This is a genomic window from Rhodobium gokarnense (genome assembly GCF_025961475.1).
Taxonomy (GTDB): domain Bacteria; phylum Pseudomonadota; class Alphaproteobacteria; order Rhizobiales; family Rhodobiaceae; genus Rhodobium; species Rhodobium gokarnense.
Window position 1 is genome coordinate 57,672 of record NZ_JAOQNS010000002.1, and the last position, 57,671, is coordinate 115,342.

At 64.8% G+C, this 57,671-nt stretch carries 47 protein-coding genes (2 of these 47 cut by a window edge); 22 read left to right on the plus strand and 25 right to left on the minus strand.

Translation table 11 applies throughout. The features are described from left to right. Together M2319_RS03130 and M2319_RS03135 are read left to right on the plus strand one after the other, a co-directional pair. Nucleotides 1–685 carry the 3' portion of a 2-hydroxyacid dehydrogenase gene (locus M2319_RS03130; RefSeq protein WP_264599982.1) on the plus strand. It extends 344 nt beyond the left edge of the window, so only the last 685 of its 1,029 coding nucleotides appear in the window; the start codon falls outside the window, past its left edge; it ends in the stop codon at nt 683–685. Next, entirely contained in the window at nt 682–1,833 is a 1,152-nt protein-coding gene (locus M2319_RS03135; RefSeq protein WP_264599983.1) for a mandelate racemase/muconate lactonizing enzyme family protein, read from the plus strand. Before M2319_RS03130 ends, M2319_RS03135 begins: the two co-directional genes overlap by 4 nt. Here the strand turns inward: M2319_RS03135 and M2319_RS03140 are convergent. From M2319_RS03140 to M2319_RS03150, 3 genes are all read right to left on the minus strand, one after another. Next, a complete protein-coding gene (locus M2319_RS03140) occupies nt 1,789–2,709 on the minus strand; it encodes a LysR family transcriptional regulator (protein WP_264599984.1) in 921 nt (306 codons plus the stop codon). The genes M2319_RS03135 and M2319_RS03140 overlap by 45 nt on opposite strands. 63 nt (nt 2,710–2,772) lie before the next feature. After that, nucleotides 2,773–3,543 (minus strand): SDR family NAD(P)-dependent oxidoreductase, encoded by a 771-nt coding sequence (locus M2319_RS03145; RefSeq protein WP_264599985.1) that lies wholly within the window; start codon nt 3,541–3,543, stop codon nt 2,773–2,775. After that, nucleotides 3,540–4,577 (minus strand): zinc-dependent alcohol dehydrogenase, encoded by a 1,038-nt coding sequence (locus tag M2319_RS03150; RefSeq protein ID WP_264599986.1) that lies wholly within the window; start codon nt 4,575–4,577, stop codon nt 3,540–3,542. The genes M2319_RS03145 and M2319_RS03150 overlap by 4 nt, the downstream gene beginning before the upstream one ends. A gap of 148 nt (nt 4,578–4,725) precedes the next feature. Here M2319_RS03150 and M2319_RS03155 point away from each other — a divergent pair, with 148 nt between their 5' ends. Further along, nucleotides 4,726–5,544, plus strand: a complete 819-nt coding sequence (locus M2319_RS03155) for a 2-keto-4-pentenoate hydratase (protein ID WP_264599987.1) — start codon at nt 4,726–4,728, stop codon at nt 5,542–5,544. Nucleotides 5,545–5,600: 56 nt separating this feature from the next. On the opposite strand, the gene M2319_RS03160 is transcribed toward M2319_RS03155, so the two are convergent. From M2319_RS03160 to M2319_RS03175, 4 genes are all read right to left on the minus strand, one after another. Continuing rightward, nucleotides 5,601–6,875 (minus strand): TRAP transporter large permease, encoded by a 1,275-nt coding sequence (locus M2319_RS03160; RefSeq protein ID WP_264599988.1) that lies wholly within the window; start codon nt 6,873–6,875, stop codon nt 5,601–5,603. A gap of 21 nt (nt 6,876–6,896) precedes the next feature. Further along, nucleotides 6,897–7,454: a TRAP transporter small permease gene (locus M2319_RS03165; RefSeq protein WP_264599989.1), complete on the minus strand. Its 558-nt coding sequence runs from the start codon at nt 7,452–7,454 to the stop codon at nt 6,897–6,899. A 13-nt stretch (nt 7,455–7,467) separates the two neighbouring features. Next, entirely contained in the window at nt 7,468–8,466 is a 999-nt protein-coding gene (dctP, locus tag M2319_RS03170; RefSeq protein ID WP_264599990.1) for a TRAP transporter substrate-binding protein DctP, read from the minus strand. A gap of 143 nt (nt 8,467–8,609) precedes the next feature. Beyond that, on the minus strand, nt 8,610–9,341 hold the full coding sequence (locus M2319_RS03175) for a GntR family transcriptional regulator (protein ID WP_264599991.1): 732 nt from the start codon (nt 9,339–9,341) through the stop codon (nt 8,610–8,612). A 96-nt stretch (nt 9,342–9,437) separates the two neighbouring features. On the opposite strand from M2319_RS03175, the gene M2319_RS03180 reads away from it, so the two are divergent. Next, the gene (locus M2319_RS03180; protein ID WP_264599992.1) at nt 9,438–10,334 is read left to right on the plus strand and encodes an isocitrate lyase/PEP mutase family protein; all 897 of its coding nucleotides are present in this window, start codon (nt 9,438–9,440) and stop codon (nt 10,332–10,334) included. 195 nt (nt 10,335–10,529) lie between these two features. On the opposite strand, the gene M2319_RS03185 is transcribed toward M2319_RS03180, so the two are convergent. The 5 genes from M2319_RS03185 to M2319_RS03205 are packed head-to-tail and all read right to left on the minus strand — an operon-like array spanning nt 10,530 to nt 15,596. After that, nucleotides 10,530–11,315 (minus strand): SDR family oxidoreductase, encoded by a 786-nt coding sequence (locus tag M2319_RS03185; RefSeq protein WP_264599993.1) that lies wholly within the window; start codon nt 11,313–11,315, stop codon nt 10,530–10,532. Continuing rightward, nucleotides 11,312–12,298, minus strand: a complete 987-nt coding sequence (locus M2319_RS03190) for a sugar-binding transcriptional regulator (RefSeq protein WP_264599994.1) — start codon at nt 12,296–12,298, stop codon at nt 11,312–11,314. The genes M2319_RS03185 and M2319_RS03190 overlap by 4 nt, the downstream gene beginning before the upstream one ends. A gap of 57 nt (nt 12,299–12,355) precedes the next feature. Beyond that, complete coding sequence (locus tag M2319_RS03195; RefSeq protein ID WP_264599995.1) at nt 12,356–13,828, minus strand: FGGY family carbohydrate kinase; 1,473 nt, start codon at nt 13,826–13,828, stop codon at nt 12,356–12,358. Nucleotides 13,829–13,833: 5 nt separating this feature from the next. Next, complete coding sequence (locus M2319_RS03200; protein ID WP_264599996.1) at nt 13,834–14,784, minus strand: transketolase family protein; 951 nt, start codon at nt 14,782–14,784, stop codon at nt 13,834–13,836. After that, nucleotides 14,781–15,596, minus strand: coding sequence for a transketolase (locus tag M2319_RS03205; RefSeq protein ID WP_264599997.1), 816 nt, complete (start codon nt 15,594–15,596; stop codon nt 14,781–14,783). The genes M2319_RS03200 and M2319_RS03205 overlap by 4 nt, the downstream gene beginning before the upstream one ends. Nucleotides 15,597–15,781: 185 nt before the next feature. On the opposite strand from M2319_RS03205, the gene M2319_RS03210 reads away from it, so the two are divergent. The 16 genes from M2319_RS03210 to M2319_RS03285 all read left to right on the plus strand — a co-directional run bounded on the left by M2319_RS03210 (nt 15,782) and on the right by M2319_RS03285 (nt 37,341). Beyond that, nucleotides 15,782–16,756, plus strand: a complete 975-nt coding sequence (locus M2319_RS03210) for an ABC transporter permease (protein ID WP_406682068.1) — start codon at nt 15,782–15,784, stop codon at nt 16,754–16,756. A gap of 127 nt (nt 16,757–16,883) precedes the next feature. Continuing rightward, nucleotides 16,884–17,822: a sugar ABC transporter substrate-binding protein gene (locus tag M2319_RS03215; RefSeq protein WP_264599998.1), complete on the plus strand. Its 939-nt coding sequence runs from the start codon at nt 16,884–16,886 to the stop codon at nt 17,820–17,822. Nucleotides 17,823–17,842: 20 nt separating this feature from the next. Continuing rightward, nucleotides 17,843–19,336 (plus strand): sugar ABC transporter ATP-binding protein, encoded by a 1,494-nt coding sequence (locus M2319_RS03220; protein ID WP_264599999.1) that lies wholly within the window; start codon nt 17,843–17,845, stop codon nt 19,334–19,336. Nucleotides 19,337–19,398: 62 nt separating this feature from the next. After that, complete coding sequence (locus M2319_RS03225; RefSeq protein ID WP_264600000.1) at nt 19,399–20,187, plus strand: SDR family oxidoreductase; 789 nt, start codon at nt 19,399–19,401, stop codon at nt 20,185–20,187. Between the two features lie 627 nt (nt 20,188–20,814). Next, a complete protein-coding gene (locus tag M2319_RS03230; protein ID WP_264600001.1) occupies nt 20,815–22,248 on the plus strand; it encodes a 3-oxoacyl-[acyl-carrier-protein] synthase III C-terminal domain-containing protein in 1,434 nt (477 codons plus the stop codon). Beyond that, nucleotides 22,248–23,432, plus strand: coding sequence for an acetyl-CoA acetyltransferase (locus tag M2319_RS03235; RefSeq protein ID WP_264600002.1), 1,185 nt, complete (start codon nt 22,248–22,250; stop codon nt 23,430–23,432). The genes M2319_RS03230 and M2319_RS03235 overlap by 1 nt, the downstream gene beginning before the upstream one ends. A gap of 73 nt (nt 23,433–23,505) precedes the next feature. Continuing rightward, complete coding sequence (locus M2319_RS03240; protein WP_264600003.1) at nt 23,506–24,696, plus strand: CaiB/BaiF CoA transferase family protein; 1,191 nt, start codon at nt 23,506–23,508, stop codon at nt 24,694–24,696. A 288-nt stretch (nt 24,697–24,984) separates the two neighbouring features. Beyond that, nucleotides 24,985–26,214 (plus strand): MFS transporter, encoded by a 1,230-nt coding sequence (locus M2319_RS03245; protein ID WP_264600376.1) that lies wholly within the window; start codon nt 24,985–24,987, stop codon nt 26,212–26,214. Between the two features lie 31 nt (nt 26,215–26,245). After that, the gene (locus tag M2319_RS03250) at nt 26,246–27,352 is read left to right on the plus strand and encodes a muconate/chloromuconate family cycloisomerase (protein WP_264600004.1); all 1,107 of its coding nucleotides are present in this window, start codon (nt 26,246–26,248) and stop codon (nt 27,350–27,352) included. Between the two features lie 405 nt (nt 27,353–27,757). Then, the gene (locus M2319_RS03255) at nt 27,758–29,077 is read left to right on the plus strand and encodes an MFS transporter (protein ID WP_264600005.1); all 1,320 of its coding nucleotides are present in this window, start codon (nt 27,758–27,760) and stop codon (nt 29,075–29,077) included. Between the two features lie 181 nt (nt 29,078–29,258). Next, on the plus strand, nt 29,259–29,567 hold the full coding sequence (locus M2319_RS03260) for a hypothetical protein (protein ID WP_264600006.1): 309 nt from the start codon (nt 29,259–29,261) through the stop codon (nt 29,565–29,567). 2 nt (nt 29,568–29,569) lie between these two features. Further along, a complete protein-coding gene (locus M2319_RS03265) occupies nt 29,570–30,376 on the plus strand; it encodes an alpha/beta fold hydrolase (protein ID WP_264600007.1) in 807 nt (268 codons plus the stop codon). 337 nt (nt 30,377–30,713) lie between these two features. Next, nucleotides 30,714–31,811, plus strand: a complete 1,098-nt coding sequence (locus tag M2319_RS03270; RefSeq protein ID WP_264600008.1) for a mandelate racemase/muconate lactonizing enzyme family protein — start codon at nt 30,714–30,716, stop codon at nt 31,809–31,811. Nucleotides 31,812–32,269: 458 nt separating this feature from the next. Further along, on the plus strand, nt 32,270–34,204 hold the full coding sequence (locus M2319_RS03275; protein WP_264600009.1) for a sigma 54-interacting transcriptional regulator: 1,935 nt from the start codon (nt 32,270–32,272) through the stop codon (nt 34,202–34,204). A gap of 426 nt (nt 34,205–34,630) precedes the next feature. Next, complete coding sequence (locus M2319_RS03280; protein ID WP_264600010.1) at nt 34,631–36,040, plus strand: bifunctional enoyl-CoA hydratase/phosphate acetyltransferase; 1,410 nt, start codon at nt 34,631–34,633, stop codon at nt 36,038–36,040. Then, nucleotides 36,037–37,341 carry an acetate/propionate family kinase gene (locus M2319_RS03285; RefSeq protein WP_264600011.1) on the plus strand — a complete coding sequence of 435 codons (1,305 nt, stop codon included), beginning with the start codon at nt 36,037–36,039 and terminating at the stop codon, nt 37,339–37,341. Before M2319_RS03280 ends, M2319_RS03285 begins: the two co-directional genes overlap by 4 nt. A gap of 116 nt (nt 37,342–37,457) precedes the next feature. On the opposite strand, the gene M2319_RS03290 is transcribed toward M2319_RS03285, so the two are convergent. The 12 genes from M2319_RS03290 to M2319_RS03345 all read right to left on the minus strand — a co-directional run bounded on the left by M2319_RS03290 (nt 37,458) and on the right by M2319_RS03345 (nt 54,363). Then, nucleotides 37,458–39,035: a PucR family transcriptional regulator gene (locus M2319_RS03290; protein ID WP_264600012.1), complete on the minus strand. Its 1,578-nt coding sequence runs from the start codon at nt 39,033–39,035 to the stop codon at nt 37,458–37,460. A 303-nt stretch (nt 39,036–39,338) separates the two neighbouring features. Next, entirely contained in the window at nt 39,339–41,492 is a 2,154-nt protein-coding gene (gene pta / locus M2319_RS03295; protein ID WP_264600013.1) for a phosphate acetyltransferase, read from the minus strand. Next, nucleotides 41,489–42,727 carry an acetate/propionate family kinase gene (locus tag M2319_RS03300; RefSeq protein ID WP_264600014.1) on the minus strand — a complete coding sequence of 413 codons (1,239 nt, stop codon included), beginning with the start codon at nt 42,725–42,727 and terminating at the stop codon, nt 41,489–41,491. The genes pta and M2319_RS03300 overlap by 4 nt, the downstream gene beginning before the upstream one ends. A 295-nt stretch (nt 42,728–43,022) precedes the next feature. Next, complete coding sequence (locus M2319_RS03305; RefSeq protein WP_264600015.1) at nt 43,023–43,829, minus strand: alpha/beta fold hydrolase; 807 nt, start codon at nt 43,827–43,829, stop codon at nt 43,023–43,025. Nucleotides 43,830–43,841: 12 nt separating this feature from the next. After that, the gene (locus M2319_RS03310; RefSeq protein WP_264600016.1) at nt 43,842–44,222 is read right to left on the minus strand and encodes a hypothetical protein; all 381 of its coding nucleotides are present in this window, start codon (nt 44,220–44,222) and stop codon (nt 43,842–43,844) included. A gap of 126 nt (nt 44,223–44,348) precedes the next feature. Continuing rightward, nucleotides 44,349–45,659: an MFS transporter gene (locus M2319_RS03315; protein WP_264600017.1), complete on the minus strand. Its 1,311-nt coding sequence runs from the start codon at nt 45,657–45,659 to the stop codon at nt 44,349–44,351. Between the two features lie 18 nt (nt 45,660–45,677). After that, the gene (locus M2319_RS03320; protein ID WP_264600018.1) at nt 45,678–46,871 is read right to left on the minus strand and encodes a CaiB/BaiF CoA transferase family protein; all 1,194 of its coding nucleotides are present in this window, start codon (nt 46,869–46,871) and stop codon (nt 45,678–45,680) included. 20 nt (nt 46,872–46,891) lie between these two features. Continuing rightward, nucleotides 46,892–48,064, minus strand: coding sequence for an acetyl-CoA acetyltransferase (locus tag M2319_RS03325; RefSeq protein WP_264600019.1), 1,173 nt, complete (start codon nt 48,062–48,064; stop codon nt 46,892–46,894). Beyond that, on the minus strand, nt 48,054–49,502 hold the full coding sequence (locus M2319_RS03330) for a hydroxymethylglutaryl-CoA synthase family protein (protein ID WP_264600020.1): 1,449 nt from the start codon (nt 49,500–49,502) through the stop codon (nt 48,054–48,056). The genes M2319_RS03325 and M2319_RS03330 overlap by 11 nt, the downstream gene beginning before the upstream one ends. 423 nt (nt 49,503–49,925) lie before the next feature. Then, nucleotides 49,926–51,023 (minus strand): mandelate racemase/muconate lactonizing enzyme family protein, encoded by a 1,098-nt coding sequence (locus M2319_RS03335; protein ID WP_264600021.1) that lies wholly within the window; start codon nt 51,021–51,023, stop codon nt 49,926–49,928. 145 nt (nt 51,024–51,168) lie between these two features. Then, entirely contained in the window at nt 51,169–52,395 is a 1,227-nt protein-coding gene (locus M2319_RS03340) for an MFS transporter (protein ID WP_264600022.1), read from the minus strand. Between the two features lie 627 nt (nt 52,396–53,022). Beyond that, on the minus strand, nt 53,023–54,363 hold the full coding sequence (locus M2319_RS03345) for an aspartate aminotransferase family protein (protein ID WP_264600023.1): 1,341 nt from the start codon (nt 54,361–54,363) through the stop codon (nt 53,023–53,025). Nucleotides 54,364–54,500: 137 nt separating this feature from the next. Here M2319_RS03345 and pdxR point away from each other — a divergent pair, with 137 nt between their 5' ends. Both pdxR and M2319_RS03355 read left to right on the plus strand, forming a co-directional pair. Beyond that, nucleotides 54,501–55,973 (plus strand): MocR-like pyridoxine biosynthesis transcription factor PdxR, encoded by a 1,473-nt coding sequence (gene pdxR, locus M2319_RS03350; RefSeq protein ID WP_264600024.1) that lies wholly within the window; start codon nt 54,501–54,503, stop codon nt 55,971–55,973. A gap of 102 nt (nt 55,974–56,075) precedes the next feature. Further along, nucleotides 56,076–57,542, plus strand: a complete 1,467-nt coding sequence (locus M2319_RS03355; RefSeq protein ID WP_264600025.1) for an adenylate/guanylate cyclase domain-containing protein — start codon at nt 56,076–56,078, stop codon at nt 57,540–57,542. 55 nt (nt 57,543–57,597) lie between these two features. Here the strand turns inward: M2319_RS03355 and M2319_RS03360 are convergent, their stop codons facing one another. Further along, nucleotides 57,598–57,671 carry the 3' portion of an aldo/keto reductase gene (locus M2319_RS03360; protein ID WP_264600026.1) on the minus strand. Its footprint extends 970 nt past the window's final position, so 74 of the gene's 1,044 nt are visible here — the last part of the coding sequence; the start codon falls outside the window, past its right edge — the gene reads right to left on this strand; it ends in the stop codon at nt 57,598–57,600.

Consider the following 57,671-nt stretch of genomic DNA (forward strand, 5'->3'; position numbering starts at 1 on the left):
CGGGGTTCGCCGTCCGGTCGCCGGCAGCATCGTCGCGCTGGTGATGGCGCTTTCACATCGGTTGCGCGAGAAGGATCTGCTGATCCGTCGCGGCGACTGGCCGCAGGGTCGCGTCATGCTGGGCATGGGCCTTGAGGGCCGCGCATTTGCCTCGGTCGGCTTCGGCAATATCGCGCGCGAGGCTTTCCGCCTGATGCGTCCTTTCGGAATGCGCTATCTGGCCTCGGACCCGGCGCCGGATTTGGCGGCGGCAGATGACCTCGGGGTCGAGATCGTCGACTTCGACACGGTGCTCCGTGAAGCCGATTTCCTGGCCGTCAACTGCCCTTTGATGCCGTCGACGAAACATATCATCAACGCCGAGGCGCTGGCCCGCATGAAACCCGGCGCCTACCTGATCAACACCGCCCGTGGCCAGCTCGTGGACCAGCAGGCTCTCGTCGCGGCGCTGGCCTCGAACCGGCTGGCAGGTGCGGGACTCGACGTTTTCGAGAGCGAGCCGACGGGGGCCGACAATCCGCTGTTCGCCTTTGACCAGGTCATCGCCGCGCCCCATTCCCTGTGCTGGACCGACGAATGCGCGCGTCTGACCAGCGAATGCGTCTACAATGCCATCGCCGCCCATCTCGACGGCCGGCCGCTGCCCCATCTGGTCAACCGCTCTTTGTCCGACGTTGCGCAATGACGTCGCTTCGCAGGGTTTCATCGCTGACGCTGCACAGCCTGCGCGTCTCGGCCAGGACCGAATGGCTTTTCGTTGAACTGAAATACGACGACGGCATTTCCGGGTTCGGCGAGGCGACGATGGAAGGCCATGAGACCGCCGTGAAACACGCCATTGCGGACGTTGCGCGGCTGGTCGAGGGGGAGCACCGCGTGACCGGGCCCGTCATGGGCGCGGTGGGGCAGTTCGCCCTGGGAAATCGGGCAAGGTTCACCGCCGTTTCGGCGCTGGAACAGGCGCTTTGGGATGCCAGGGGCAAGCGCAAGGGGCTGCCGGTTGCCGAACTGCTTGGACCGGTCCTCGGGCATCCCCGTCTTTACGCCAACATCAACCGCAGCATCGACGTGCGCACGCCCGAAGGCTTCGCGGCCAAAGCCGCCGCCGCCGTTGCCGCCGGATTCGGCGCGATAAAGATTGCGCCTTTCGACGGGCTCGACTGGACAACGGGCTACAAGCCCGGGCAAGAGGCGCGCTACCGCGAAGGGCTGGCCCGCGTCGCCGCCACCCGCGCGGCTGTCGGGGACGACATCGACCTGATGGTCGACTGCCATTGGCGTTTTGATCCCGACACGTCCGAACGGCTGATCGGGGATGTTGCGCAATACCGGCTCTACTGGCTCGAATGTCCAGTTCCCGAACTGCCCGGCTCCATTCCGGCGATCGCTGCGCTGCGCGGGTCGTGCGCGGATCGGGGGATGCTGCTTGCCGGTCTTGAATCGCTCAACGGACTGGCGGAGTTTCTGCCCTGGCTTGAGGCCGGGGCGCTCGATGTCGTCATGCCGGATGTGAAATATGCCGGCGGGCTGGGCGAGTGCCGACTGATCGCCCAGGCTGCCGAACGTCACGGGATCATCTGTTCGCCGCACAATCCGACCGGGCCGGTCTGCCATGCCGCAAGCCTGCATCTCGCCGCCGGCCTCGCGAACTGCCCAATTCTCGAACATCAATACGCCGAGACGCCCCTGTTCCACGAGATCGTCGCAGGCGGCTTCCCTGCACTCGTCAATGGCCGGGCAAACCTGCCCCCGGGGCCCGGGTTCGGCATCGAGCTCGCGCTTCCGCAGTCAACCGAGGTCCTCGATCCGCTGGGCTGCGCGCTTCAGCATTGACAGAAGACGGCGGAACGGGTCGGTCAGCGTCAGCGTGTCGCGGTAGGCGATACCCGACTGGATCTCGTGCAGCTCGAGGTCCGTCTTCAGGATCTTCAAATCGGCGCTGCGGTATTTCTCGACGAACGGCCGTGTGAGGCACGTCACGAAGCGGCCCGTCGCGACCATGTCGAGCGCGGCGTGGGGCGAGCGGGTGCGCAGCGCGATCTTCGGCGGCGGCCCGGAGCCGAAAGCCATCGCCGTCAGGCCGGAATGCTGTTCGTCGATATCCGGCTCATAGGCGACGAAATCATGGTCCTGCAGGTCCTCCCGGCGCACGATGGGCAGGGACGCGAGCGGATGCCCGACAGCGCAGACCAGCACGAAGCGGATCTTCGCCAGCGGAATGAGGGCGATGCCTTTTTCCGGTTCGAACGGCGTTTCGGTCTTGCCGATGATCGCATCCACCTCGCCCGCGCAAAGCTGCGGATAGGCCTCGTCGGTATTGCCGATGTTGAACAGGATCTCGATGCTGGGAAATTCGCTTTGCAGGTCCGCGACGATCTGCGGAAGAAAGCAATGCCCCCAGGAGGAGCCGGCCCGAATATGGAACCGGCCCATCCGGCCGCCGGTCAGGTCGGAAATCTCGCGCATCGCCATCGACCCTTCGGCCAGGATCGCGCGCGTTCGGGCATAAAGGATGCGGCCGGCGTCGGTCAGTTCGACCCCACGCCGGCCACGTTCGAACAGCCTCGTGCCGAAGCCTTCCTCGATCTTCGATATCGCAAGCGTCAGCGAGGGTTGCGACAGATTCAGCCTGCGTGCGGCGCCCTGGATCGAGCCCTCCTCGACGACGGCAGCGAAACGTTCGGCAGAGCGCAGGAAGTCATTTTTCATACCCGGAGATTAGCCGGATTTCCCATTCGGGGAACCGAAAATTCGCCTCAGTGCCGGTCCGGGTCAGCGCCCCATCCAGCCGCCATCTACCAGCAGCGTCGTGCCATGCACATAGTCCGACGCAGCCGAGGCGAGGAACACGGCCGGGCCCTTGAAATCTTCGGGCGTGCCCCAGCGTCCGGCGGGAATCCGGCCGAGAATCGCGTCGTGTCGGGCCTTGTCCTTGCGCAGCGCCTCGGTGTTGTCGGTCGCGATGTAGCCGGGCGCAATGGCATTGACGTTGACGCCCTTTGAAGCCCATTCGTTCGAAAGCGCCATGGCAAGCTGCCCGATGCCGCCTTTCGAGGCCGCATAGCCCGGAACATTGATCCCGCCCTGGAACGTCAGCAGGGAGGCGGTGAAGACGATCTTGCCGCGTCCCCGCTCGATCATCCTCTTGCCGACCTCGCGGCTCAGCCGGAACTGGGCGTTGAGGTTCACCTCGATCACCTTGTCCCACATTTCGTCGGGATGTTCGGCGGCCGGGGCGCGCAGGATGGTTCCGGCATTGTTGAACAGGATATCGATCGGATGCCCGTCCCCGGCAAGCCTGCCGAGAAACTCCGAGAACTGAGCCCGGTCACCGAAATCGCAGCGATAGGCCGTGAAACGGCGGCCGAGCGCCTCGACGGCACGGGCACAGTCGGACCCTTCGGTTTCCAGAGTGGCGGAAACACCGAGGATATCGGCACCTGCCTCGGCGAGAGCCTCGGCGATCGCCCTGCCGATGCCGCGCTTGCAGCCGGTCACCAGTGCGGTCTTGCCCGACAGATCGAACGCTTGCAGGACCGTCATGCCAGCTCTCCCGAAACTTCAATCAGCGTTTTCATCGCGGCACCCGAACCGTCGAGCCCGGCGAACGCCGCACCGATATGGTCAAGCGGGTGGACGTCGGTGATCAGGGCCGCCGCATCCACCTTGCCGTCCGCGATCATGGCGATGGCGCGGTCATAGTCCTCGGCCTCATAGACGCGGGCGCCGATCAGCTCCAGTTCCTTCCAGAAATACTGGAACATCTCGATGCTCGGCGCCTCGGGATAGATCGCCACCACGACGATCCGTCCGCGCACCGCCGCCACGGCGGTCGTGGCATTCAACCCGGCCTGCGCGCCCGACACCTCGAACACGACATCGGCGCCCTTGCCCCCGGTCTTTTCCATCATCGTCGCGGCGACATCATCGCGGCTCGGGTTGATCGCGTCGAAGCCCAGCTTGCCGATCAGCGCAAGGCGGCTGTCGTTGATTTCCGATACCGTCACGCGGGCGCCCGCCTCGCGCGCTGCGATGGCGACGAGGATGCCGATGGGTCCGCCGCCGATGACGAGCACATCCTCGCCGGGCGCCACGCGCCCGCGCCGCACGTCATGGCAGGCCACCGCTGTCGGCTCGACCAAGGCGGCACTTTTCAGCGAGATGCCCTCAGGCAGGTGATGCACGGTTTCGGCAGGGACCGTCCAGGCTTCGGAAAAGCCGCCATCCGTATCGATCCCGAGGAATTTCAGGTTCTGGCAGACATGGGTGTGGCCTGCCTTGCAGGCCGGGCAGGTACCGCAGGACGACAGGGGACGCACCACCACGCGATCGCCGAGGCTGAAATCGTCGACGCCCTCGCCGATGGCCTGGATCACTCCGGATGCCTCATGACCCAGCACGCGCCGATCGCCAAGCCGGTGTGCCATCGCGCCGTGAAAGATATGCTGGTCCGTCCCGCAGATGCCGCAGAATCCGATCGCGATGCGGACCTCGCCGCGGCCTGGCGGTGAGAGCGGCACATCCTCGATCGTGAAGTCGCTTCCGGGTGTGAAGAAGGCTGAGCGCGCATGTTTCATCAGGGTGTTCCATTTCCGATTTTCAAAAATCGGTCGACGCTAGCAGCGAAGGCAGGCGCGCAAAAATAGCGTTTCCCTTTCAGGTATAGAGCTTTTCGATGTCACGACTGGTCGGCAGCGGTTGCTTCCAACGGCTGATCCGGAGAAGTTGCTGCCGTGGGAATCGCGGCATACCCAAGAAGTGCCGGCGATTGCATGCCGTCCCATCCGCAACAGCCAAGGGAGCTTCGACATGGATCAGCGCCGTATCGGCGACTGCGCAAACCTCCTGCGCCGGGCGCCCTCTTGCGGAAAGCTCGCGGCGCTGCCCGCCGATCTTGCCCCGCGGAACGAAGCCGAGGCCTATGCCGTCCAGTTGGCGGTGCTGGGCGATCGTCCGGTCGGCGGCTGGAAGGTGGGCGCCATCCACGCGCCGGGCCCCTTCGTCGCATCGGTGCTGCCGCCGGCGTTGCCCGACGCCAGGCTGCCGTCGACGCTCACGGCCCCCGAGGTGGAAGTGGAAGTGGCGGTGTTGCTGCGGGCCGACCTGCCGCTTGGAGACGAGCCCTGGACGGCCGACACTATCGGCGAGGCGTTGGGGCCGGCCTGCACGGCGATCGAAATCCTCGACTCCCGTTTTGAGAGCCGCACGGCAGCGGCGCCCCTGTCGGCGCTTGCCGATCTCGGCAGCAGCGGCGCGGTGCGCCTCGGCGCGCCCTTTGCCGGATGGCAGGAACTCGATCTGACGGCGCAGCCCGTGACGCTGGAGATCGACGGCGAGACGCACCGGGCGCAAGGAAACGCCACGCTGGAGCAAACGCGGATGGCGCTTGCCTGGCTCGCCAATCACGCCGCGTCGCGCGGCGTTGCCCTCAGCAAGGGGCAATTCGTTATCACCGGCGCGCGCCTGGGCCCGTTCCAGGTGACGCCCGGCCAAACGGTGACGGCGCGCTTCGGTCCAATGCCCGAAATCGATCTGATGTGCTGAACCCGGATGATTGTTCCTGAAGCATGATGTGCGTTTCAGGGAAAACGCAGCGTGCTTCAGAGCCGGTAGGGAATGTAGGTCACGATATCGGGGATCAGCCACAACAGGCCGAGCGCAAGGAACATCAGGCCGATGAAGGGCAGCACCCCGCGTGCGACGGCGCCGAGCGAACTTCGCGCGACCGCCTGGATCACGAAGAGGTTCAGCCCGACCGGCGGCGTGATCAGGGCGACTTCGATCAGGATCACGAAATACATCGCGAACCAGATCGGATCGATGCCGAGCGCGAGCACGGTCGGAAACAGCACCGGCATCATGATCAGGAGCATCGACAGGCTTTCCAGGAACAGCCCGATGAACAGCAGGATCATGCCGACGATCAGGAGGAAGCCGATCTCGGACTGGGCGTGGGTGTCGAACAGCATCGAGATCTGCGTCGGCACCTGGTAGATCGTCACGGCCTTGCCGAAGATCTTCGCCCCGATGACGATCAGGAAGAGCACGATGGTCGTCGAAACGGTCTGCCGCAGCGCCTCGACGAAGCCCTTCCAGGTCAGCGAGCGCAATACCAGGGCGGTGATGAGGAGGGCGGAAACGGCGCCGACGGCCGAGGCCTCGGTCGGCGTGAAGATGCCGGAATAGATGCCGCCGATCATCAGCGCGGCAAGGCCGCCGGTCGGGATGGCCCGGAGCGTCGCGTGCCAGCGCTGCTCGCGCCCGACCTTGGCGGAGGGCTGGTATTCCTTGGAGAAGTAGGAATAGGCGACGCAGTAAATGCCGAACAGCAGGACCAGCAGGATGCCGGGTCCGATGCCGGCGAGGAACAGCTTGCCGATGCTCTCCTCGGTGATGACGCCATAGACGATGAGCGGGATCGAGGGCGGAATGAGGATGCCGAGCGTCCCGCCGGCGGCCAGAAGGCCGAGCGTGAACGACTTGCCGTAGCCCCGGCTCGTCATTTCCGGCACGGCGACGGTCGCCACCGTGGCGGCCGTTGCGACCGAACTGCCCGAGATCGCCGAGAAGATGCCGCAGGAGGCCAGCGCCGCGATGCCGAGCCCGCCGGGCCAATGGCCGACCCAGCTTTGCAGCGCGTCGAACAGATCGCGGCCGACGCCGCCCTTCAGAAGGATGTTCGACATCAGCAGGAACAGCGGCACCGACAACAGCACGAAATTGTCGACCGCGCCGTGAAGGTTCTGCGCCACCATGACGAAGGGCAGCCCCTTCAGCGCCAGCATCACGGTTCCGAGCCCGGCCAGCGCAAACGCCACCGGTAGCCCGATGAAGAGCAGCAGCAGGAGCACAACGATGACGAGGACGAGCGTCATTCCATCAGGTCCGGCATTCGGCTAGGTCTGTTCCCCCGTGGGGGAGAATTCGGGCGGCGGCGCAAAGGGCAGGCGGACGAGGTCCGCCAGCGCCTGCAGCGCAAGCAGCGCGAACCCGACCACGACGGGGAGTTCGACGATCCAGTTGGGCAGTTCGAGCATGGTCGGCTGGCGTCGTCCGAGCCGGATCGATTCCGCGACGATGTCCCAGCCATAGATGACGGCGATCAGGCTGAAGGCGAGGATGACCAGCAGCGCAAAGCCGTCGGCCAGCCGCCGCAGCGAGGGGCTGGCCAGCGCCAGGAGCGCGGTGATCCGGATGAGCTGGCGCTGGCGCAGCACATAGGCCATGCCGAGATAGGTGAACCAGACCTGGAACGCGATGGCGATGTCCTGCGCCCAGATCGTCGGCGAATTGAAGAGATAGCGGGCGACCACCTCGAAACACAGCATCGCGGCGATCGCCGCCACCAGCACGTCGCCGAGCCGCGCACAGGCGGCGCCAGCGGCATCAATCAGCCGCAGGAAAGGAGAGCCGAACCCCGTGGGGTTCGGCCTGTTGTCGGTGCCGGGCGTCACGGAAGGGCCCGGATCATTCGAGGCCGCGAACCGCTTCGACGAGCTTGCGCCCTTCTTCCCCGGCCGCCGCGATATAGGCGTCGACGGCGGGGGCCGCGGCCTTCTGCCAGGCTGCGATCTGTTCGGGCGTCAGGTTCTGGACCTGCATCTCGGTCTCGTCGGCGATGAACTTTTCCGAGGCCAGGTTCTTTTCCTTGGTCTCGGCGCGCATCTTCTCTTCGGCGGCAACGGCCGCCCCGCGCATCCAGCCCTTTTCGTCGTCGCTCATCTCGTCCCAGGTCGCGTCATTCATGACGATCAGGAACTCGGTCTGGGCGTGGTTGGTGATCGTCACCCAGTCCATCACTTCATAGAGCTTGCGGGACTGGATCGCCGTGGTCCCGGTCATGCCGATATCGACCGTGCCGCGCTGATAGGCGAGGAACTGCTCCGAGCCGCCGATCTTGACCGGCACGCCGCCGACCGCCTCGATGAAATCGCCCGACGGCTTGCCGAGGACGCGAACCTTCTTGCCCTTCATGTCGTCTGGGCTAACGAGCGGAGCGTCCTTCGACAGAAGCTGCACCGGCCCGTAATCCTGCCACCACATCACGCGCGTGCCGGTCTGGCGGATCAACTCGTCGATCTGCTGACGCACGGGGCTGTCGGGATTGGCGGCCTTGCCGAGCGCCTCGTAGTCGGGGAACATGAAGGCGACGCTGAAGAGGCCGGTTGCCGGGATCGTGCCGGCATATTCGTCGATCAGCACCAGGCCCATGTCGATGGCGCCCGAGGCGACCGCCTGGGGAACTTCGCTGCCCTTATAGAGCTGCGCGGCGTCATAGACCTCGATCTTGATTTCGCCGCCCGAGGCCTCTTCCACCTTTTCCTTGAAAAAGAGGATGTTCTGTCCGACCGGATGATTGGTCGGCACCTGCACCGTCAGGCGCAGGGTGCGTTCCGCATGCGCGCCGCCGGCCGTCGCCGCGACGATAGCAAGGGCGGCCAGAGCGGCCCGTCCCCAAATCTTCATTCGTATCTCCTCCCAGATCGGGCTCTTCGACGATCCATTCGACCGCCCGTTCGTCCCTTCGATGGCGCTTTTTTAGCGCGCGGAGGCTAGTATACAATTTTCGGCGGGTCAATCGCCGCGCGGCGGTGCTGCGGAGTGGCCGGTTACCGCCCGCCCGGCCCGGTCGCGGCCTCGCCCGCGCCGCCACGCCGCATCGCGACATATCCGGCATGGATGTGCGAGCGCATCACCGCCGCGGCCCATTCGCCGTTGCCGGCGGCAAGGGCGGCGGCCATCTCGCGGTGGTGGTTCATGCTGCGGGCGATTTCATCGGCATCGTAGCGGCGGAAGGTCCTCAAGACGACGGGAGCCGCGGTAACGCTGGCAATCATCGGCGCGAGCAGCGGATTGGCCGCCGCGTCGGTGATCCTCATGTGGAAGGCATCGTTGAGCGGGGTCAGGTCGTCGCGCAGATTGGGCGCGTCGAGCGCCCTGGTTGCAATTGCTTCCATTTGATCGCAAAGCGTATTCAGCTCTGCAAGGCCCGCCGCGTCGATCCGCCCGGCGGCCCGCCGCGCGGCATAGGATTCAAGCTCGAGCCGCAGATCGAAGAGCGATGCGATCTCGTCCTCGCTCCAGCCGCGCACGCGGCAGCCGATATTGGCCGCGTATTCCAGGAAGCCCTCGTTGACGAGCCTGCGCAACGCGTCGCGCACCGGCGTCCGGCTGACCCCGATCTTTGCCGCGAGATCGGCCTCCAGCAGGCGCGTGCCGCTGGTCCAGGTATCACGCAGCAGCCCTTCGCGAATGACGGCATAGGCGCGGCTTGCCGCGTGCCCGTGCCTCACTTCTTCCTCGGGGCCGTCCGGTTCCCTGTGTACGCCCGGCCGGAGCATGGCTGCTCCTCCTGATTTGTCTGGATTGTGTACAATATGGCCCCGTGATAGGTCCTAGCAAGACGTTTCAGGACGCGTATCGGACGGAGGATCGCCATGACCGGGGAAGCAGCAATCAAGAATACTCGCGAGAAAAGGCGCCGCTTGCGCGAACGGCTCGGCGAGGACCAGCTGATCCCGGCCCCCGGCATCTTCGAGATGATTTCGGCCAAGATCGCCGACCGCATGGACTTCGATGTCCTCTACATGACCGGCTACGGCACCGTGGGCTCCTATCTGGGGCTCCCCGATGCCGGCCTCGCCACCTTCACCGACATGCTGGACCGCGCCTCGGCGATGGCGGGCGGCACGACGACGGCGCTGATCGCCGACGGCGATACCGGCTATGGCGGCCTTTTGAACGTCGCCCACACCGTGCGCGGCTACGAGGCGGCGGGGGTTGCCGGCATCCAGCTCGAGGACCAAGAATTCCCGAAGAAATGCGGCCATACGCCGAACCGCCCGGTGATCGCGGGGACCGAGATGGTGCGCAAGATCCGGGTCGCGGTCGATACAAGGACCGACCCCGATTTCCTGATCATCGCCCGCACCGACGCGCTGGCCTCAAAGGGCATCGACGAGGCGCTGCGCCGGGCCGAGGCCTACGCCGAGGCGGGGGCGGACCTGATCTTCGTGGAGGCGCCGGAATCCATCGAACAGATGGAGCGCATCGGCCAGGCGGTCGACAAGCCGCTGGTCGCCAACATGGTCGAGGGCGGCAAGACGCCGGTCCTGCCGCGGGCCGAGCTGGAACGGATCGGCTATCGCCTCGCCATCTACCCCGCGACCGGTTTCCTCGCCATGGCGAAGGCACTGGAGACGGTCTATGGCGCGATCCGCGATGACGGCTCGTCGGTGGCCGTGCAGGACCGGCTTGGCGATTTCAGGGCGTTCAGCGCGCTGATGGGGTTCCAGGAGGTCTGGGACTTCGAAGAGCGCTACCGGGAGGGCTGAGGACGAAACCGGCGCGGAGCCGTATCCGAACGCCGGCGAGGCGAGGAGGCATCTGGCCTGCCTCCAGTCGCGGCGAAAAAGGGCACGGCCGCGGGAATGTCCCTGGTCGTGCAGTCGGTTCTGAGAGGATCGTTGGCAGAGAGATCCTTCAGGCGATCGCCGATGCCGGCCTCCGGCGCCGGCGATCGCCGCGGTTCAGGACATGATCAGGCCGCCGTCGATGTTGATCGTCTGGCCGGTCAGGTATTCCGCGTCGTCGCTGGCAAGGAACGCAACGAGGCCGGCGACGTCCTTGCCGGTGCCGGCGCGCTTCATCGGGATGTTCTGGACCCATTCGGCCATCAGTTCGCCGGGGCCGTAGTCGCCGAGCATCTGGCCCCAGACCCGGTCGTTGTAGTCCCACATGTCGGACGAGATGATGCCCGGGCAGATGGCGTTGACGGTGATGCCTTCCTCGGCGACTTCCTTGGCAAGGCTCTGGGTGATGCCCATGACGCCGAATTTCGAGGCCGCGTAGTGGGGGGTGTAGATGAAGCCCTCGCGGGCCTGGCCGGAGGCGGTGTTGATGATCCGCCCCTTGGTGCCGTTCTTGCGCATGCGCCGGATCACCTCCTGGCAGCACAGGAACACGCCCTTGGTGTTGACGGCCATGACGTCGTCCCACTCCTTCTCCGTCATGTCCTCGATCTTGGCGATGGTGATGATGCCGGCATTCTGCATGGAGATGTCGACGGCGCCGAACTCGGCCTCTGCCGCGTCGTAGAGCGCCTTGACCGCGTCGATGTCGGTGACGTTGCAGACGACGGGCAGGATCTTGGCGCCGGTCGCGGCGCGCAGCTTGTCGGCCGCCTCGGTCACCTGCTCCTCGATTGAGGCGATCACCACATTGGCGCCTTCGCTGGCGAAGCGCTCGGCGACGGCGTAGCCGATGCCCCGGTTGCCACCGGTGACGACGACGGTTTTTCCTTCGAAACGTTTCATGCCACTTCCGCTCCTTCTTCAAACTCCTGCTCGCGGTCGAGCAAACGCGCGGCCGTGAATTTGTCGGTGATGAGCATGCTCAGAACACCGGTCTTCAATGCCCCGGCAATCGCCCTTGTCTTCGACTTTCCGCCGGCAAGGGCGATGACGCGTTCCACCTCGCCAAGCTGGACCATGTCCATGCCGATGACGCGGTCGTCGAGCGGCGTCTTCACCATCCGACCGTCCTTGTCGAAGAACCTGAGGCTCATGTCGCCGACGGCGCCGGCCTCGGCGACATCGGACAATTCGCCGGCGGAAAACACGTTGCCGCTGCTCGCCAGCATGCGCGAGGGCTCGACCGCGCCGATGCCCATGATCGCCAGCGTGATGCTGCTGAAGAGGTCTATCGTCTCGCGCACGTAAGGATCGCTCAGCATGACGAGCTTGGCCTCGCGCGACTGGGCGACGCCTTGCGCGCTCAGCAGTCGCGGCTCGGCGCCGGTCAGCTTGGCGAGCCGCGTGGTCAGTTGGGTGGCGTGGGTCTGGACGGCCGGACTGCCCATGCCGCCGAGCGTCTGGACGACGTATTTCGCCTTGCCGGTCTTCATCGGATGGATGTTGTCGACCATCTTCAGGATGGTCTCGCTCCAGCTCGACACGCCGATCACTTCGCCGGTCTGCAGCGTCACCTCAAGGAAATGGGCAGCCGCCTCGCCGATGCGCGCCATGATTGCGCCGTCCCGGTCCTCGGCGCATTCCACGACGATCGCCTCGGGCAGGTGGAAGCGTTCGCGAAGGCTGGTCTCCAGATCCGCATAGGTGCCGGACGGCGCGGCGATGGTGGTCCGGACGATGCCTTCGTCCTGGGCCCGTTTCAGCATCCGCGAGACCGTCGCCTGGGACAAGCGCAGGTGCTTGGCGATTTCCGCCTGGCGCTTGTTTTCGACGTGGTACATCTGTGCAACCCGTGCGATCAGGCGGAGTTCGTTGATCCGGGCCATCGCAATTCTCCGAATGGTTCAGCGAAACCCCCGAACTCCCCCGAACACCTCTCCAAGTCAAGTTTTCAACGTGGCGCGGGCGATCGCCCGGTGCCAGTCGTCGAGCGATTTCTGTCGCGCTCCCGGGTCCATCGGCTGCGACAGCGTCTCCGTGCCGACCGAAAGCGCCGAGATCGCCTCCAGCGACGGCCACATGCCGGTGGCAAGGCCGGCGAGATAGGCGGCGCCGAGGGCAGAGGCCTCGGTGCTCTCGCAGATGATCACCGGGTGGTCGAGATAGCCGGCGACGAGGCCCATCAGGAATTTGTTCGAGCTCGGCCCGCCGTCGACGAAAAGCCGGCCGACCTTGGCGCCGCCCTCGCGCTCCACGATGCGGAAGACGTCGGCGACCTGGAGCGGGATGCTTTCCGCGGCGGCGCGGGCGAGATGCGCCGGCCCGCTGTTGAAGCCGAGGCCGCAGATGAGGCCGCGCGCATCGGCGTTCCAGTGCGGCGCGCCGAGGCCGACGAAGGCAGGAACCAGCGCGACGCCGTCGGTCGCATCGACGCTCTGCGCAAGGTCGAGCAGTTCGGCGACGTCCTTCAGGCCGAGCAGGGTGACGACCCAGGGCAGAGCCGAGGCGCTGACCAGGATGTTGCCCTCGAAGGCGAAGGTGGAGGTGCCGTTCAGGGACCAGGCGATGGTGGTGGTGATGCCGCGCGGCGGGGCGACGAATTGCGGGATCGTCGTCATCACCGAGGAGCCGGTGCCGAAGGTCACCTTGCCGTCGCCGGTGCCGAACGCGCCGTGGCCGAAGAGGGCGCCGTGGGAGTCACCGATGGCGCCGCCGACCGGAATGCCGTTCGGCAGGGCGGCAACGTCAGCGGTGACCCCGAAGACGTGGGAGGAATCGAAGACCTCAGGCAGATGGGCGGCGGAGACGCCGAAGATGTCGCAGAGCTCGTCGTCCCAGGCGGCGGACGCCAGGTCGAAGAGCTGGGTGCGGGCGGCGTTGGAGCGGTCGCAGGCATGGACGGCGCCGCCGGTGAAATTCCAGATCAGCCAGGAATCGACGGTACCGACACAGACGCTGCCGGCGCCCTGGCCGTCCGGCAGATTGTCGAAGATCCAGCGGATCTTCGGCGCCGGAAACAGCGGGTCGAGGGGCAGGCCCGTGCGGGCGATGATTTTTTCCTCGTGGCCGGCCTCGCGCAGCGCGTCGCAAGCAGCCGCGGTGCGCCGGCACTGCCAGGTGAGCACCGGGCTGACCGGCTGGCCGGTGGTGCGGTCCCAGGCGAGCACCGACTCGCGCTGGTTGGAGATGCCGACGGCGGTGATCTCGACGTCGCCGGCGGCCTTCCGGCAGGCCGCGATGGCGTCCGTCACGCTGTTCCAGATGGCGACGCCGTCCTGCTGCACCCAGCCGGAGCGCGGGTGCTCGATCGGAACGGGGGCGGAGCCCCTGGCGAGAACGCGGCCATCCCCGGCGACGAGGATCGCCTTGCTGTTGGTGGTACCCTGGTCAACGGCGAGAATGGCACGCTCTGTCATGACAGCTACGCTTTCCGTTTCAGGAGAGCCTCCGCACTTTCGGCGATGCCTTCGGGCGACATGCCGAACTCATCGAGAAGGAAGTTGGCCGATCCGGTCGGTGCGAAGATACCGGGAACGCCGAGAATCTCCATCGGCACGGGCCGGCCGCGCACGACTACTTCGGCAACGGCGCTGCCGAGGCCGCCGAAAACGGTGTGTTCCTCACAGGTGAGGATCGCGCCGGTCTCGCTTGCTGCGGCGCCGATCGCCTCCTCGTCGATCGGGCGCACGGTCGCCATGTTGAGGACGCGGGCCTCGATGCCCCTGCCGGCAAGGAGGTCGGCGGCGGCAAGCGCCCGGTGGGTGAGGACGCCGTTGGCGATGATGGTGAGGTCCGACCCCTCGCGCAGGCGGTTGGCCTTGCCGAGGGTGAACTCGTGGTCGTCGGGCAGGATGTCCGGCACGCCGACGCGGCTGAGGCGCAGGAACAGCGGACCGTCATAGCTTGCGGCGAAGCGGGTCGCGGCGGCCGTCTCGGCGCGGTCGCACGGAGCGATCACCGGCAGGTTCGGCAGCGCCCGCAGCCAGGCGAAGTCCTCGATCGAATGGTGGGTCGGCCCCAGTTCGCCATAGGCCATGCCGGAGCTGATGCCGCACAGCTTCACATTGGCGTTGGAATAGGCGATGTCGGCCTTGATCTGCTCCAGGGCACGGCCCGTGAGGAAGCAGGCGGCGCCGCACACGAACGGCAGCTTGCCGCCATTGGCAAGCCCGGCGCCGACGCCGACCATGTTCTGCTCGGCGATGCCGACATTGACGAGACGGTCCGGCCATCTGTCGCGAAAGCCGCCGAGCTTGCTGGAGCCGACGGAATCGTTGCAGACGGCGACGATCTCGGGATTGGCTTCGGCGAGCGCCTCAAGGGTGCCGACGAAGGCGTCGCGGCAGTCATAGAGCTTGGTCTGGGCATTCATCGGGCGGCCGCCTCCAGTTCCTTCATCGCCTGTTCGTACTGCTCGCGGTTCGGCACCTTGTGGTGCCACTCCACCCGGTCGCGCATGAACGAGATGCCCTGGCCCTTGTTGGTGTGGGCGACGACGCATTTCGGTCTGCCGGCAAACCGGGCCTCGGGGGCGAGGGCGGCGACGATGGCGTCCATGTCGTTGCCGTCGATCTCGTCGACGGCCCAGCCGAAGGCCGCAAAGCGCGGCGCGATGGGCGCCAGATTGTTGGTGTCGGCGAGCCGCGCGCCCTGCTGCAGGCGATTGTGGTCGATGATCAGGGTGAGGTTGTCGAGCTTGAAATGGGCGGCGGCCATCGCCGCTTCCCAGTTGCTGCCTTCCTGCATCTCGCCGTCGCCGGTCAGGACGAAGGTGCGCCAGGAGGCGCCGCTCATCTGCGCCGCCTTGGCCATGCCGACGGCGACCGGCAGGCCGTGGCCGAGCGGCCCGGTGTTGGTCTCCACGCCAGGCACCTTGGTGCAGTTGGGGTGGCCGTTGAGGCGGGAGTAGGGTTTTAGGAAGGTCGCGACCTCTTCCTTGGGGATGAAGCCGGCCTCGGCGAGTGTCACGTAAAGGGCGTTTGCGGTATGTCCCTTGGACAGCACGAACCGGTCCCGGTCGGGCTTCTTGGGGGCCGTCGGGTCGACATCGAGGACATGGAAGTAGAGGGCCGTGAGGATGTCGATGGCCGACATTTCGCCGCCGATATGACCGGCACCGGCTTCGAACACGGCCTGAAGGTCACGCCGCCGGATGCGGTTTGCGATGGCCTTGAGATCTTGCATCGGGGTAGCTTCTTTCTGAATATTTATTCGCGTATAATTATCGATGCATTATTGCGTTCTGTCAAGCGCCGCGAGCCGACCGCCAATGGGACTATTGGGCGCATATCCACCCAATTGACAATCCGGCGACGACTTAGTATGAATATTTCTAACAGCGTGCATAAATATTCTATACGGGGAAACGCATGAGCGACTCTGCAATGGTCGGCCAGTCGGCACCAAGGCTGAAGGCGTTGCTCTCCCTTCGCGGAGCAACCGGCCCCTTGATCGGCCTCGTCCTGTTGTGCGCCTTTCTCGCGGTGGCGACCGACTCCTTCTTTACCGTCAGGAACCTGCTCAACGTCCTCGACCAGATCACCGTGCTCGGCATCATGGCGGTCGGCATGACGTTCGTGATCCTGATCGGCGGCATCGATCTCGCCGTCGGCTCCGTTCTCGCCCTCGGCATGATGGTGATGGGCTACCTCTCGAACTACATGGGCGTGCCGCTGCCGCTGGCGATCGTCTGCGCGCTCTTCGTTGCCGCCTTCACCGGCGTCATTTCGGGGGTGCTGATCACCGGCTTCGGGGTGCCGGCCTTCGTCGCCACGCTGGCGATGATGTCGATGGCCCGCGGCGTTGCCAACATGATCACCGACGGCCAGCAGATCGTCGGCTTCCCCGCCTGGTTCAACCTGATGGCCATCATCCGCCATGGCGGCTTTTTGACCGTCACCGTCGGGTTGATGATGGTGGTGTTCCTGCTCGGCTGGCTGTTCCTCAGGTTTACGACCGGCGGGCGCAGTCTCTATGCCATCGGCGGCAACGCGGAGGTCGCCCGGCTTGCCGGCATCAACGTCAAGCTGGCAACGATCGGCGTCTATGTCATCTCCGGCCTGCTCGCCGGGCTTGCCGGCGTCGTTCTGGCCGCACGCCTTGACTCGGTCCAGCCGAGCTCCGGCTTCACCTATGAGCTCGACACCATCGCCGCAGTGGTGATCGGCGGCACCAGCCTTTCCGGCGGCACCGGCGGCATCGCCGGAACCGTGGTCGGCGTCCTGATCATCGGCGTCCTGCGCAACGGCCTCAACCTGCTCGGCGTCTCGCCGTTCACCCAGCAGGTCGTCATCGGCGTCGTCATCGCACTCGCGGTCGCCGCCGAAGCATTCAGAAAGAAGTGAGGAATCTCGCCAGAGGCCGACTGACGACCAGTCCGCCCGCAATAACCTGCCCGCAAAGGGTCTGGCAGAACCGGGCCGCCGCCAATGGCGCGGGGGCCTCGACAAACCCCAACGGAGGAGACTTCGAATGACGTTCAAGAACAAGGTACTGGGATTTGCCCTTGCGGCAACCACGGCGCTCGGCACGATCGGCGCCGCATCGGCGGATGAACCGGACAAGATCGGCCTTGCCGTCGCCAACCTGCAGGCCAACTTCTTCAACCAGATCAAGCAGTCGGTGGAAGCCTACGCCGAGACCAAGGGCATCGAGGTGATCACCGTCGACGCCAAGGGCGACAGCGCCACCCAGGTCAGCCAGGTGCAGGACCTCCTGACCCAGAACATCGACGCGCTGATCTACATCCCGGCCGGCGCCGCCGCGGCGACCGTGCCGACCCGTCTCGCCCATGCCCAGGGCATCCCGGTCATCAATGTCGACCGCAACGCCGACGGCGAGCCGGGCGATACCTTCATCGCCTCCGACAGCGTCAAGTCGGCCTACAATGTCTGCAAGCACATCTTCGAGCAGGCCGGCGGCGAAGGAAAGATGCTGATCGTGCACGGACAGAAGGGCACCACGCCTGAGGTCGACCGGGCCAAGGGCTGTGCCCAGGCGCGCGAAGAGTTCCCGGGCATCGAGGTCGTCGGCGAACAGTGGAGCCAGATCTGGTCGCAGGACGAGGGCTTCCAGCTCACCCAGAACATGCTGCAGGCCCATCCTGATACCGTCATCGTCTGGGGCCAGGCCGATGCGCTGGCGCTCGGCGCCGCCCAGGCCGTCAAGGTCGCCAACCTGCCGCAGCGCATCTGGGTTGCCGGCTTCGACGGTGACACGGCTGCGCTCGAAGCCCTGCGCGACGGCGTCTTCGACGTCACCGCCACCCAGCAGACCCAGTATATGGGCCGCCTGGCGGTCGACAGCGCCATCGCCCTCGTCAAGGGTGAGGATGTGCCGAAGGAGCAGCTCTTGGAAGCGACGCTGACGACCCAGGACAACGTCGGACCGTTCATCGAAAACCATCCGTGATCCAACGGGACAGCGGCGCCATGACCTCACCCAGCCAACGGCCGATCCTTTCTCTTGAAGGCATCAGAAAAAGCTACGGCCAACTGGAGGTCCTCCACGGCATCGACTTCGATGTGCATGCGGGCGAGGTCGTGGCGCTGCTCGGCGAAAACGGTGCCGGGAAATCGACGGTTTCCGGCATCATCGCCGGCTCGATCCAGGCAACGGCAGGCCGGATGGAATGGCTCGGCGAGCCGTTCGAGCCGGCCTCGCCGCGCCAGGCGATCGACGCCGGTATCGGCCTCATTCACCAGGAACTGCGGCTGCTGCCGCACCTGTCGATCGCCGAAAACGTCTTCGTCGGCCGCTGGCCGACGAAGAACGGCGTCGTCGACCGCGCCAAGATGGTGCATGACGCCCAGGAGCAGCTTGACCGGCTCGGCCTCAAGATCCCGGCAACGCGCCTCGTCGACGGCCTGTCGACGGCGGCCCAGCAGCTCATCGAGATCGCCAAGCGGCTGGCGCTCAATGCCCGCCTCCTGATCCTCGACGAGCCGACCTCGGCGCTTGGCGGCGCGGAGACCGAAAAGCTGTTCGAGCAGATCCGGCGGCTGAAGGCGGAAGGCGTCGGCATCATCTACATTTCCCACCGGCTGGAAGAGATCGCCCGGGTCGCCGACCGCATCGTCGTGTTGCGCGACGGCGAGAAGGTCAACGAGTTCGACAGCGGCGACGTGCCGGTGCGCACGATCGTTGAAAGCATGGTCGGCCGCACGCTCGGCCGGATGTTCCCGCCGATCCCGGAGCCGCAGGACGAGATCGTCCTTGAGGTGGAAAACCTCAGCGCGCCAACCGGCGCCTTCAACGACGTCAATTTCGACGTCAGGAAGGGCGAGATCTTCGGAATTGCGGGGCTCGTCGGCGCCGGCCGCACGGAACTGGTGCGCGCCCTTGTCGGCGCCGATCCGATCGCCGAAGGCCGCGTCCGCCTCGACGGCGAGGACATCACGCCGCGCAAGCCCGCCGACGCGATCCGCCGCGGCATCGTGCTGGTGCCGGAGGACCGCAAGCTGCAGGGGCTGGTGCTCGACCACAGCCTGACGGAAAACCTCGGCTACGCCAACAAGCGGTCGATCTCTTCGGGCGGCATCGTCAGCAAGAAGCGGCTTATCGAATTTGCCCAGGACGCCATCAAGCGCTTCGGCGTCAAGGGCTACTGGCACCAGAACGCGGACGAGCTCTCCGGCGGCAACCAGCAGAAGCTCGTCATCGCCAAATGGCTGGCGCGCGGACCGGAGATTGTCGTCCTCGACGAGCCGACCCGGGGGATCGACGTCGGCGCCCGCTCCTCGATCTACGACATCATCGTGGAGCTGGCGGAACGGGGCGTCGGGGTCATCGTCGTCAGCTCCGACCTGGAAGAGGTGCTCGGCGTTTCCAACCGCATCCTCGTCATGTCGCACGGCCGCCAGACCGGCATTCTGGAGCGCAATGAGGCGAGCGAAGTCTCGGTGATGGAACTGGCCACCAGTTGACGGCGCGGGTCCCGCGGAAACGCGAGGCGATCCGGCGCCCTTGAGAGCCTGAGGGAAGAAACATGGAAGACATCACACTCAACGCGCCGAAGCTGTTCGATCTTTCCGGCAGGGTGGCGCTGGTGACCGGGGCCGGCAGTGGCATCGGCCAGCGCATCGCCATCGGCCTTGCCCAGTGCGGCGCTGACGTCGCCTGCCTTGATAGGCGCGAGGACGACGGCCTTGCCGACACCGCTTCCCACATCGACAAGGCCGGCCGCAAATCCCTCCTGATCACCGCCGACGTGACGAAGAAGGCCGCGCTTGCCGAGGCCGTCGCCCGGACCGAGGCGGACCTCGGGCCGCTCAAGATCGCCGTCAACGCCGCCGGCATCGCCAACGCCAATCCGGCCGAGGAGATGGAGGAGGAGCAGTTCGACACGCTGATGGAGATCAACCTGAAGGGCGTGTTCCTGTCCTGCCAGGCCGAGGCCCGGGCGATGCTGAAGACCGGCGGCGGCTCGATCATCAACATCGCCTCCATGTCCGGCGTCATCGTCAATCGCGGCCTGATGCAGGTGCACTACAACTCTTCCAAGGCCGGCGTCATCCACCTGTCGAAGAGCATGGCGATGGAGTGGGTCGATCGCGGCATCCGGGTCAATTCCATCAGCCCGGGCTACACCGCAACGCCGATGAACACGCGCCCGGAAATGGTCCACCAGACCAAGGAATTCGAGAGCCAGACGCCGATGGGCCGGATGGCGAGCGTCGACGAGATGGTCGGCCCGGCGGTGTTCCTCGCCAGCGACGCGTCGTCCTACTGCACCGGCGTCGATCTCCTGGTCGATGGCGGCTTCTGCTGCTGGTAATCGACCCGTCTTATGCGTCCTTGAATGATGTTGCGCCGCGGTTGGCCGGCCGGCCGCCGCACCAGTTCTGCGCCGTCAGAAATCCTCCACCCCTATCCTCCTCAGGCCTTCGTGCTTTCGGGGAGAAAAGCGTCGTCATATTTGGCGAGTGACGGGCCGGCGCCACCGGACGGGGCCTCCGGCTAAGCGCTTGCCGGCGATGCGGGAACGGTTCCCGATCGCGGCCGCCGACATTGGCAGCGCCATTGCGAAAGCCCCGGCCGCTCCGGTTCCGACGGGGCGCTATGGCCGATGCCGAAATCGATCCTTAGCTCCACATAGCGGTCCGGACCGGGTGCCGGTTTCACCAGCCCCGCCGGTCACCGGACGGCGCCGGAACCCCCGTCTTTCGTTGCAAAAACACGAGGGCTCGTTCCAAAAATGAAACAAAGCAACTGATTGTTGAAAAAGAATAATTTCTAAATAGTCGTTTCAATATTGAAATTGGCTGCCGGCGAATCCCGCAGAACTCCTGAAATTTTTGCTGGCACATTGCTTGCTAAGCCCGGGGTGTGCTGCGGCACGCCAGCAGGAAGCCAGCCTTTTCCGTTTCCTTGCTGTCGTAAACACGGCGAAGGAGACAGCTTAATGAATGTAGGAATTGCGAGGACCGGCGTCTATATCCCGTCCTATCGCATGAAGCGGGAGACGATCGCGAAAGCCTGGGAGCGCCCGGCTCTCAAGGGCGAGCGAAGCGTCGCGAACACCGATGAAGACAGCTTGACGCTGGCGGTCGCAGCCGCCGTCAGTTGCCTCAGGGGAACGCAGAGGGAAACGGTCGACGCCCTTCTGTTCGCCTCCACGACGCCCCCCTATGCGGAGAAGTCGAGTGCCGGCCTTGCGGCCGTCGCGGCCGATCTCAAGGATACCGTCCACACCGCCGATTTCGGCGCCAGCGCGCGCGCCGGAACCAGTGCCCTGAAAGCGGCGCTGGATGCCGTCGCGGCCGGGACCAACGACCGCGTCGTCGTAACGGCCGCCGATTGTCCGCTCGGCTATCCGAAATCTGACCAGGAACAGCTCGCCGGAGACGCCGGCGCCGCCGTCCTGGTCGCCGCCGAGGACCTCGTTGCGGTCTATCGGGCCGGCTACTCGGTCAACAACGAGATCCTCGACAGTTGGCGCAACGCCGACGATCGGTTCCCGCACACGGCTGAAGGCCGCTTTGCGAAGGACAAGGGCTACAGCCGCGCCATGTCGGACGTCATCGACGGCCTCCTGTCGCGGGCCGGGCTCGTACCCGAGCAGATCTCGAAGCTGGTTCTGGCGTCGCCGGGCCTGCGCGACGGCTCCCAGGTTGCCAAGCGCCTCGGATTTGCTCCCGAGCGGCTTGTCGACCCGCTCATGATGCAGGTCGGATACTGCGCCGCCGCGCAGCCCCTCCTGCTCTTGGCGAGCGCTTTGGAAACGGCCCGCCCCGGCGACCTCATCCTCCTTGCGTCCTACGGCTACGGTGCCGACGCCTTCCTGTTCGAGGTGACCGAAGCGGTGCTCGAACAGCAAAAGGACGCGGTCGTGGCGCGCAACCTGGCGCGCGGCCGGCCGCTGGACTCCTACAGCCGCTTCCTGTCCTTCCGCGGTCTTCTGGAAACCCAGCCGGGCGAACCGTTCCGCACCTTTCCCTCCACATCCGCCTATTGGCGCGACCAGGCATCGCTGCTGCGCCTGCACGGCAGCAAATGCTACCGGTGCGGCACGACCACGACGCCGACCAACCGCATCTGCCCGACCTGCCGCAGCAAGGACGATTTCGAGCTTGTCCGCCTGTCCGACAGGACGGCGCGCGTCTTCACCTACTCGATCGACAGGCTGGCCGGGCGCAGCGACGACCCGGTCGTCGTCCAGACCGTCTGCGAAGACGACGAGAAGACCCGCTACTACATGCTGATGACGGACTTCGACGCCGAAGACGTCAAGGTCGGGATGCCGGTCGAGTTCACCTTCCGCAAGATCTACGAAGGCGGGAACTACATCAATTACTACTGGAAATGCCGCCCGGCGGCGAGCGCGGAGGGCGAATGATGTCCTTGAAGGATAAAGTTGCCATCGTCGGCATGGGCTGCTCGAAGTTCGGCGAACGCTGGGACTGCGGCGTCGCCGACCTCGCCATCGAATCGGCTTATGAGGCCTATGAGGATGCCGGCGTCGGGCCCGAGGACATCGAAGCCGTTTTCGTCGGCCAGGCCTATGCCCCGGTCGGCGGTCTGGCCGCCTCCCAGGTCGTGGACGCGCTCAAGCTCGGCGGCATTCCGCTGCTCCGCAACGAGAACTACTGCACCTCCGGCCACATCGCCCTGTTCGAGGCCTGCATGGCGGTCGCCAGCGGCATGTTCGACGTGGTCATGGCCCTCGGCGTCGAGAAGCTGAAGGATACCGGCTTTCCCGGCCTCGGCGCCGGCCGCGGCATGAACCCGGTCACCGAAGCACGCCGCACCGCGCCGGGGTCGTTCGCCCTCATCGCGACGCGCTATTTCGAGCAATACGGCCTTTCCTACGAGGAAGGCCGGCAGACGATCGGCAAGATCGCCGTCAAGAACCACCGCAACGGCATGCTGGCGCCGAAGGCGCACTTCCATAAGGAACTGACGCTCGAACAGGTGCTGTCGGCCCCCATCGTGGCGACGCCGCTCGGCCTCTTGGACTGCTGCGGCAACAGCGACGGCTCCGCCTGCGCGATCATCACACGCGCCGACAACGCCAAGGCCCTGCGCGACGACCCGATCTACGTCAAGGGGCTCGGCGTGGCGATGGACGCGATGCTGCCCCACCATCGACCGGACTTCGACTGGACCAGCTTCAACGCGTTGCGCAAATCGTCGTCGAAGGCCTACGCGATGGCCGGCATCAAGGACCCCCGCCGCGAGCTGGATCTCGCCGAAGTCCATGACTGCTTCACGATCACGGAAATGCTGATCTACGAGGATTTCGGCTTCAGCGAGCGGGGCTGCGCGCGCCGGGACATCGACGCCGGTGCCTTCGAACTCTCCGGCGATCTGCCGGTCAATGTCGACGGCGGCCTGAAGTGCTTCGGCCATCCGATCGGCGCCAGCGGCCTGCGCATGACCTACGAGATCTACAAGCAGCTCCAGCACAAGGTCGACGATCCGCGCCGGCAGATCGCCAACGCCGCCCGGGGCCTGTCGCACACCTTCGGCGGCGGCCCGCAGATCAGCGCCGTGCTGATCGCCGGAAACGAAACGGGCTGAGGGACCAACCCTGAGGCGCGGCCAAGCGGCCGCGCTCCGGTCCCGAAGTCAAAATCCCAGGAGTTTCAAGAAAATGAATGAGAACCGTGCACTCGCCAACGTGCGGGTCCTTGACCTCACGCGCGTCCTGGCGGGCCCCCTTTGCGGAGCGCTCCTCGCCGATCTCGGCGCGGAGGTCATCAAGGTCGAGCAGCCGGGCTCCGGCGACGACGCGCGCCAGTTCAACCCCTTCGTCAACGGCGAGAGTTCCTACTTCATGAACCTCAACCGGTCGAAGAAGGGGGTCACGCTCAACCTCAAGACCGGCAAGGACATCTTCCTCAAGATGGTCGAGACGTCCGACGTCGTGATCGAGAACTTCAAGCCCGGCACGATGAAGAAGCTCGGCCTCGACTACGAGGTTCTGAAAGAGATCAATCCGAAGATCATCTATGTGGCCATCTCCGGTTTCGGACAGCACGGCCCCTACAGCCAGCTTCCCGGCTACGACCTCATCGGCCAGGCGATGAGCGGCCTGATGAGCGTGACGGGCGAGGCGGACGGCGAGCCGCTGCGTGCCGGCGGACCGGTCTGCGACGTCATGGGCGGCATGACCGGCGCGATGGGCGTCCTCGCCGCCCTCAACCATCGCCATTCCAGCGGCCGCGGCCAGATGATCGACATCTCCCTGCAGGACACGCTGGTGACGAGCATGATGACGCTCAACCAGCATTATCTGGTCGACAACCGCGTGCCGCAGCGCCGCGGCAACTCCTACGAGTCGGCCGCGCCGGCGGATTCCTTCCGCGCCGCCGACGGCTGGTTCGTCATCACCGTCGGCAACGACAAGCTGTGGCGCGTCCTGGTCGATCTCATGGAGATGCCGGAGCTGCTCGACATGCCGGAGTTCGAGACGAACTTCAAGCGCGTCCAGAACGGCAAGGAACTGAAGAAGCACATCGAGAAATGGTCGGCGACGCGCAAGGTCGCGGACCTCGTCGAGGCGCTGCTCGCCGCCAAGGTCCCGGCGGCGCCCATTCTCGACGTCAAGCAGGTCTGCACGGATCCGCATATCGCCGACGCGCGCGGCATGTTCGTCGAGACCGACCATCCCAAGGCCGGCCGGGTACGGATCACCAATTCCGCGCTCCGCCTGTCGGAAACCGACGCCGTCGTCAGGTCGCCGGCGCCGACCCTCGGCCAGCACAACGACGACGTCTATCAGTCGACGTTCGGGTTCGCGCCCGACGACGTCAGGGCGTGGAAGGCCGCAAAGATCATCTGACCGCGCGGCGCAGAAGACGCCTGCCGATGGATGTCCACCGAAATCCTCCCGAAACGGTCGTTGCCGGGAATGCAATGGAGGAGCGCCTGAACCGTCACAAGCACCAATCCGAACGGCAACAAGTCCGTTCTGAGATGGACTAAGTAAGCCGCCGACAACAAGAAGTAAAACAAACAACCAGCAAAAGGCGAATGTGTTATGTCTGAGATGGTAGCGACTGTGTCGCCTGACGGCGACGTCGACAAGAATCAATTATTCAAGAGAATTACCCTCAGGATCGTCCCTCTTATGGTCCTGATATACTTCATTGCATATGTGGATAGGGTGAACGTGGCTTTCGCAAAGCTGCAGTTTATCGAAGATCTTTCCTTTGGCGAATTCACATACGGCTTCGGCGCCGGCGTGTTCTACCTGGGATACGCGCTGTTCGAGATGCCCAGCAATCTCTATCTCGACAAGCATGGCGCGAAGATCACCCTGTCGCGGATCATGATCCTTTGGGGCGCCATTTCGGCCAGCACGGCCTTCATGCAGACGCCCACCCACTACTACATCCTGCGCTTCCTGCTGGGTGTGGCGGAAGCGGGCGCCTTCCCCGGCATCATTCTGTATCTGAGCTATTGGTTCCCCGCCGAACGTCGCGGCCGCATCACCTCCCTGTTTGCGATGGGCGCGCCGGTCTCCGGCATTTTCGGCAGCCTCATTTCCGGATGGCTGCTGACCCTCGATGGACTGCATGGCCTGCGCGGTTGGCAAATTCTGCTGATCTATGAAGGCATTCCGGCGATCTTAATCGGCATCTTCGTGTTCTTCTATATCGACAACAGGCCGGAAGACGCCAAGTGGCTGACCGCGAAAGAAAAGAAGTGTGTCGCCGACACGGTGGCGGCGTCGGAGAAAAAACCGGAGAAGGGCAAAGGTCACGTCTTGCAGGCCCTCCTGGACCCGCGCATCTACGTCCTCGGCGTTTCCTACCTGGCCGTGTTGGCTGGCTGCCAGGCCGTTGCGTTGTGGATTCCCACCATTCTGAAGGGTATCGGCACCGACGCATCCCTGTTCGGCGTGCTGACCGCTATTCCGTTCGTTATGGCCGTCGTCGCGATGAACGTCTGGGGCTGGCATTCCGACAAGAAGATGGAACGCAGATGGCACTTCGCAGCCGTCATGTGGGCAGCGGGCATCAGCCTGGCGGTCCTCAGCTATTTCGCGGACAGCGTCACCGTCACCATCCTTCTGCTCTGCATTGCCACAGGCGGCATCTGGGCCTCGGTCACGGTCTTCTGGACCATTCCCCCGACCTATCTGTCGTCCTCCTCCAAGGCAGGCGGCATCGGATTTGTCAGCAGCTGCGGCGCCGCGGGCGGTTTTCTCAGCCCGATCATCGTCGGCTGGTCGAACAATCTGGCCGGTAGCTTCTACGGCGGACTGGCAGCGATCGGCATCCTGTTGGTGATCTCCGGCGTCATCGTCCTCGTCGCCGTCCCCGCGGCCGCTTTGAGAACCTCGCAATCGGCCTGAACGGCTGCAGAAGGGCAACGGAGGAACTGAGATGAAGATTGCAGCTATTGAGACGGTCGTATTCGATCTTCCCACGAAGCATCCGCACAAGCTTGCGATGGTGACGATCACGACGCAAAGCATGCTTCTGGTCCGGGTCAAGGGCGACAACGGACTGGAAGGCCTCGGCGAAGCCAGTGTGGTGCTTCGCTATGGATCGGAAACGATCGAGGGCGTTCAGGCCGCTGTCGAACACTACCTGGCACCGCCTCTTATCGGCCGGGACCCGGCCAACATCGAGGAAATTCTCGCCGTCATGGACGGCATCCTCAAGGACAACTGGTGTGCCAAGGGCGTGATCGAAATGGCATGTGTCGATCTCGTCGCCCGAACGCTGAACGTCCCTGCGGCGGTGCTGTTCGGAGGCTCGGTCCGCGAGAGCATTCCCGTCTTGCGGGTCCTCGGCAATGGCGTCGCCGAAAAGGACATCGCCCTTGCCGAGGAGGCGATGGCGGCCGGCTCGAACAACCGCTTCCTCGTGAAACTCGGCCGCGCGGATCCCAAGGACGATGTCGAACGGGCGCTGGCCGTCAAGGCGGCGCTCGGCGACAGGGCCATTGTGCACGCCGATGCCAACCAGTGCTGGAACGAAGCGACGGCAAACTGGTGCATCGAACGGCTCGAAGCCGGAGGGATCGCGCTCATCGAGCAGCCCCTGCCGCGCTCCGACGTCGACGGCATGCGGCGCCTCACGGAACGCCACACGATCCCGATCATGGCCGACGAAGCGATCGACACCCTGGAAAGCGCAATGGCATTTGCGCGGAACCGGGCGGCCGATGCGTTCTCCATCAAGATAACCAAGCATGGCGGCCTGCATCGGACGAAAAAGGTGGCGGCCGTCGCCGAGGCCGCCGGAATAACGATGTTTGGCGGCACGATGCTGGAAAGCACACTGGGAACATTTGCGTGCATCCAGTTCTATTCGACGATCGTGCGTCTCGACTGGGGCTGCCAGATGTTCGGACCGCTTCTGTTCAAGGATTCGATCACGGTTGAACAGCCGGAATACCGGAACTTTGCGATCACGGTTCCGCGCAAGCCCGGCTTCGGCGCAACGATCGATGAGGACAAGTTGACGTTCTACCGGCGGAAATAGCCGTTCGCGGATGAGTGCGACGTGTCTTGGGCGCAAATCGCGACCAAGACACGTCCAACGAAAGAGAAAAAAGTCGTGGAAGTTGCTTGAGGAGTTCAGCCGCCAGCTGACTGGGGAACGCGCCGAAAAGGTCTCCGAACAGTAATTCGGCAAGTTCTTCGCTGGTGACATCACCGTCAAATACGACGCCGATGCCTTCACGCTGTCCTTCCATCGCGGCAAGGCTGCCGCCCTGCAGGCCGGCATCCCCAACACCGGTGTCGACCTCGGTGTCGCCAGCGCCAACCCTAGGCCAGCACAACCAGGAAGTGTCCGGACCGGTTTTCGGGTTCACCCCCGAAGAGGTCCTCGCACGGAAAGACCAGCAAATCATCTAAGGGGCGCTTTGCGTCCAGGAGAAAACGCATGGCTACGACACTGACTAACAACGATGCCGCCGTCGCGGCAGAACCTGCGAAAATCACCTATTCGACCAGGTATGTCGTGACGTCCTTCGTCATCGTCACGCTGGGCTGGTGCCTCGTGAATTTCAGCAACACCTTCCAGCTCGCCGTCCCCGGCATGATGGAGGAAATGCAATACACCTCCACCCAGATCGGCCTGGTTGCCAGCGTCTTTTCGTTCGGTGGGTTCTTCAGCGCCCTCTGGCTGCCGCTGGTGGCCGACCGGCACGGACGCAAGATCGGCATGGCGCTGAGTGTCGCCATGGCCGTTGTCTTCAACAGCATGATCGGTTTGACCCACAGCATCGTGGCTCTGCTGCCGCTGCGCTTCCTTTCCTCCCACGGGCAGACCTGCCAGTGGGGCATCGGCGCGTCGCATCTGTCGGAAATCGCTCCGGCAAGGATGCGCGGAACGCTTCTCGGCCTCATGCAGGCCGGCACGCCGCTGGGCTTCTTCATGTGCGCGGCGCTGTTCACCACCATGATGTCGATGGGCTTCACCTGGCGCGCATTCTCCATGACGGCGATCGTGGCGGTGCTCATCATCATCCCCATTCTCTTCGTCCTGCAGGAAAGCCAGCAGTGGAAGGCGGCCCGCGCAGAGGTCGAGCGTCTGAAGGCGCTTGGAAAGGAGACGGTTGAGGACCCGAACCAGAAGAAGGTCAACATTCGCGAGCTGTTCAAGCCGGCCTACCGCAAGAACACGTTCATTGCGATGACCCTCCATTCCCTCGGCGCCTTCTGGGCCTGGGGCAACGTGACCTGGTTCCTCGTCGCCCTTTCCCAGGACTTCGGCATGGACGCCGTCACGCGCGGTCGGATGAGCATGCTGATGTGGGGTATTGCGGTGTTCAGCTACGCCCTTGCCGGGCGGGTTGGCGATCTCATCGGCCGTCGTGCCGCCATGCTGGTGTTCTCGCTGTTGATCATGTGCGGTGCATCGACCATGTACTTCTCCAACTCGATGGAAGTCCCCAATGTGCAGCTCCTTTATGTTGCCACGGCCCTGATCGGCACCGGCGTCGGCCTCCACTCCATCCTGATCGCCTATTCCAGCGAAATCTTCCCCACGCATGTGCGCGCGACGGGAACCAGTATCGCCATCGGCATCGGTCGGTTGACGGCCGTCTTCTCGATGATGGGGCTCGGCATCGTCGCCCAGCAGTTCAGCCCGACGACCGCAGAGCTGACCGCCGCGATCGGCGCCCTGCTCATGGTCCCGACCATCTATATCTTCGGAATGGAAACCGCACGCAAGGAACTGACCGAGATCGTCAGGTAGAATTCAAGGAGATATCCCACCCTTTACCAAAAAACACGGGCTTCAACATCTTCGTTGATGCCGAATAAGAAGCGAGAGCAAGACCATGATGAAAGCAATAGAAGAGCTCGGTCGCAGAATTAATACCACCTGCGCTGACACATTCGCCAATCGGTATTTCGGGCGGTTCTTTACCGGAGACATGACCCTGAAATATGACGACGAGGCGTTCACCCTGTCGCTGCACCAGGGAAAGGTCATCGCCATCCAGGCCGGCGTGCCGAACACGGGCATCGACCTCGGCGTGGCCGGTGCGGCCAAGGACTGGCGGCAGTTTTCCGAGCGCAAGAGCCTGACCGTCTCGATCACCAAGATCAATCCCAACAATCTGACCCTGCTGGGTGCGCCGCTGCGCACCCGCCAGAACTTCAATTCCCTTGCCTATCTCTGCCGGGTCTTTTCGGAAGTTCTCGAAGAACAAGGCACTGCCGGTAAGAAAGTGGAGGCATAACAATGGCTATCACGGGTTTCTATAAAACCGTCAAAGGGATCAAGACCTACTTCGAGACCAATGACGGTCCCGCCGACGGCAAGCACACCATCATCTGCCTGCACACGGCAGGGCGTGAAAACCGCCAGTATCACGGCATGTTCGAGCTGCTCGAAGACAAGTACAAGATGTATTCCTTCGACATGCCGGCGCATGGCAAGAGCTGGCCGCTTCCCGGCAACAAGGTCGTCGACAACTATCGCGACTACGGCGATTTCGTCTGGGCGGTCGCCGAAGCGCTGGAGATCGAAAAGCCGATTATCGTTGGCTGCTCGATGGGCGGCAACATCGTCTACTACATCGCCCAGAACTATCCGGTCGGTGCGATCCTGTCGATGCAGGGCGCGGACTACACGCCGACGATCGATGCCTCGATCCTGGAACTGCTCAACCACCCCTATGTCAGCGCCCAGCACTCCCATGTGGAGTTTTCCGAGTGCCTGATCGGGCGTGCCTGCCCCCAGGAAGCGCGCGACTTCATCATGTGGGGCGTCGCCCAGGAGATCAGCGTCACCAAGCAGGGCGACCTCTCCCAGTACAACGGCTTCGACGTCCGCGGCACCATGGACAAGATCACCTGTCCCGTCCTCGTCGTCCACGGTGTCGACGATGCCATCGTCACGGAAAAGATGGTCGAGGAGACCATGTCGCGTTTGGTCAACGCGGAACGGGTCGTCTACAAGCCCATCGCCGATTACGGCCACTTCCTCGCCGTCGAGAACCCGCAGGTCGTCGCCGAGCACCTCGACGAGTTCCTGACGTCGATCTGATGCGTCTTGCCTTTCCGTGGCCGGGCAGCGGGCCGTTTCGGCGGTCCCGCTGGTTCCCGCCGGCCTCGGAAGTCCACCGGTCCCGGTACCTGCTGCGGACCGGAAACGACGCGCAAGGTCGTTGAGGAGATCGATGCCGTGCCTGCGGTCGCCGGTCCGGCCATGACGTGGCCGGAACGCACCTTAGTAACAGGCGCACCATGCAGTGCTCGCCCCTCGATCTTGTGCGCGTTCCCCCGCCGGAAAGCCCTTCCGCTTTCCGGCGGCACGGACCCGCCACGGGAGGCGCTCCCGGTTGCGGGCAAGCACAATGTTTCCCACGAAAGGACACAGAACCATGCGTATCGTCGACATGGAGGTCATCCCGTTCAAGCTGCCCAATAAGCGGGTGGTGGTCTGGGCCGCGGGGTCGCTGCCGGCGGCCGAACACCTGATCGTCAAGATCGTCGCCGAGGACGGCAGCTTCGGGCTGTCGGAGGCTATTCCCCGGCCGATGATCTACGGCGAGACCCAGGAGGGCATGTATTACGCCCTCACCAAACACCTGAAGCCGATGATCGTCGGGCAGGACTCGTTCAATTTCCAGGCGATCTGGGAGAAGTTCGAATACATGCCCTGGAACCTGGCGGCCAAGGGCGCCATCGACGTCGCTCTCTACGATCTGAACGCCAGGCTGCTCAACGTCTCGGTCGCCGAATTCCTCGGCGGGCCCTACCGCACCAAGGTGCCGCTCTGCTGGCAGATCGGCTTCGGTCCGGTCGACGAAATGATCGCGGAGATGAAGGCCAAGGTCGACGCAGGCTACCGCGCGTTCAAGGTCAAGGGCGGCCCGCATCCGGACGAGGACATCGCCGTCCTGCGGGAAATGCGGGCAAACAGCCCGGCCGGCACCCGCCTCTACATCGACGCCAACATGGCCTACGGGCGCCAGGATGCCATCCGCGTGATGCAGGCGCTGGAGGGCGTCATCGATTGCCTGGAAGAGCCGATGGCCGCCTCGGACGATGCCGGCCGCAAGGACCTCGCGGATCGGGTCGACGTGCCGATCCTCAGCGACGAAAGCAGCTTCACCGTCGCCGACGTCTATCGCCAGATCCGGCTCGGCGCGATCGGACAGGTCGGCATCAAGATCCCGCGCACCGGCTTTACCCTGTCGCGAAAGATCGTGCACCTGGCCGAATGCGCCAACATCCCGGTGCAGGTCAGCCTGCAGGCGGAGTGCGATTTCGGCACCGCCGCCGGCCTGCAGTTCGCAAGCGCCTTCCGCCAGATCAGCCTTCCTTGCGAGCTCACCTACTATGTCGACAACATGGGCGACACCCTGCTGAAGGCCCCGCTCGTCATCGAGGACGGGCACATGCACTTGCCCAAGGGGCCGGGCATGGGCGTCGATCTCGACTGGGAGAAGGTGGAGCAGTACGCCATTTCGATTTGATGCGGCAGAAGCGAAGAGGCCTGCCGCGCCGAACGATCGGCTCCCCGTCGCGGCGGGCCTCTTCGACAGATGACGCCCGCGCAAGTCTACGCCCCGCCGCCGGTCGCGGCGGGGCATCAAAAGAGACCACGTCCCCCGATGCTCCGTCGGGAATCAGGTCCGGCACGGGTCAGTACAAAAATTCGGTTGCAAGAAAAAGTAGAATGCATCGAAATGGTGTAAGGAGTTCTTGCTTCTGCGCAAGTTTCTTTTCGAAAAAAATGCATGGTTGCCTGTAGTAAATTGCCGCTGCCGGCGGAGGTGACTTGCTCCTTACTGCAGTGAAGAATAGGGTACGCCCGTCCGAACGCCCTGCATGACAATGCGCGCCAGCGGCGCCGGCGTCTCGAGACACCAGCCGTGCGGGCGGGACGAGGCCACATCGCATCGTGCCGGGACCCGCAGTACCGAGGGCGACAATGGAAAAAGTCCGCCATGAATCGCTTGGCGATGCGATAGACATCGCGCTCATTCAGACCAGGGACGACATCGGCAAGACGTTTGAAACGATCGCAAAGGATTGCGGCGTTCGTCCCCACACCTTCGTCGCTGATTTTCCGGACATTCCCGATCTGGCGCGCAAGATCGAACCGCAGGTGGACGCCGTGCTGTGCCGGCCTGGCACCGCGGAACACGCCGCCAGCACCATCGGCATTCCGGTCATCGCCATACCGATCACGTCGTTCGACCTGGTCTGCGCGCTCTATCATCTGAACACGTCGTTCCGCCGCGTGGCGGTATTTTGTTACCGCAAGCGGTTCTCGGGCATCGATGTCATCGAGAAACTGTTCCAGTGCGAGGTCATTCAGTATTTCTTCTGGGATATCGAGGAAATCCCGAAGCTGGTGGAAGATGCGGCCGTGAAGGGCGTCGACTGCTGTTTTGGCGGCGGCGTCACCTCCGCCCATGCGCACCGTGTCGGGCTGCGCAGCGTCAAGATCGCGCCCAACGAGGATTCGATCTTCCGGTCGGTCCATGAAGCCCTGCACGCCGTCAGGGCCCGGCGGCGCGAGCGCAGCCAGGCGGCGCGGCTGGAAATGGTCTTCGATTCGATCTCGGAAGGCATCGTCGTCACCGACAACGAGAAGAACGTCGTCATCTACAACGGCACGGCCGCCAAGATCTGCAAGACCGGAGAAGCGGACGTCATCGGCAGGAACGTCCGCGATATCGTCCGGGATCCGGGCATCGCCATGACCTTCATGTCCGAGGAGAAGGAACCGAGCTACCTGAAGAAGATCCAGGGCAACACCTATGCGATCCGGCAAAAGCCCGTGGTGCTGGACCAAAACCGGATCGGCACGGTCTATTCGTTCGAGGACATCACGACGATCCAGCATCTGGAAGCGTTGATCCGCAACCAGTTGCGCAGCAAGGGGATGGTCCCCCGCTACAGCTTCGACGACATCCTGTCGCAAAACCCGCAGATGAACCGCTGCAAGGACCTTGCGAAGCGCTACGCCCGCGCCGCCGCCTCGGTCGTCATCGAGGGGGAATCGGGCACCGGCAAGGAAATGTTCGCCCAGAGCATGCACCAGGCCAGCAACCGCGCGACGGGCCCGTTCGTTGCGATCAACTGCGCCGCCATCCCCGAGACCCTTTTGGAAAGCGAGCTCTTCGGCTACGAGGGCGGCGCCTTCACCGGCGCCAGAAAGGAAGGCAAGCCCGGGCTCTTCGAAGAGGCGCACCAGGGCACCATCTTCCTCGATGAGATCGGCGAAGTGCCGGCCGCGCTGCAGGCGCGCCTGTTGCGCGTTTTGCAGGAGCGCGAGGTCCGCCGCGTCGGCAGCAACCGGATCGTCGCCGTCGACATCCGGATCATCAGCGCGACCAACAAGAACCTTCTGCAAAAGGTCCAGGAAGGCACCTTCAGGGACGATCTCTACTATCGCCTCAACGTATTGAACCTGAAAGTACCGCCCTTGCGCGAACGCAAGGAGGACATCTCGCTGATCGCCGAGAAGCTGCTGACGCTGTCCGGCATGCAGGTGACGCCGGAGATCATGGCCGCCATCGCTCCGGCCCTGACCGCCTATGATTGGCCCGGCAACATCCGCGAGCTCACCAACATCCTGGAGCGGATCTCGCTCCTGATCGACAATGCGAGCGCGCCGTCCGAATGGGCCGGGTTGCTGGAACAGATGCTGCAGGTCTCCGGCAATGACGACCCGCAGGTGATGACGCTGTCCGTCGACATGAATTGCGGCCTGAAGGACCTGGTCCGCGAGGTGGAACGCAAGGTCGTCGGCGAAATGCTGGTCAGGAACAACAACGATCTCGCCGCGGTGGCCGCCCAGCTGAAGATCGGCCGCACCTCGGTCTGGCGCAAGGTGCGCAGCGAGACGACCCACTAGGGCTTGACTCCAGTAGCTTGAGATCGCCTCGGCGATGCTGGGCGTGCGACGAGGACCGTCGCCGGACCTGTCCGCGTGCCCGTTCGGGGCTGCGGGCACCGGCGACGCCGTTGCAAATGGCGCGCCGCTGCGTTTCAATAATGAAACGGCACAAATAATTGTTTTTTATGAACTTTTGAGATTCTTTCCGTTTCAGATTTGAGATGGCGTGCGGCCGGACCCAGCGGATTAGCCACGAAAGTGTTGGCACGCAACTTGCGAACTCCCTTCGCTGAGACGGCATTCCTGCGCCCGGCAATGCTCGAAAACCGAAAATCCTTCCGGCTAGCGAAGTCGATCTTCGCGGCAACGGGAAACGTCTGCCTGAAAGCAAAAAGAGCACATGATCCTATGAACGCCACGCCCCCCTCTTTCCTTGCAGATCGGTTGCTGACCAGTCTGACATTCGACGAGCTGGAGGTCGGCCAGACCGCGAGCATCGAGCGCGAACTGACCCCCACGGACATCAACCTGTTCGCGGCCATGTCCGGCAATGTCGATCCGCTGCATTTCTCCGGCGGTGCGGCCTCCCGCTTCCGCCAGCCGGTCGGCCACGGCATGTGGACGAGTTCCCTGTTCTCCGGCCTGCTCGGCACGCGACTGCCGGGCCCGGGCACCATCTATCTCAGCCAGACCCTGACCTTCGTCGCGCCCTTGCACGTCGGCGACACGGTGACGGCGACCATCCGGGTCGCCGAAAAGAGACGCAACGGAAAGGGGCACGAGCGGGTCACCTTCGACTGCTCCTGTGACAACCAGAAAGGCGATCCGGTGGTCACCGGCACGGCGGTCGTCATTCCGCCGTCCGAGCATGTCGCCCAGGCGGGCGTGGAATTGCCGGATCTGCAATGGATCGCCCACGACCAGCTCGCCCGGCTGACCGCGAAATGCGCCGACCTGCCGCCCTTGCCGACGGCGGTCGTCTACCCGTGCGACGAGACCTCGCTTCGCGGGGCCTCAACCGGCGCCGCCATGGGCCTCATCGATCCCGTCCTCGTCGGGCCGCTTGCGCAGCTGCGCGTTCTGGCAGAGCAACTCGGCCTTGATATCGCCGCCCATCGCATCGTCGATGCGGCAAGCCCGATCGATGCCGCCCTCAAGGGGGTGGCGCTCGCCAGGAACGGCGAGGTGGGCGCGGTGATGAAGGGCGCGCTGCACACCGACGAGCTGATGGGCGCGATCGTGCGGCGCGACACGGGCCTGCGCACATCAAAGCGCATCAGCCATGTCTTCGTCATGTCGGTGCCGACCTATCCCAAGCCCCTCCTGATCACCGACGCCGTCGTCAACATCGCCCCGGAAGCCGACGACAAGGCGGGCATCATCCAGAATGCCGTCGAGCTTGCCCGGGTTCTCGGCGTCGAGACGCCGCGCGTTGCCGTTCTTTCGGCGGTGGAAACGGTCAATCCGAAAATCCAGTCGACTGTCGATGCCGCAGCGCTCTGCAAGATGGCCGATCGCGGCCAGATAACGGGTGCCATCGTTGACGGCCCATTGGCCTTCGACAATGCCATCTCAGCAGAGGCTGCGCGCACCAAGGGCATCCGCTCCGCGGTGGCCGGCCGGCCCGACATCCTGCTGGTGCCGGAACTTGCCTCCGGCAACATGCTCGTCAAGCAGTTGTCGTTCCTGGCCCACGCCGATGCTGCCGGCATCGTGCTCGGCGCCGCCGTCCCCGTCATGCTCACCAGCCGGGCCGACAGCCTGCCGTCAAGGCTTGCCTCCTGCGCGCTTGCAGTCCTGCTCGCCAACAAGGCGACCGGGAACGGCGCGGCCGGTACGGAGGCAGCGAAGTGAACGTTCACGCCAATCTCACCAGCGGCGCCCTCCTGGTCCTCAACAGCGGGTCGTCCTCCGTCAAGTTCACCGTCTTTCGGGTCGAACCGGAAGGCCGGGAAATCACGCCGCTGTTTGCCGGCCAGTTGACCGGCATCGGGACCGACGCGCGGCTCTCGGCCAAGACCGCGGCCAGGGAACCGATCGCCGACGAATCCTGGGCCGATCGCGACACCGGCAGCGTGCCGGTGCTGCTGCCGCATCTGATATCGTGGATCGAACGCCACCTGCCGGCGGACCTGCCGCTCATGGCCGCCGGCCACCGGGTGGTCCACGGCGGCGCCAACCTCCATCACCCGGAGCGGATCACGGACGATGTTCTGGCCGAGCTGGAAACCCTCATCCCGCTCGCGCCCCTGCACCAGCCGCAGAACGTTGCCGCGATCAAGGTGCTGGCCGAGAGCCGGAGCGACCTGCCCCAGGTCGCCTGCTTCGATACCGCTTTCCACCACGCCCAGCCGGCGCATGCGACCACCTACGCCATCCCCAGGCACCTGACGGAGGCGGGCATCCGCCGCTACGGGTTCCATGGGCTTTCCTATGAATATATCGCGCGCCAACTGCTCGCGACCCATCCGGACCTCGCCACGGGCCGGGTCGTCGTCGCCCATCTCGGCAACGGCTCGAGCCTGTGCGCCATCAAGGACGGCACCAGCATCGACACCACCATGGGCTTTTCCGTCTTGGAAGGCGTTCCCATGGGCACGCGCTCCGGCGGCCTTGACCCCGGCATCCTGATCTATCTGATGCGCAAGTTCGACATGGACGTGAACGACCTGGAGCGGCTGCTCTACCACCAGTCCGGCCTGCTCGGCGTTTCCGGCGTCTCCAACGACATGCGCGTGCTTCTCGGCAGCAGCGATCCCCATTGCGCGGAGGCCGTCGACCTTTTCTGCCTGCGGGTCGCCAAGGAAGTCAGCGCGCTCGCCTGTTCCATGGGCGGCATCGATGCGCTGGTCTTCACGGCCGGCATCGGCGAACACTCCGCGGCGGTCCGCGCCGGGGTCTGCGCCCATCTGGAATGGCTCGGCATCGAGCTCGATCGGGCGCGCAACGCCGGCGACGAGGCGCTGATCTCCACCGACGCGTCCCTCCCGGTCCACGTCATGGCCACCGACGAGGAATTCATGATCGCGCGGCACACGGTCGATGTGCTGACGAACCGCGGCGATGCCCGCCACGGACCGGCGGCACAGATCGAGGGAGCGTCCGGCAGCGGTGAGGGGTGCTGTACCGCACCGGCGCAGGCGCAAGAGACCTGAACCGTGGCGTCGAGCACTGTAACCGCCGCAAAAGACGAAGAGATCGAAAGGTGTGCGGATTGCGGACCGTTCTCAGGATGATCCGTTGTCCGTCGCTGCCCGGGATGGGGCTTCGGTCACTCGATCTTGTCGAGGATGGAGGCCGTCTGGAGCAGGTATCGGCCATTGGTGTTGAAATAGTCGATGCCCGTCAGGTCCTGGATTTTCTTGATCCTGTACCGGAGCGTGGTGATGTGGATGGAGAGCGTTTCGGCGGCCTGCTTCAGGGAGTTCGCGGAAATGCAGACGTCGAGGCTGGTCCACAGATCGGACCGGTGATCGGCATCGTACCGCTTGATCGGCGAAATGACGTTACTCTTGATCGCCGTGTGTTCCGCCGTCCCCAGGAGATGGGACACGGCGCTGACTTCCAGGAAGTCGGTCTGGAAATGAACCCGTTCGTCGGGCGCAAAGATGTGGCCGAAGCGAACGGCGGAGCGCGCGCCGAAGAAGCTCTTCGGGATGTCGCCCACCTTCTCCACCGGCGCGCCGCATCCGAGGCAGAATCCGGACCCGACGCGCGGAGATTCCAGGGCGGCAAGGAGCTTGCGTTTCAAGACGCTCAGTTTCATGTCCTGCTTCAAGGCCAGGAAGACGATGTAGCCGTTGGCGAAGGAGTGGACGACGCTGCCGCTGAACTCGCGCCTGAAATACGCCTTGAAATGCTCGAAGCGCGCATAGTGGCTGGCATCGAGCGTCGATCCGTTCTGGCGCGCCGCGTCGCGGATCAGCAGGATCCGCATCAGGCCGCGATGGGAAAAGCCGAGGCTCTCCAGGCTCAATTGCAGCCCTTCGGGGTCGTTGACGACGCCATAGAGGATGCGGTCGACGGTGATGGCGGAGGCGCGCTGGCCGCTTTCCAGGAGCAGGTAGTCCTCAAGGATCTTGATCGACAGGAACGAGACCATTTGCCGGCAAAAGAACACCTCCTCCTCGTCGAGCTGGTGCTCCATCCGGACGATGAAATAGCCGCCGATCCCGTCCTGCAGCATGGCCGGAAAGACCATGCAGCCGGCCCGCGCATAGGGCCGGTTGGCGTCGCTTTCCGCCTCCACGAGACGGATTTCCTCCATCAACCGGGAGATCAGGGCCGGCGCGAACGCGTGGTCCCGGTCGCTGCTGGCCAGGGTCTCCCCGTTTGAAGAGATGCAGATGCAGGCAAGGCGGGTGGAGGCGGAAAATCTCTGAACGAAATCGGCAAGGCCTTCGCGCTTGACGATCGCGTCATAGAGCTCCTCATAGTGCTGGTTGACGCGCAGCAGTATCGAATATTTGTAGTTCACGAGCTGCGTCATGACGCAGAAGATGATTTCGCGGAACGGCAGGTTTACTTTTGAAATGATGAACAACGGGACGTCGTTCGCGTTGGCGAAATCGATCAGTTCGCCCGGCAGCACATCCATATAGGGATTGAGCCGGTTGAGCTTGACCACGAGGGCGGAAATCCCCTTGTCGGCAAGCTTGCGGAAGGCGTCGACCATGGCCTCGATGTTGTTCTTGTAGGCCGACAGCGTCGTCAGGATCATCATGCCGCGGCCGACGTCGCCGTCGGGGTAGTCCGGCACCTCCATGACGGATATGGACCGGACGTCCCGGTTCACCCCGTCCCGGCCGGCGACCAGGTCGATGTTCTCGGCAAAGATCTCCTCTTTCATGAGATCCGATATCGCTACGCCCATAAACGCCTCCGGGGAACAGGGGTCGTGTCATTGCCGTGCCGGCAACCGGAGCCCGCGGCCGCGACCGGGCCCCGAGATCCCTTGCCGGGAACATGCGCCCCCGTCGGTGCGGCTCGTGCGAGCGCCGGGGCAGAGACCTCCTGTCGTCACGATCATCATATGGCGCGATGTCTTATCGCTTTGCAAAGGTCCGGTGCCCGGCACCTAGGCCGCCGGCCGGGCGATCGGGAAAAAGCCGTGCCGGCCCCTTTCGTGCAAGAAAAGAGGTCCGGCACGGCTTCACGCAGACCCGCCTTGAAGGGAGGGAGCGGCGGGGGCCGATGCCGGCACTGCGTCTTGGATGGATGCGGGGTCTTCTGCGGTCTCGGCGGACGCCGCCTGGATCGCCGTCAATGCGATCGTGTAGACGATGTCGTCGACGAGGGCGCCGCGGGAGAGGTCGTTGACCGGCTTGCGCAAGCCCTGAAGCATCGGGCCGACCGAGACCACATTGGCCGAGCGCTGCACGGCCTTGTAGGTGGTGTTGCCGGTGTTGAGATCGGGAAAGATGAAGACGTTGGCGCGACCGGCGACGGCCGAACCCGGCGCCTTCTGGCGGCCGACGCTCTCCACCGAGGCCGCGTCGTACTGGATCGGCCCGTCGATGGCGATGTCGGGGCGCCGTTCGCCGACCAGCTTTGTTGCCTCGCGCACCTTGTCGACGTCGGCGCCGGTCCCGGAGGCGCCGGTCGAATAGGAGATCATGGCAACACGCGGCTCGATGCGGAAGGCGCGGGCGGACTCCGCCGACTCGATGGCGATCTCGGCGAGCTGCTCCGCCGTCGGGTTCGGATTGATGGCGCAGTCGCCATAGACGAAGACCTGGTCCGGCATCAGCATGAAGAAGACCGAGGAGACGATGGTCGAGCCGGGCCGCGTCTTGATCAGTTGCAGGGCCGGCCGGACCGTCGAGGCGGTGGTGTGCACGGCGCCGGAGACGAGGCCGTCGACATGGCCTTCGGCCAGCATCATGGTGCCGAGCACCACGGTGTCCTCGAGCTGGGCGAGCGCCTGCTCGGGCGTCAGGCACTTGGATTTGCGCAGCTCGACCATCGGCGCGACGTAGGACCGCCGCACGGCATCGGGATCGACGATTTCCACGGTATCGGGCAGGTCGATGCCGTGCCGGGCCGCTGCCGCCCTGACGACCTTCGCGGCGCCGAGCAGCACGCAGCGGGCAATGCCCTTGCGCGCGCAGATCGCGGCCGCGGCCAGGGTCCGCGGCTCGTCGCCCTCCGGCAGCACGATGCGCCGGTTGCCCGCCTGCGCGGAGCGGATCAGCTCGTTGCGGAACATCGGCGGGGTCATCGCCGTCGGCTCGGGGATGAGGTCGCGCGTAAGGAAGACCGAGACGTCGAGGTGATCGGCGAAATGGTCGATCAGCCGTTCCATGCGCTCGTCGTCCCCGGCCCGGATCCGCCGGTCGACCGCGCCGAGACGGCGAACGGCGTCGAAGGTTTCCAGATCGCTCGACAGCACGCTGAGGCCGTTGAGGCGCGGCGCCAGGAACGCCTCCAGCGCGGGAGGGATGCGGGCACCGCAGGTCAAAAGCAGCCCTGCGATCGGCATGCCGCTCGCCTTGGCGAACGCCGTCGTCACGACCACGTCGGAGCGGTCGCCCGGCGTCACCACCAGGGTGTCGGGCTTCAGCCTTTCCACCAGATGTTCCGGGCTGCGTGCGGCGACGACGACCTCGCCCATGCGGGCATCGCGCATGTCGCCCGACGCCAGCACTGCAAGGCCGAGATCGCTGACCACATCGGCGAGGCGCGGCGCGGTGAAGGAGGCGTCCTCCGGGACGACGCCGAGCAGCGTTGCGGCGAAATCCGCGCCGCCGATCGCCTCGGCGAGCGCGCCGGCGATCCGTGTCACCACGACGCCCTTCGGCGGGGCGCCGTCCCAGCCGAAGCGGCGGGCGGCATCGGCGATCGTCTCGGCGAGCCCGGCGGCGGTCTCGTTGCGGCTGAGGAGAACCGGCACAACGCTGGCGCGCAGCGACCGGGCGATGATGATGTCGAGTTCGGCGATCAGCGGATGGGCATCGCTCAGCGCCGCCCCTTCGATGACGACCGCATCCATGCCGTCGGAGGCGGTGAGGACGAGGGAGACGACCCGTTCCAGGAGCGTGTCGAGCTCGCCGCCCCTGACCGTCGCCTCGGCCTCGGCCAGCGGGATCGCGTCGGGCACGTCGAGGCCGAGGATGCGCCTGGCGAACCCGACGGACTCGTCGGCCTCCTCGCCATGGGCCGGATCGTCGCCGATCGGCTTGACGAAGCCGACCGCGGCGCCGTGGCGCTGCAGCGCACGGGCAAGGCCGAGCGCCGTCGTCGAGCCGCCGAGGTCGACCGTGGTCGGCGCGACGTAGATCAGGAGCGGGGAGTGCTGGGCGGTCATTCTGCAGCCTCGGAGAAAACGGAAAAGGCGACGGGGGCGTCGGCAAAGGCGATCGCGGCGGCGTCGCAGGCGATCATGCGCTCCTCGTCGGTCGGCATGACGAGGGCGGCGGGACGGCCGCTCCGGCTGACGCAGCCGGCAGTGCCGCCCCTCATTGCCCGGTTGGCATCTTCGTCCAGGTGCATGCCGAGAAAGCCGAGGCGGGCGATGACGGAGGCCCGGACGCTGGCCGAGTTCTCGCCGATGCCGCCGGTGAAGACGACGGCATCGAGGCGGGGAAGGGGCATCCTGAGGGCGCCGACGGTCCTGGCGATGCGGTAGGCGAAGACATCGAGCGCCATGCGCGCGCCGGCGTGCCCTTCGGCAGCGGCCGCCTCCAGCGTCCGGCAGTCGTTCGACAGTTCGGAGAGGCCGAGCAGGCCGCTCTCCTTGTTGACCATGGCGTCGAGGGCGTCGACGTCCAGCCCGGCGCGGCGGGCGATATAGGTGAGGGCGCCGGCATCGACGTCGCCGCAGCGCGTGCCCATCACCAGCCCCTCCACCGGCGTCAGCCCCATGGAGGTATCGACGCTCTTGCCGTTGCTGACGGCGGTCGCCGAAGCGCCGTTGCCGAGATGGAGAACGATGAGCCCATGGTCCTTCGGGTCGAGGCCGAGGAATTCTACCGCGCGCGCCGCCACGTAGCGGTGGGAGGTGCCGTGGAAGCCGTAGCGCCGGACGCCGAAATCGCGCCGGAACCGCTGCGGCAGGGCGTAGAGGTAAGCTTCTTCCGGAATGGTCTGGTGGAACGCGGTGTCGAAGACCGCGACGTGACCCGCATCGGGGAGCGCCGCCATCGCGGCGCGGATGCCGACGAGGTTCGCCGGATTGTGCAGCGGGGCGAGCACCGCGCAGTCATCGATGCCGGCCATCACCTCCGCGGTGATCTCGACCGACCGGGTGAAGCGCTCGCCGCCATGGACCACGCGATGGCCAACGACGCCGATGCGGTCGCGAAGGCCATGCTCGGTGAGAAAGGCAAGCAGTGCATCGAACGCCTGCTGGTGCCCGGCGCCGACGATCGGCGTCGTCCGGCGCGTGCCGTTCCTATCGAACCGGATCGACGCTTCGTCGGAGCCGAGGCGTTCGGCCAGGCCGTCGACGAGCGGCGACGGCAGGGACGTATCGAAGAGGGCGAATTTCAGCGAGGACGAGCCGCAGTTGACGACCAGTGCCAGGGGGGAACAGTTAGCCACGAAAAAACTCCCGGACGTGTGCCGATGGGGAAGGACAAGGCCTCGGGACATCCCCTGAGGACATGCTCCCGAGTTGAGAGAAAAGGACCCGATCTCGACGCAACGACCCGGCCGAAACAGAAGAAAATCGGCCGATCCCTCCCGTTCCGCCGGGCGCTTGCCGCGGCGGTTGTCAGCAAATCCGAAATCCGTCACCCGTCAGGCGGGGGCGGATTGGCGCTTCGGGAGGAAGGGTGTTTCGATCGACAGCGCTCTCAAGGGGCAGCCGGTCCGGCCGCCCCCCGAGCGCTCGGCGTCAAAGATCGGAAAGGAACTCGTCGAGGCAGTCGCAGACGACCTGCGGGTTCTCCACGATCAGGAAATGGCCGTAATCCTGGACCGGCTTGTAGACCAGCTTCTGCGTGCCGGTCAGCCGGGCCATGGTCTTGGCGACCATGTCTTCCGTTACGATGGGATCGTCCACGCCGTGGACGATGAGCACCGGGCAGGTGATGGTCGACATCTTGTCGCGAACGTCGAACCCCGTGTACTGCTTCAGGTCAGCATATTTGGTGCTGGAGATTTCCTGGGCGACGCCCAGCATGATGAAGTCGCGGGCGTCTTCCGAACAGGCGCGGCCGATCAGGCACTCCGAATATTCGATCTGCGAGTGCTGGACGCTGACATAGGGATGGTCGAGCATCTCCAGGATCTTCGCGTCGACCGTCGGCGTGTAGTCCGCCCCCTGCATGGAGAGGATGGCCGAGACCGGATAGTTCTGGGCGATGTAGTAGACGATGTTACCGCCCATCGAGCAGCCGATGACGACCGGGTTCTTGGCGTCCAGTTCCTGGATCACGTCCCAGACGAAGGAGCCGTATCCCTCGAAGGTGTCGATCGCCTTGTTGTGCGGCAGCGGCCAGCTCTTGCCGTGCGCCGGCATGTCGAACGAGTAGACCTTGTACTTGTCCTCCATGATTTCGAGGATGTCGTGGTACTGGCGGTTCTCGCGGCCGGCCGTGTGCAGGCAGATGATCGTGTAGGGGCTGTCCTCGGGACCGTCATTGGTCTCGAAATAGGTCTTGATGCCCTGAACTTTCTTGTAGAATCCGGTGATTGCCATGATCGTGCCTCCTTACTTCGTGCCTTCAAGAATTTCGGCGAACACGCGGCAGAGATAGGCCACGGCGTTGAAGTTCTGCCGCGTGCGAAGCGGCGCTCCCATATGGGCGAGGCAGTTAGGGTTCATCTTGTTGGTGGAAACGGTGAGGCTCTTGCGGACGGCGAACTGGTCCCAGTCCTTCTTGGCGCCGGACACCCCGAGGTCGACGCCGCTGAGCGGAATGCCGGCTGTGACGTCGATGATTTTCCCGTTGTGGACGGCGAAGGTATAGACCTCCTCATCGTATTTGAGGGTGATGTTGCCGGTCAGAACCCGCCCGTAATACTTGTTGGCGAAGGTATCGGCATCGGGACCGTTGAGCCTGTCTTTGAGCTTCAACATGACGTCCTGCATCGTATTTCTCCTGTCGGAACAACTCTTCTTGCTCTTTTCGTCCAGGACCCGAAGGCGCCCGGGGACGGGGCAGCTCCGGGTCGGGCCTCCCCCGGGCGTGCCCGGGAGAGGGATTTCGTGCCCGACCTAGTCGGCGATCTCGGTCAGTTCCTTGCGAGCGGTCTCGACGCCCCAGATATACACGATCGGAACCATCAGGAATCCGCCGATGGCGCAGACCAGTTCGGCCGTCGTCGGGGTGCTGAGGTCGGCGATCACGCCGAGCGCCATCATCGAGAACACGGCCGACAGACGCCCGACACCGATGGACAGGCTGTTGCCGGTGGCCCGGACGTGGGACGGGAAGATCTCCGACGAGTAGGCGATCAGGATCGAGTGCACGCCGAGGCCGATGCCGATGATGGGCGTCGCGATGTAGAGCAGCGTCACGTCGGGGGTGGCCGACCGGCTGGAGACGAACATCATCAGGGTGCCGATGAGGATGATGATGGTGAACAGCAGCATGCCGCGCCGCCGTCCGATCATGTCGCCGATCTTGCCGGCAAGCGGGTAGCCGATGATGGCGACGCCCCACATCAGCATGTTGAGCTTGCCGCGGGCGACCGCGTCCATGCCGAAGTCCTGTGCTGCGCAGACCAGGAACCAGGTGGTGTTGCCCCAGGCCCAGAATGCGCCGATGGAATGCAGCGCCATGCCGACGAAGGTGCTCTTGCGGTATTCGGGCCGGAACAGCTCCCAGGTCGTGATCTTCTTCTGACGCGTGGTCGGCGGAACTTCGGCCGCGCCGCCCGTGTTCGGAACCTTCTTGCCGTGGTCGCGCAGCCAGAGGTCGCTCTCACGCAGCCAGAAGATGACCGGAATGCAGATGACGATACCGATGATGCCCATCTGGCTGAACGTTCTCCACGAAAAGCCCATGGTCATCATGACGGTGAACATCGCCGAGCAGAGGAAGTAGCCGACCGGCGTACCCATCTGCATCAGGCCGAGGAAGGCGCCGCGATCCCGCGCCGGGACGACCTCGGAAAGGTGCGACGAGCCGATGCCCCACTGGCAGGTCTGGCCGTGCGCGGAGATGAACCGCAGCGGCAAGAGCTGGAGGATGCTCGTGGTGAAGCCGATCATGCTGTTGAAGATGGTGGCGAAGGCGATGCTGAGGCACATGCCGAGGCGCCGCCCCTTCCTGTCGGCGAGCAGCGGCAGCCAGAGTGCGCTGATGAAGCCGCCGAGCGAGTAGACGCTGACCACAAGTCCGATCGAGGTGGAGGAGTAGTTCATCTCCTCCATCATGCCGGAAAGCGCCAGGTTGAAGGTGTTGCTGAACCCGACGAACGTCCAGCCGAGGAAGACGACGATGAAGGTCTTGTAGACAAAGGCCTTGTCGATGAATTTCGGTTTGGAGACGTTGGGTGGGTCGGAAATCGCTGCTTGTGTCATCTTGATTCAACTCCCTGATCAGATCGTTCCGTTGGCAGCAAAGTCTTCTATTTCCTTGTCGCTGTAGCCGAGCGCGCGGTAGACCGCCTGGTTGTGCTCGCCGAGCGACGGGGAGGGCCCGCGAACGTGCGGGTTGGTTTCGGACATCTTGAAAGGCTGGTTGGTGATCCTGACCTTGCCGATCGTCGGGTGGTCGACTTCGGTGAAGACCTTGCGGTCTCCGGCCAGGTGCGGATCTTCCGCCACCTGCGCGATGTTGTAGATCGGCGAGACGGGCATCTTGGCCGCCAGCAGGCGCTCGACCAGATCGTCGATCGGGATCGTGCTGGTTGCCTCGTCGATCAGCCGGTCGAGTTCCGGCTTGTTCTTGACCCGCTCGTCGTTGTTGGCGAATTCCGGGCGTTGCAGAAGCTCGGGCCGGCCGATGATGTTGCAGAGCTTTTCCCAGGCCACCTCACCCATCGCCAGGAGGGCGACCTCGCCGCCGATGGCGTGGTAGCAGCCGCCGGGCGCGCAGGCGGTGTAGCCATTGCCCTGGCGCTGGGGGACGACGCCGGTCGTCAGGTAGACCTGGTTGACGCTGGCCATGCCGACGATCGCGGCCTCGACCAGCGAGGCGTCGATAAACTGGCCGCGGCCGGTGGCGTGGCGGTGTTGCAGCGCCGCCAGGATGCCGATGGTGGCATTCATGCCGGCCATTACGTCGGCGACGGAGGAGCCGCAGCGCACCGGCGGCCGGTCGGGATAGCCGGTGATGCTCATCATGCCGCTGAGCGCCTGGGCGACCGGGTCGAAGCCGGCCCGCTGGCTGTAGGGGCCGGTCTGGCCGAAGCCGGAGACCGCGGCATAGATCAGGCCGGGATTGATTTCCCGCAGCGTCTCGTAGTCGAGGCCGAGCTTTTTCATGACGCCCGGCCGGAAGTTCTCGACCAGGACGTCGACTTCCTTGATCAGCCGCAGGAAGACGTCCTTGCCCTTCTTCAGGTTGAGGGTGATGCCCTTCTTGCTGCGGTTGAAGTTGACGAAATAGGTGCTCTGGCCGTTCTGCTTGGGCAGGTTGATGCGGGAGTCGTCGCCGACGCCGGGGGTTTCCAGCTTGATGACGTCGGCGCCGAGATCGGCGAGGAGGGCGGTGCATGCCGGCCCCGCCAGTACCCTGCCCATGTCGAGGACCTTCAGCCCCGACAAGGCCGATCCGTTGGTGTATTCCATTGTCTTCTCCTGTGGCTTGCTCAGCCTTTTTCGTTGCCGGCGATGAGAACGGCGCTGAGCTGCGGTGGGCCGCCGAAGGTGTGGGAAAGGCCCCTGGCGACGCCCTTCAGCTGGCGCTCGGGATTGTCCGTGCGCCCCTGGAGCTGCTTGTAGATTTCGTAGGTCATGCGGATGCCGCTGGCCCCGACCGGGTGGCCGAAGCACTTCAGTCCGCCGTCGACATTGACGGGCAGCCCGCCCGTGCGTTCGAAGAAGCCGCTGTCGATGTCGTCACGGGCGCGGCCGCGCGCGCTGAAGCCGAAGTCCTCGTAGATCAGCATCTCCGTGACGGTGAAGCAGTCATGGACTTCGGCGACGTCGATCTCCTCGCGCGGGTTCTTGATCCCGGCCATCTCGTAGGCCTTGCCGGAGGAGACCTTCAGCGCGTCGAAGCTGGTCCAGCCGAAGTCCGGCCGCAGGTGCGGCAGGCCGGCATCCATGGAGATGCCGAAGCCCTTGACCCAGATCGGATCGTCGCGGAACGAGCGGGCGTTTTCGGCGCTGGTGATGATCGCGCAGGCGGCGCCGTCGCTGTTGCCGCAACAGTCGAACAGGCCGAGCGGGGTGGCGATGATCGGCGCCTTCAGCACGTCCTCGACGGTGATCTCCTTGTGGAAATGCGCCTTCGGGGAGAGCATGCCGTTGGCGTGGTTCTTCACCGCGATGTTGGCGAGAAGCCGCTTGCCTTCATCGTAGGAGATGCCGTTCTCCTCGAAATAGCGGGTGCCGATCAGGGCGAAGGAGCCGGGCGCCGTGCGGCGGGCCTCCATCACGGTGGAGATGCCGCGTCCGGCGCCGAGCCCGGCAAAGCCGGTGTCCTTCAGCTTTTCCGCACCGATCGCGAGCACGGTCTTGTAGGCGCCGCTGGCCACCGCCATGCACGCCTCGATCAGCGCGATATGGCCCGAGCAGCAGTAGTTCTCGTTGCGCAGGATCGGGATGTTCTTCAGCTTCAGGGCGTCGGCGATCGGGGTTGCGGCAAGGGCGCCGGTGGTGCCGTTGGAATAGAAGACGGCATCGATCTGGCCAGGCTCGATCCCGGCGTCGGCATAGCCCTCATACGCCGCTTCGATGATCAGGTCGGACAGCCCCATGTCCCAGCGCTCGCCGAACTTGGAGCAGCCCATTCCGACGATGGCGACCTTATCCTTCATTGTTCTTCTCCTCGGCCTTGCGCAGCGGCCGGAACTTCCAGTAATAGTTGACGAAATTCCCGAGGTTGTGGATCTTGCGTAAGGTAAAGTTGAGTTTTTTACCTACGAAAATCTCTTCCGGATTGAAGTCCGTCATGTTCAGGTAGTATCGGCATCCCGACTCATCTTGCGCGACGGTCTGGACGACGACGGGATCGTCGCTGCGGCCGGCGAGCCGATCGATGGAATAGGTGAATATTTCCGGTTCCATGCGAGATCTTGGGGAGACCGTGAACTTGTCCTTCGCGCCGCAGGAATGGCAGACGCGGTTCACCGGAAAGGCGGCGGTGCCGCATTCCTCGCAGACGCTGCCTTCCAGCCCGAGATAGGTCCCCTGGTCGCGCCAGGTCATGGCGGTGGAGATCGTCAGGCGGAAGGGTTCCCCGGCGGCCGGCTCGATGGTCCCGCGGAAGGAGAGCAGCCTGCCGTACTCGGCAAGCTCGCGCCGGGACGCAAGGAGGTCGCGCATGCGGCTGCGCCGCGGACAGCGGCAGATGGCGTCGGTGACGGTCAGTGAAAAGACATCGGCGCCGTTGCCGTAGTTGGCGACGAGGATCCGGTCGCCGGGGGAGGCGGTTTCCAGGGCGGCGGCAAGGGCGACGAACACCTGGGCGGTGCCCGAGCAGCCGATCTCGAGCATCAGCGGGTCCTGGACCTGCTCGGGAGAAAAGCCCAGCTTCTTGGAGACCGCGAGGTGCTCGCGCAGGTCCGAGGTCGAGATCACCAGCCGCGCATAGTCGGCGGCGCTGGAATGGGTCTCCTCCAGGAAGGAGGAAATCGCCGCCTGCATGGCCGACTTGTAGCCGCAATCGGTGACGAAGCGCGGTTCGGCCGTGTTGATGTGGCGCTCGCCCGCATTGCGCCAGACGTCGACGATCTCGCGGGTGTTGCCCGACATGTGGTCGATCACGGCGATCGGGCTCTCGTCGCCGATCGTCACCGCGGCGGCGGCATCGCCGAACAGTTGCTCCTGCGGCGATTTCGGCGCTGCGTCGCGGCAATCGGCGGCGACGACGACGGTGTTCGTGCCTGGCCGGGCGATGGCCGCGTCGAGGGCCATGCGAAGCGCCCCGGTGCCGGCCTTCAGGGAGCTGGCAAGGTCCATGGTGAACACCGTTTCGGGGAGGCTGCACGCCCTGGCGACGATGGCGGCGTGGGATTTCTCGGCGTAGGGCGCGGTCGTCGAGGCGAAATACAGCGCCTGGATGCCGCCGCCCAGCGTGTCGGCGCCGGCGTCCCGGATGGCCTCGACCGCCATGGTGACGGCATCTTCGTCCACATTGGCGACACTGCGGCAGCCCTTGAGCCCGCGTGCCCCCCACGCAGCGGCGATCGTATTCCGCTGCATGTAGTAATAGGGGATATGTACGCCGATTGACGTAATTCCTATCGGTTGCATTACCACTTGCTTCCTTGGCTTTACGGTTTTGTTTTTCCTTCTGTATCTTGAACAATTACAAGCCGCGGCACGGCTTCCACAATTCGCAGATTGATAATGGAAAGGACCAATTTTCCTACGAAAGGAGGGGTCTTTTGTGCGCTGCAGCAATGTCTTGGCGCTGCAATGTGCTGAAGGCCGTCAAAAAGGATTCAACTGCGACCCCACGCCGCAAGGTTTTTACTTGACAGCAATTTGAGGAATACTTTGGAGGGCGGCACGCGGACGAGCGCGCATGGGCGGCAGGCCCGCAGTCGGTGCCCCCGCCGTCGGAGGCAATGCCGAAAAAAAGAATGAGGCGCCGTGCCGTCGGGCAGGGCGCCTCATCCAGGGTCGTGCAGCGTCGCGCGGGAAGGTCGCAACGAGCGCTGCGATCGATCGGGCTCAGCCGATGTTGACGCGGTATTTCTCGATCTTGTCCCAATCCAGTTCGACGCCGAGGCCGGGGCCTTCGGGGAGCTGGGTGTGGCCGTTCTTGATGACCAGCGGGCTCTTGATGATGGTGTCGGCGACGCAGTCGAGGTAGCAGGCGACCTCGCAGGGCAGGCTGATCTGCCGGAACGCTGCGGCGAACTGCACGCAGGCGGCGGCGCCGTAGTCGCATTCGGCCTGCAGGCACACCTGTACCGGCAGGTTTCCGGCTTCCGCCAGATGCACGATCTTGCGCGACTTGGTGAAGCCGGTGCGCGGGATCTTGATGCCGATCTCGCGGACAGCGCCGAGCCGGAGCTGGTGATAGACGGCCTCGACGGTGAAGCTCGATTCATCGGTCAGGATCGGAATGTCGGTCCGGCTGGCGAGGTCCAGGCGGCCGGCATCGTCCGACGCCCGGATCGGTTCTTCGAGGCTGTCGATGACGCCTTCCAGCGCCTTCATCACGCGGATGGCGTCCTGGCGGCCGTAGTCCATGTTGGCATCGATGTAGAGCCGCGCGTTCGGGGCTTCCGCCCGCATCTCCTTCAACAGCGCAATGTCGTTGTCCGGATCCGGCCCGCCCTTGACCTTGAAGCAGATGAAGCCTTCGCCGGTCAGGCGCTTCAGTTCGGCGATCGCCTGCTCGTTGGAGACCAGCGGGATCTGCCAGGAGACCGGCACTTCCGTGCGATAGGGGCCGCCAAGGAGTTGCGCCGCCGAGACGCCGAGCAGCCGGGCATTGAGGTCCCACAGGGCGACGTCGATCGCGCCCTTGGCCGCCGGGTTCCACTGCAGCCGCTCCATCTTCTCCCAGATGCGCTCCAGGTTGAGGGAATCCTCGCCGATCAGCGGCGGGATCAGATGCTTGGTCAGCGCGTAGTACATGCCTTCCTGGGTCTCGCCGTAGATCATCGGGCGGGGGATCGCCTCGGCGTGGCCGCAGGTGCCGTCCTCCGCCTCGATACGCACGATGAGGTGGTCGGACGCGGTGAGGGCGCCGGCGGCCCATTTGACCACATGCTTGTAGGGAACGCTGAACGGCGTGACCGTGATCGACTTGATTTTCATGACATTTCTCCTGTTGGCGGAGGGAGGACGGTGAAGGGATCGAAGGGGTTTCCGGGCGCGCGGACGCACTACGCGACGGCGCCCGGAAACGGATGGTGAGGAGGAGGCCGGCGCCGTCAGGCGCCGGCGGGGTCGGGTGCTGCGGTCAGGCCAGGGTTTTCCCCGCGGTTTCCTTGCCCCAGAGCGCCACCGGGATGGCGAGCCAGCCGAACAGCGTGGAATAGAACAGGGCCGTGCTGACGCTGGAGTAGTCGGCGATGACGCCCATGACGGTCGGGCACATGATGGCGGCGACCTTGCCGGTCGCGACCGAGAAGCCGAGCCCCATCGACCGGTTCTTGGAGGAGAAGATCTCGCTCGTGTAGGTGATCAGCGGCGTGTTGGTGGACTGCGCGAAGCCGAGCAGGACGGCAAGCGCGAAGACGGCCATCATCGACGGCGTATCCATCCAGCGAAGGACGTTGAGGCCGACCACCGCCGTCATGCCGAGCATCAGGCACAGGATGATGCACCAGCGGCGGCCGATCCGGTCCTGGAGCCAGCCCGACAGGAGATAGCCGCAGGTCGCGACCGCGTAGATGATGATGAACACGCTGCCGATCTGCCCCGACGTTGCGCCGAAGTCGCTGACCAGTGCCGAGGGCAGCCAGATCGTCGCGCCCCAGCCATAGACGCCGAGCGTCACGTGCAGAACCGAGGCGACGATCGTCGCCTTGCGGTCCTCGGGCGTTGCAAACAGCGCCGACAATCCTTCGCGCGTCCGCCACACCTTGCTGGCGTCGATGTCGGCGGCGTTCTTGCGATCCACCCAGGCCTGGCTTTCCTTGAACCGGCTGACGACCGGAATGATGACCAGTGCCGGCAGGACGAGCGCGAAATAGCAGGCGCGCCAGCCGAGCCCGAGCGCGGCGACGGTGGCGAAGATCACGCTGGCGAGGAAATAGCCGAGCGGATAGCCGGACTGCATGATGCCCATCCAGAATCCGCGCTTCTTCGGCGGCACGACCTCGGCCAGATAGGTGGCGCCGATCGGCCATTCGCCGCCGGTGCCGATGCCGGTCAGGAACCGCGCGACGCCGACGGTGAACGCGCTGCCGGCAAGGCCGATCGCGCCGGTGAAGACGGAATACATGCCGACGCAGGTGATCATGCCCCAGCGGCGGCCGTATTTTTCACCGATGATGGGAAGGGTGAACGAGCCCAGCGTCGCGCCGGCAAGGAACATCGTTCCGATCAGGCCGATCGCGGATTGCGACAATTGAAACTCGTCGCGGATGAGGGGCATCGTCAATGAGAAGATGGTGCCGTCGGCAGCATCGAAAATCCAGGCGATGCAGACGACGATCAGGATCAGCCAGGAGTCGCGCGTCATCCTGTCTTCGGACGTCGCGGCAGCCAGGCGTGGCTTCAGCGTAGGTTTTGGTCGGTCGCATACTGCGGTCATTGCCACCCCCGAATTGGCAGACGATTGTTTTTGTTGTTCGAGTCCTCTGGTGGCCGTTTCTTATTTGTCGGATAGCGGTTTTTGGAAGATGCCTTTAGCACGGTTTGCAAATTTATTGTGTCACGATGAATAGTATAAAGATGCGTCACATTAGCCGCTATCCACAGAACGAGGATTTCCGACCCCTAACCTTGCTTCGAAAGGAGGAATTCGGCGTTGCGACGGGACTCCAATTGAGCCGTTTATTCTCCAAATTAACCGTTTCAGAACGGCGTTGCGGCCGGAATCTGGCGCGAGCAAAAACAACCACCGGTCTTTGCTCCGCAAAGGGCATATTTGAACTGTTGAGCGGCAAGTACTGGCCCGCCTGACCGTACGGCACCCGTCGGCAACAGGTGCCGGCGTCAACCGCGCCCGCCGGCGCGGAGTGTCATGTGTGGTGATCAGCCGGCCGGATGTGCCGGCAGGGATGCCGGCGCGGCCGCGCGCGAGGCGGGGGACGGAGCGCGTTCGGGAGAAGCCAAGGGGAGGAAAAACGCCCCTTTCCGTCCTTGCCTACTGCGCCGCCACCCCGCTGAACGACCTGTCGAGCGCCTCGGCGACCGGCTCCACGTCGTCCATCGACAGGCAGAGCGGCGGCACCATGCGCAGGATGTTCTTGAAGTTGCCGGATTTCGACATCACGAGGCCGTTGTCGCGGGTGGCCTCGAAGACCTTTGCGGTCGCCTCCGGCGCCGGCTCCCTTGTCTGGCGGTCCTTGACCAGTTCGATCGCCATCATGAAGCCGCGACCGCGCACGTCGCCGATGACCTCGTAGCGCTGCTTCAGGCTTTTGAGGTGCTCCATCAGCGCCGCGCCGACGGTGCGGGCGTTCTCGATCAGGTTCTCGTCCTTGATCACCTGCAGGACCGCGCGGCCGGCGGCGCAGGCGACCGGATTGGCGCCATATGTATGGAACAGGAATTTCTCGCGCATCGATTCCGCGACGGCGCGCTTCATGACGACGGCGCCGAGCGGGATGCCGTTGCCGATGCCCTTGGCCATGACGACGATGTCGGGGACGACCCCGTGGCGCTCGAAACCCCACATGGCATCGCCCGTCTTGCCGAAGCCGGACTGCACCTCGTCGACGATGCAGAGCCCGCCGGCTGCGCGCACGCGCTCAAACGCGCCTTTCAGGTAGCCGTCCGGCGCAATGACGATGCCGCCATAGCCCTGCACCGGCTCGATGATCATGCCGGCAAGCGCCCCGCTCGTCGTATAGGCGATGGTGCGGTCGATCTCTTCCAGATAGGGCTCGGTGCCGGGCCCGAAGATGCCGCGATACTGGTTCGGCTCGGCAACGAAGCTGATGTTCGAGAGCTGGCCGATATTGTGGCGGAAATTCCTGACGCCGGTGACGCCCTGCGCCCCATAGGTGGCGCCGTGATAGGAATTGCGCAGCGCCAGCATGTCGGAATTGCCGGTCGCGGAGCGCGCCAGCATGATGGCGAGGTCGATGGCCTCGGTGCCGGAATTGGTGAAGTGGACGACCCAGTCCTCGCCCGCCGGCATGGTCGCGGCGAGCTCTTCCGCGAAATGGGCCGGCACCGGATGGTGGAACATGGTGGTGCAGTGGGTCAGCCGGTCGACCTGGTCCTTGACCGCGGCGGTGACCGCCGGGTGCGCGTGGCCGACGCTGATGCACAGATTCATGCCGAGGAGGTCGATCAGCCGGTTGCCGTCCTCGTCCCAGACATACTGGCCCTTGCCCTCTTTGATCACGAGCGGCGTCTCATAGGGAACGAAGGCGCGCTGGGTCGCCGCAAAATATTTGTCCCGTTTGTCGAGGATCGCGTCGCGGGACCAGTCGGTTTGCAGTTCCGATCCTGTCGCGTTGCCTGCCGTCCTGTCCATCGATCGTCTCCCTTCGAGCTTGCCTGTTCTGAGAATGCGGGCACCCGGCGAAGAGGAAAAGGGACAGATGATCTATTTCGAAGGGACAGATGGCGCCATCTGTGACAGTGTCCGTCCAGACCGAAAAGGCGAGCGACATGGATATCCTGACGTCACGGATTTTCGATCTGCCCGGCAACTCCGGCCTCAAGCTCCGCGACCGGATCTGCGAGCAGGTCAGCGCCGCGATCTCCCGCGGCGCGCTGCCGCCGGGGTTCCGCATGCCCTCCTGCCGGGCCCTCGCGGAGCGGCTCAAGGTCTCGCGCAACACCGTGTTCGCGGCGTATGCGCGGCTGGTCGATCTCGGCCTCCTGGAGGCGAAGGATCGCTCGGGCTATGTTGTGCGGGCCGCCGCGTTGCCGGTCGTGCCTGCCGGGAGCGGCGCTGGCGCGGTGGAGGCCGAACCCGTCGACTTCGGTCCGTTGCCGCCGTCGTCCCTGAAGCGGGTCGACCATCCGGCCGACTGGTCCGACTATCCCTATCCCTTCATCTACAACCAGACCGATCCGGCGCTGTTTCCGATCGATGCCTGGCGCGAGTGTTCCCGCCAGGCGCTGAAGCGCTCGACCCTGACGGAATGGACCGGGGAATACATCGCCGGCGACAGCCCCCATCTCCTGCAGCAGCTCCGCCAGCGGCTCCTCGTCTATCGCGGCGTCCTTGCCGGCGACGACGAGATCATGGTGACGCTCGGCGCCCAGAACGCGCTGGCGATTATGGGGCTGCTGTTCGCCCGCAACGCGGGGCCGATCGCGGTGGAGGATCCCGGCTACCCCGACGCTCGCAACGCCTTCACGCTCACCGGCAACGACGTGAGGGACGTTGCCGTCGACGATGGTGGGCTTGTCCCGGGAAAGATCCCGCAGGGCTGCAAGCTCGTCTATGCAACGCCCAGCCACCAGTTCCCGACCTCCGTCAGCATGACGCTTGCGCGACGGGAAGACCTGGTCGCCCGCGCCGCTCGCGACGATTTCTTTGTCCTTGAGGACGACTACGAGGCCGAGATGCATGGCGGCGCGGATGCCTTGCCGACGTTGAGGTCCCTCGACCGCAACGGTCGGGTCATCTATGTCGGCAGCCTGTCCAAGACCCTGTCGCCGGGCCTCCGGATCGGCTTCATCGTCGCCAGCCGCCAGATCATCCGCGAGGCGAGGGCGATCCGCACCATGCTTCTCAGGCATCCGCCGACGATCCTCCAGGAGACGACGGCCCTGTTTCTCGGCCTCGGCTATTACGACCGGCACCTGCGCACGCTCGTGCGTCGCCACGGCGAGCGCTGGCGGCACATGAAGGCGGCCATCGACAGCAAGCTCGGCGCCTTTTCCGTGAAGCACTCCGTCGGCGGGACCTCGTTCTGGCTGACCGGCCCGGAAGGCTTCGACGCCACGGCGTTCAGCGCTTCCCTGCGAAGGGACGGCGTCATCATCGATGCCGGCGAGACCTTCCACATGGCGCGCGCGCCGAAAAATTCCTTTCGTCTGGGCTTTGCCTATGTGCCGGAGGAGCGCATGGAGCGCGGCGTCGCCCTCATCGCCGAAGCCGCTGCCAGTCATGGTGTTCCGGCCGCGTGAGGCGTCAGCGGACCCTCGACGTCATTGCCCCGCGCCCTATCACCAGAACCAGCGCCGGATGGCCTGAAAAAAGCCGCAAGGGTCTGGACGATCGCCGCAATCGTGGTTGGCCCGTCCCGGAGCCGCGAGACGGAGGATCCGCCCCTGCCCGAACCTGACCGCAAGGCGACGATGTCGCGCTGGCTGCCGCTCAAGGCATTCCGGCAGGGAAGTCCATTGTTCGGCAACGACGTCGTCGACGACGACCTCAGCGAAGGCATTGCCCGCGAGGAGCTGTCCGGGCTCGCCTACATGTTCTGGGGGCGCATCGTCGTCCTCGGGTTCCTGGCGCTGTGGGTCTTCTTCACGCTGCCGCTGGAGCGCTCGGGCGCCTATCTCCTTGCCATCGTCACCTTCGCGCTGCTCGGCGCGCCGCCCTATCTGCTCGCTCGCCGCGGCCTTGGCGGCAATGCGGTGACGGCCGTCTTCCTGCTGCTGGACGCCGGCGTGCTGTGCCTCATCCTGCTGGTGCCGCCGCCCTTCTACGTCGAAGGCTGGACGCCGCAGATCAACCTGCGCCTTCCCAACATCCTCTATGCCGGCATCTTCCTCGTCGGCATGGCGCTCAGCTATTCGCCGACGCTCGTCGTCTGGACGGGCCTGTCCCTGACCGCGGCCTGGGCGGCCGGCTACCTCTGGATCGCCAGCCTGCCCGGCTCCGTCACCAACACTTCGCGCCAGATGCTCGACGGCGGCTTCACCCCCGAAGAGGTCATCCGGCGCTTCCTCGATCCGCAATCGGTGAGCCTTACCGTGCTCACCAACCAGGTCATCTTCCTCCTATTGATCACCAGCCTTTTGACGCTCGCGGTCTGGCGCTCGCGCCGGCTGCTGCGCCGGCAGGTGGCGGCAGAGGCCCAGCGCAGCGCCCTGTCGCGCTACTTCTCGCCGAACATCGTGCGCGAGCTGTCGACCAGCGGCGATGCCCTGATCCGACCGGAACGGCATCAGGCGGCGGTTCTCTTCGCCGATATGGTCGGCTTCACCGGCCTTTCGGAGGGGCGCTCGCCGGAGGCGTTGATGGGGCTCCTCAGCGAGTTCCACGGCCGCCTCGCGCGGACCGCTTTTGCCCATGACGGCACGGTCGACAAATATATCGGCGACGCCATCATGGTGCATTTCGGCACCCCGCGGACCCGCGACGACGACCCCGTGCGGGCGCTCTCCTGCGCCGTCGCCATGATCGCGGACATCGAAAGCTGGAGCCGCGAGCGGCAACGGTTCGGCAGCGAGCCGATCCACCTCGGCATCGGTGTCCATTACGGCGATGTGCTGGTCGGCAATATCGGCGACGAGAGGCGGCTGGAATACACCATCCTCGGGGATGCGGTGAACGTTGCGAGCCGACTGGAACGCCTGACCCGCGAGATCGGCTGCACCCTCGTGGTGAGCGACAATCTGGTCCGGGCGGTCAGGCAGGCCGGCGGTGACCCGGCGGCGATCGCGCCGGCCTTGAAGGCCTATCCGGCGCGCACCGTCCGTGGCCGCAAGGCGCCCGTTGCGATCTGGTGCGATACTGAGCCGGCGTAGTAGGACGCTGCCGGACGCCGGGGCGTGATCCGGCAGCGTCCGGAGTGGGTCTTCGTCAGAACGGCATCGGGTGCTGCCGGTAAGCCGCCTTGATGTCGTCCATCACCTCGTCGGAAAGCGTCAGGTCGG

Bases quoted from the DNA above. Each gene is read 5' to 3' on its own strand.
- M2319_RS03270 (WP_264600008.1), top strand. From the start codon at position 30,714: ATGCGTATCGTCGACATGGAGGTCATCCCGTTCAAGCTGCCCAATAAG.
- M2319_RS03290 (WP_264600012.1), bottom strand. From the start codon at position 39,035: ATGAAAGAGGAGATCTTTGCCGAGAACATCGACCTGGTCGCCGGCCGG.
- M2319_RS03160 (WP_264599988.1), bottom strand. From the start codon at position 6,875: ATGACGCTCGTCCTCGTCATCGTTGTGCTCCTGCTGCTGCTCTTCATC.
- M2319_RS03240 (WP_264600003.1), top strand. From the start codon at position 23,506: ATGAATGAGAACCGTGCACTCGCCAACGTGCGGGTCCTTGACCTCACG.
- M2319_RS03195 (WP_264599995.1), bottom strand. From the start codon at position 13,828: ATGACAGAGCGTGCCATTCTCGCCGTTGACCAGGGTACCACCAACAGC.
- M2319_RS03325 (WP_264600019.1), bottom strand. From the start codon at position 48,064: ATGAAGGATAAGGTCGCCATCGTCGGAATGGGCTGCTCCAAGTTCGGC.
- M2319_RS03250 (WP_264600004.1), top strand. From the start codon at position 26,246: ATGAAGATTGCAGCTATTGAGACGGTCGTATTCGATCTTCCCACGAAG.
- M2319_RS03175 (WP_264599991.1), bottom strand. From the start codon at position 9,341: ATGCTCCGGCCGGGCGTACACAGGGAACCGGACGGCCCCGAGGAAGAA.
- M2319_RS03225 (WP_264600000.1), top strand. From the start codon at position 19,399: ATGGAAGACATCACACTCAACGCGCCGAAGCTGTTCGATCTTTCCGGC.
- M2319_RS03185 (WP_264599993.1), bottom strand. From the start codon at position 11,315: ATGAAACGTTTCGAAGGAAAAACCGTCGTCGTCACCGGTGGCAACCGG.
- pdxR (WP_264600024.1), top strand. From the start codon at position 54,501: ATGGATATCCTGACGTCACGGATTTTCGATCTGCCCGGCAACTCCGGC.
- M2319_RS03190 (WP_264599994.1), bottom strand. From the start codon at position 12,298: ATGGCCCGGATCAACGAACTCCGCCTGATCGCACGGGTTGCACAGATG.
- M2319_RS03310 (WP_264600016.1), bottom strand. From the start codon at position 44,222: ATGCAGGACGTCATGTTGAAGCTCAAAGACAGGCTCAACGGTCCCGAT.
- M2319_RS03145 (WP_264599985.1), bottom strand. From the start codon at position 3,543: ATGACGGTCCTGCAAGCGTTCGATCTGTCGGGCAAGACCGCACTGGTG.
- M2319_RS03335 (WP_264600021.1), bottom strand. From the start codon at position 51,023: ATGAAAATCAAGTCGATCACGGTCACGCCGTTCAGCGTTCCCTACAAG.
- M2319_RS03230 (WP_264600001.1), top strand. From the start codon at position 20,815: ATGAATGTAGGAATTGCGAGGACCGGCGTCTATATCCCGTCCTATCGC.
- M2319_RS03215 (WP_264599998.1), top strand. From the start codon at position 16,884: ATGACGTTCAAGAACAAGGTACTGGGATTTGCCCTTGCGGCAACCACG.
- M2319_RS03235 (WP_264600002.1), top strand. From the start codon at position 22,248: ATGTCCTTGAAGGATAAAGTTGCCATCGTCGGCATGGGCTGCTCGAAG.
- M2319_RS03140 (WP_264599984.1), bottom strand. From the start codon at position 2,709: ATGAAAAATGACTTCCTGCGCTCTGCCGAACGTTTCGCTGCCGTCGTC.
- M2319_RS03275 (WP_264600009.1), top strand. From the start codon at position 32,270: ATGGAAAAAGTCCGCCATGAATCGCTTGGCGATGCGATAGACATCGCG.
- M2319_RS03245 (WP_264600376.1), top strand. From the start codon at position 24,985: ATGGTCCTGATATACTTCATTGCATATGTGGATAGGGTGAACGTGGCT.
- M2319_RS03330 (WP_264600020.1), bottom strand. From the start codon at position 49,502: ATGCAACCGATAGGAATTACGTCAATCGGCGTACATATCCCCTATTAC.
- M2319_RS03135 (WP_264599983.1), top strand. From the start codon at position 682: ATGACGTCGCTTCGCAGGGTTTCATCGCTGACGCTGCACAGCCTGCGC.
- pta (WP_264600013.1), bottom strand. From the start codon at position 41,492: ATGACCGCCCAGCACTCCCCGCTCCTGATCTACGTCGCGCCGACCACG.
- M2319_RS03320 (WP_264600018.1), bottom strand. From the start codon at position 46,871: ATGGAATACACCAACGGATCGGCCTTGTCGGGGCTGAAGGTCCTCGAC.
- M2319_RS03210 (WP_406682068.1), top strand. From the start codon at position 15,782: ATGAGCGACTCTGCAATGGTCGGCCAGTCGGCACCAAGGCTGAAGGCG.
- M2319_RS03315 (WP_264600017.1), bottom strand. From the start codon at position 45,659: ATGACACAAGCAGCGATTTCCGACCCACCCAACGTCTCCAAACCGAAA.
- M2319_RS03205 (WP_264599997.1), bottom strand. From the start codon at position 15,596: ATGCAAGATCTCAAGGCCATCGCAAACCGCATCCGGCGGCGTGACCTT.
- M2319_RS03260 (WP_264600006.1), top strand. From the start codon at position 29,259: ATGACCCTGAAATATGACGACGAGGCGTTCACCCTGTCGCTGCACCAG.
- M2319_RS03180 (WP_264599992.1), top strand. From the start codon at position 9,438: ATGACCGGGGAAGCAGCAATCAAGAATACTCGCGAGAAAAGGCGCCGC.
- M2319_RS03150 (WP_264599986.1), bottom strand. From the start codon at position 4,577: ATGAAACATGCGCGCTCAGCCTTCTTCACACCCGGAAGCGACTTCACG.
- M2319_RS03220 (WP_264599999.1), top strand. From the start codon at position 17,843: ATGACCTCACCCAGCCAACGGCCGATCCTTTCTCTTGAAGGCATCAGA.
- dctP (WP_264599990.1), bottom strand. From the start codon at position 8,466: ATGAAGATTTGGGGACGGGCCGCTCTGGCCGCCCTTGCTATCGTCGCG.
- M2319_RS03345 (WP_264600023.1), bottom strand. From the start codon at position 54,363: ATGGACAGGACGGCAGGCAACGCGACAGGATCGGAACTGCAAACCGAC.
- M2319_RS03305 (WP_264600015.1), bottom strand. From the start codon at position 43,829: ATGGCAATCACCGGATTCTACAAGAAAGTTCAGGGCATCAAGACCTAT.
- M2319_RS03340 (WP_264600022.1), bottom strand. From the start codon at position 52,395: ATGACGCGCGACTCCTGGCTGATCCTGATCGTCGTCTGCATCGCCTGG.
- M2319_RS03200 (WP_264599996.1), bottom strand. From the start codon at position 14,784: ATGAATGCCCAGACCAAGCTCTATGACTGCCGCGACGCCTTCGTCGGC.
- M2319_RS03265 (WP_264600007.1), top strand. From the start codon at position 29,570: ATGGCTATCACGGGTTTCTATAAAACCGTCAAAGGGATCAAGACCTAC.
- M2319_RS03255 (WP_264600005.1), top strand. From the start codon at position 27,758: ATGGCTACGACACTGACTAACAACGATGCCGCCGTCGCGGCAGAACCT.